Origin of the sequence: Enterobacter cloacae complex sp. P27C (assembly GCF_014895705.1) — a bacterium.
In the GTDB taxonomy this organism is placed as follows: domain Bacteria; phylum Pseudomonadota; class Gammaproteobacteria; order Enterobacterales; family Enterobacteriaceae; genus Enterobacter; species Enterobacter bugandensis.
Map to the genome: position 1 here is coordinate 285,184 of NZ_JADBQB010000005.1, position 56,627 is coordinate 341,810.

Annotated in this window: 57 protein-coding genes and 2 pseudogenes (2 of these 59 only partly in view); 23 read left to right on the top strand and 36 right to left on the bottom strand. The window is 53.3% G+C overall.

The features are described from left to right. From IM291_RS12470 to IM291_RS21945, 5 genes and pseudogenes are all read right to left on the bottom strand, one after another. Window positions 1-275, bottom strand: the 5' portion of a protein-coding gene (locus tag IM291_RS12470) for a GFA family protein (RefSeq protein ID WP_048999945.1). 148 nt of this gene lie to the left of the window's left edge; the window shows 275 of its 423 coding nt (coding positions 1-275); its start codon is at window positions 273-275; its stop codon lies off the left edge, out of view. 3 nt (window positions 276-278) lie between these two features. Continuing rightward, window positions 279-476 carry a hypothetical protein gene (locus IM291_RS12475; RefSeq protein ID WP_028013317.1) on the bottom strand — a complete coding sequence of 66 codons (198 nt, stop codon included), beginning with the start codon at window positions 474-476 and terminating at the stop codon, window positions 279-281. A gap of 64 nt (window positions 477-540) precedes the next feature. Then, the gene (locus IM291_RS12480; protein ID WP_028013318.1) at window positions 541-969 is read right to left on the bottom strand and encodes a VOC family protein; all 429 of its coding nucleotides are present in this window, start codon (window positions 967-969) and stop codon (window positions 541-543) included. Between the two features lie 94 nt (window positions 970-1,063). Continuing rightward, complete coding sequence (locus tag IM291_RS12485; RefSeq protein ID WP_192971141.1) at window positions 1,064-1,408, bottom strand: DUF1294 domain-containing protein; 345 nt, start codon at window positions 1,406-1,408, stop codon at window positions 1,064-1,066. Between the two features lie 127 nt (window positions 1,409-1,535). Beyond that, a pseudogene (locus tag IM291_RS21945) lies at window positions 1,536-1,625 on the bottom strand (ABC transporter); the annotation flags it as partial. Here IM291_RS21945 and IM291_RS21950 point away from each other — a divergent pair. The 3 genes and pseudogenes from IM291_RS21950 to IM291_RS12495 form a co-directional block, all read left to right on the top strand. After that, window positions 1,622-1,795, top strand: a pseudogene (locus IM291_RS21950) (site-specific integrase); the annotation flags it as partial. The pseudogenes IM291_RS21945 and IM291_RS21950 sit on opposite strands and share 4 nt — an antisense overlap. Window positions 1,796-2,090: 295 nt before the next feature. Beyond that, window positions 2,091-2,762, top strand: a complete 672-nt coding sequence (locus IM291_RS12490; RefSeq protein ID WP_192971142.1) for an SOS response-associated peptidase — start codon at window positions 2,091-2,093, stop codon at window positions 2,760-2,762. Window positions 2,763-2,879: 117 nt separating this feature from the next. After that, window positions 2,880-3,152, top strand: a complete 273-nt coding sequence (locus IM291_RS12495; RefSeq protein WP_048998595.1) for a hypothetical protein — start codon at window positions 2,880-2,882, stop codon at window positions 3,150-3,152. A 380-nt stretch (window positions 3,153-3,532) separates the two neighbouring features. Here the strand turns inward: IM291_RS12495 and IM291_RS12500 are convergent, their stop codons facing one another. Continuing rightward, a complete protein-coding gene (locus tag IM291_RS12500) occupies window positions 3,533-4,462 on the bottom strand; it encodes an AraC family transcriptional regulator (protein ID WP_048998593.1) in 930 nt (309 codons plus the stop codon). A gap of 142 nt (window positions 4,463-4,604) precedes the next feature. Between IM291_RS12500 and IM291_RS12505 the strand changes: the two genes are divergently transcribed. Next, complete coding sequence (locus IM291_RS12505; protein ID WP_048998602.1) at window positions 4,605-5,456, top strand: aldo/keto reductase; 852 nt, start codon at window positions 4,605-4,607, stop codon at window positions 5,454-5,456. Between the two features lie 30 nt (window positions 5,457-5,486). Next, a complete protein-coding gene (locus tag IM291_RS12510) occupies window positions 5,487-6,194 on the top strand; it encodes an isochorismatase family protein (protein WP_226837284.1) in 708 nt (235 codons plus the stop codon). Window positions 6,195-6,523: 329 nt separating this feature from the next. Here IM291_RS12510 and IM291_RS12515 read toward each other — a convergent pair whose 3' ends face one another. The 4 genes from IM291_RS12515 to IM291_RS12530 form a co-directional block, all read right to left on the bottom strand. Further along, entirely contained in the window at window positions 6,524-7,156 is a 633-nt protein-coding gene (locus tag IM291_RS12515) for a TetR/AcrR family transcriptional regulator (RefSeq protein WP_048998599.1), read from the bottom strand. Then, the gene (locus IM291_RS12520; RefSeq protein WP_192971143.1) at window positions 7,156-7,548 is read right to left on the bottom strand and encodes a DoxX family protein; all 393 of its coding nucleotides are present in this window, start codon (window positions 7,546-7,548) and stop codon (window positions 7,156-7,158) included. Before IM291_RS12520 ends, IM291_RS12515 begins: the two co-directional genes overlap by 1 nt. Window positions 7,549-7,700: 152 nt before the next feature. After that, a complete protein-coding gene (locus tag IM291_RS12525) occupies window positions 7,701-8,969 on the bottom strand; it encodes a Y-family DNA polymerase (RefSeq protein WP_028015885.1) in 1,269 nt (422 codons plus the stop codon). A 2-nt stretch (window positions 8,970-8,971) separates the two neighbouring features. Beyond that, window positions 8,972-9,391 (bottom strand): translesion error-prone DNA polymerase V autoproteolytic subunit, encoded by a 420-nt coding sequence (locus IM291_RS12530; RefSeq protein WP_023618012.1) that lies wholly within the window; start codon window positions 9,389-9,391, stop codon window positions 8,972-8,974. A gap of 354 nt (window positions 9,392-9,745) precedes the next feature. Here IM291_RS12530 and xisR point away from each other — a divergent pair, with 354 nt between their 5' ends. The 3 genes from xisR to ttcA are packed head-to-tail and all read left to right on the top strand — an operon-like array spanning window position 9,746 to window position 12,183. After that, complete coding sequence (gene xisR, locus IM291_RS12535; RefSeq protein ID WP_014884030.1) at window positions 9,746-9,958, top strand: excisionase family protein; 213 nt, start codon at window positions 9,746-9,748, stop codon at window positions 9,956-9,958. A gap of 1 nt (window position 9,959) precedes the next feature. Next, window positions 9,960-11,198: a site-specific integrase gene (locus tag IM291_RS12540; protein ID WP_049119903.1), complete on the top strand. Its 1,239-nt coding sequence runs from the start codon at window positions 9,960-9,962 to the stop codon at window positions 11,196-11,198. A 49-nt stretch (window positions 11,199-11,247) separates the two neighbouring features. Continuing rightward, window positions 11,248-12,183: a tRNA 2-thiocytidine(32) synthetase TtcA gene (ttcA, locus tag IM291_RS12545; RefSeq protein WP_028013348.1), complete on the top strand. Its 936-nt coding sequence runs from the start codon at window positions 11,248-11,250 to the stop codon at window positions 12,181-12,183. A 42-nt stretch (window positions 12,184-12,225) separates the two neighbouring features. Here the strand turns inward: ttcA and dbpA are convergent, their stop codons facing one another. From dbpA to IM291_RS12560, 4 genes are all read right to left on the bottom strand, one after another. Then, window positions 12,226-13,599, bottom strand: coding sequence for an ATP-dependent RNA helicase DbpA (gene dbpA, locus IM291_RS12550; protein WP_192987016.1), 1,374 nt, complete (start codon window positions 13,597-13,599; stop codon window positions 12,226-12,228). Window positions 13,600-13,626: 27 nt separating this feature from the next. Beyond that, the gene (locus IM291_RS21955; RefSeq protein ID WP_320699664.1) at window positions 13,627-13,791 is read right to left on the bottom strand and encodes a hypothetical protein; all 165 of its coding nucleotides are present in this window, start codon (window positions 13,789-13,791) and stop codon (window positions 13,627-13,629) included. Between the two features lie 291 nt (window positions 13,792-14,082). Then, window positions 14,083-15,066 (bottom strand): zinc transporter ZntB, encoded by a 984-nt coding sequence (gene zntB / locus IM291_RS12555; protein WP_047368662.1) that lies wholly within the window; start codon window positions 15,064-15,066, stop codon window positions 14,083-14,085. A 154-nt stretch (window positions 15,067-15,220) separates the two neighbouring features. Beyond that, on the bottom strand, window positions 15,221-16,363 hold the full coding sequence (locus IM291_RS12560) for a methyl-accepting chemotaxis protein (RefSeq protein WP_192987018.1): 1,143 nt from the start codon (window positions 16,361-16,363) through the stop codon (window positions 15,221-15,223). A gap of 454 nt (window positions 16,364-16,817) precedes the next feature. Between IM291_RS12560 and IM291_RS12565 the strand changes: the two genes are divergently transcribed. The 3 genes from IM291_RS12565 to IM291_RS12575 all read left to right on the top strand — a co-directional run bounded on the left by IM291_RS12565 (window position 16,818) and on the right by IM291_RS12575 (window position 20,489). After that, window positions 16,818-18,947: a bifunctional diguanylate cyclase/phosphodiesterase gene (locus IM291_RS12565; RefSeq protein ID WP_192987019.1), complete on the top strand. Its 2,130-nt coding sequence runs from the start codon at window positions 16,818-16,820 to the stop codon at window positions 18,945-18,947. Window positions 18,948-19,041: 94 nt separating this feature from the next. Continuing rightward, entirely contained in the window at window positions 19,042-20,274 is a 1,233-nt protein-coding gene (locus IM291_RS12570; protein ID WP_028013353.1) for a sensor domain-containing diguanylate cyclase, read from the top strand. Window positions 20,275-20,348: 74 nt separating this feature from the next. Further along, the gene (locus tag IM291_RS12575; RefSeq protein WP_032644880.1) at window positions 20,349-20,489 is read left to right on the top strand and encodes an Ecr family regulatory small membrane protein; all 141 of its coding nucleotides are present in this window, start codon (window positions 20,349-20,351) and stop codon (window positions 20,487-20,489) included. Between the two features lie 190 nt (window positions 20,490-20,679). On the opposite strand, the gene IM291_RS12580 is transcribed toward IM291_RS12575, so the two are convergent. Next, entirely contained in the window at window positions 20,680-21,579 is a 900-nt protein-coding gene (locus IM291_RS12580) for a LysR family transcriptional regulator (RefSeq protein WP_192987021.1), read from the bottom strand. A gap of 142 nt (window positions 21,580-21,721) precedes the next feature. Here IM291_RS12580 and IM291_RS12585 point away from each other — a divergent pair, with 142 nt between their 5' ends. Then, window positions 21,722-22,651 carry an aromatic alcohol reductase gene (locus IM291_RS12585; protein WP_192987023.1) on the top strand — a complete coding sequence of 310 codons (930 nt, stop codon included), beginning with the start codon at window positions 21,722-21,724 and terminating at the stop codon, window positions 22,649-22,651. A 101-nt stretch (window positions 22,652-22,752) separates the two neighbouring features. On the opposite strand, the gene IM291_RS12590 is transcribed toward IM291_RS12585, so the two are convergent. Continuing rightward, window positions 22,753-24,369, bottom strand: coding sequence for an ABC transporter substrate-binding protein (locus IM291_RS12590; RefSeq protein ID WP_192987024.1), 1,617 nt, complete (start codon window positions 24,367-24,369; stop codon window positions 22,753-22,755). Window positions 24,370-24,554: 185 nt separating this feature from the next. Here IM291_RS12590 and mpaA point away from each other — a divergent pair, with 185 nt between their 5' ends. Further along, on the top strand, window positions 24,555-25,268 hold the full coding sequence (gene mpaA / locus IM291_RS12595) for a murein tripeptide amidase MpaA (RefSeq protein WP_192987025.1): 714 nt from the start codon (window positions 24,555-24,557) through the stop codon (window positions 25,266-25,268). On the opposite strand, the gene ycjG is transcribed toward mpaA, so the two are convergent. Further along, complete coding sequence (gene ycjG / locus IM291_RS12600; protein WP_048959059.1) at window positions 25,259-26,224, bottom strand: L-Ala-D/L-Glu epimerase; 966 nt, start codon at window positions 26,222-26,224, stop codon at window positions 25,259-25,261. The genes mpaA and ycjG overlap by 10 nt on opposite strands. A gap of 108 nt (window positions 26,225-26,332) precedes the next feature. On the opposite strand from ycjG, the gene tpx reads away from it, so the two are divergent. Next, window positions 26,333-26,839, top strand: a complete 507-nt coding sequence (tpx, locus tag IM291_RS12605; protein WP_041909703.1) for a thiol peroxidase — start codon at window positions 26,333-26,335, stop codon at window positions 26,837-26,839. 275 nt (window positions 26,840-27,114) lie between these two features. Next, the gene (locus IM291_RS12610; RefSeq protein ID WP_192987026.1) at window positions 27,115-28,323 is read left to right on the top strand and encodes an aldose 1-epimerase family protein; all 1,209 of its coding nucleotides are present in this window, start codon (window positions 27,115-27,117) and stop codon (window positions 28,321-28,323) included. Between the two features lie 33 nt (window positions 28,324-28,356). Here IM291_RS12610 and tyrR read toward each other — a convergent pair whose 3' ends face one another. The 3 genes from tyrR to IM291_RS12625 all read right to left on the bottom strand — a co-directional run bounded on the left by tyrR (window position 28,357) and on the right by IM291_RS12625 (window position 32,457). Beyond that, window positions 28,357-29,898: a transcriptional regulator TyrR gene (gene tyrR / locus IM291_RS12615; RefSeq protein WP_192971156.1), complete on the bottom strand. Its 1,542-nt coding sequence runs from the start codon at window positions 29,896-29,898 to the stop codon at window positions 28,357-28,359. 112 nt (window positions 29,899-30,010) lie between these two features. Beyond that, entirely contained in the window at window positions 30,011-31,063 is a 1,053-nt protein-coding gene (locus tag IM291_RS12620) for a YcjF family protein (RefSeq protein WP_192987027.1), read from the bottom strand. Beyond that, complete coding sequence (locus IM291_RS12625; RefSeq protein WP_045260646.1) at window positions 31,060-32,457, bottom strand: YcjX family protein; 1,398 nt, start codon at window positions 32,455-32,457, stop codon at window positions 31,060-31,062. Before IM291_RS12625 ends, IM291_RS12620 begins: the two co-directional genes overlap by 4 nt. Window positions 32,458-32,612: 155 nt before the next feature. On the opposite strand from IM291_RS12625, the gene IM291_RS12630 reads away from it, so the two are divergent. Further along, on the top strand, window positions 32,613-33,623 hold the full coding sequence (locus tag IM291_RS12630; protein WP_028013364.1) for a LacI family DNA-binding transcriptional regulator: 1,011 nt from the start codon (window positions 32,613-32,615) through the stop codon (window positions 33,621-33,623). A gap of 33 nt (window positions 33,624-33,656) precedes the next feature. Here IM291_RS12630 and IM291_RS12635 read toward each other — a convergent pair whose 3' ends face one another. From IM291_RS12635 to pspA, 15 genes are all read right to left on the bottom strand, one after another. Beyond that, window positions 33,657-34,571 carry an OmpG family monomeric porin gene (locus IM291_RS12635; protein WP_192987028.1) on the bottom strand — a complete coding sequence of 305 codons (915 nt, stop codon included), beginning with the start codon at window positions 34,569-34,571 and terminating at the stop codon, window positions 33,657-33,659. A 67-nt stretch (window positions 34,572-34,638) separates the two neighbouring features. Then, on the bottom strand, window positions 34,639-35,721 hold the full coding sequence (locus IM291_RS12640; protein ID WP_041909689.1) for an ABC transporter ATP-binding protein: 1,083 nt from the start codon (window positions 35,719-35,721) through the stop codon (window positions 34,639-34,641). Window positions 35,722-35,734: 13 nt separating this feature from the next. Beyond that, window positions 35,735-36,400, bottom strand: a complete 666-nt coding sequence (gene pgmB, locus IM291_RS12645; protein ID WP_045260648.1) for a beta-phosphoglucomutase — start codon at window positions 36,398-36,400, stop codon at window positions 35,735-35,737. After that, window positions 36,390-38,669, bottom strand: a complete 2,280-nt coding sequence (locus tag IM291_RS12650; RefSeq protein ID WP_192987029.1) for a glycoside hydrolase family 65 protein — start codon at window positions 38,667-38,669, stop codon at window positions 36,390-36,392. The genes pgmB and IM291_RS12650 overlap by 11 nt, the downstream gene beginning before the upstream one ends. Continuing rightward, the gene (locus IM291_RS12655) at window positions 38,663-39,721 is read right to left on the bottom strand and encodes a Gfo/Idh/MocA family protein (protein WP_192971160.1); all 1,059 of its coding nucleotides are present in this window, start codon (window positions 39,719-39,721) and stop codon (window positions 38,663-38,665) included. The genes IM291_RS12650 and IM291_RS12655 overlap by 7 nt, the downstream gene beginning before the upstream one ends. Before the next feature lie 11 nt (window positions 39,722-39,732). Further along, complete coding sequence (locus tag IM291_RS12660; RefSeq protein WP_192987030.1) at window positions 39,733-40,521, bottom strand: sugar phosphate isomerase/epimerase; 789 nt, start codon at window positions 40,519-40,521, stop codon at window positions 39,733-39,735. Between the two features lie 17 nt (window positions 40,522-40,538). Beyond that, entirely contained in the window at window positions 40,539-41,591 is a 1,053-nt protein-coding gene (locus IM291_RS12665) for a zinc-binding alcohol dehydrogenase (protein ID WP_041909681.1), read from the bottom strand. A gap of 29 nt (window positions 41,592-41,620) precedes the next feature. Further along, a complete protein-coding gene (locus IM291_RS12670; RefSeq protein WP_028013372.1) occupies window positions 41,621-42,463 on the bottom strand; it encodes a carbohydrate ABC transporter permease in 843 nt (280 codons plus the stop codon). After that, window positions 42,450-43,331: a carbohydrate ABC transporter permease gene (locus IM291_RS12675; RefSeq protein ID WP_028013373.1), complete on the bottom strand. Its 882-nt coding sequence runs from the start codon at window positions 43,329-43,331 to the stop codon at window positions 42,450-42,452. The genes IM291_RS12670 and IM291_RS12675 overlap by 14 nt, the downstream gene beginning before the upstream one ends. Window positions 43,332-43,353: 22 nt before the next feature. Beyond that, window positions 43,354-44,646 carry an ABC transporter substrate-binding protein gene (locus IM291_RS12680; RefSeq protein WP_192987031.1) on the bottom strand — a complete coding sequence of 431 codons (1,293 nt, stop codon included), beginning with the start codon at window positions 44,644-44,646 and terminating at the stop codon, window positions 43,354-43,356. Window positions 44,647-44,659: 13 nt separating this feature from the next. After that, window positions 44,660-46,357: a sugar phosphorylase gene (locus tag IM291_RS12685; RefSeq protein WP_126325905.1), complete on the bottom strand. Its 1,698-nt coding sequence runs from the start codon at window positions 46,355-46,357 to the stop codon at window positions 44,660-44,662. A gap of 184 nt (window positions 46,358-46,541) precedes the next feature. Beyond that, window positions 46,542-46,766: a phage shock protein PspD gene (gene pspD, locus IM291_RS12690; RefSeq protein WP_028013376.1), complete on the bottom strand. Its 225-nt coding sequence runs from the start codon at window positions 46,764-46,766 to the stop codon at window positions 46,542-46,544. Window positions 46,767-46,778: 12 nt separating this feature from the next. Then, window positions 46,779-47,138, bottom strand: a complete 360-nt coding sequence (gene pspC, locus IM291_RS12695; RefSeq protein ID WP_049001098.1) for an envelope stress response membrane protein PspC — start codon at window positions 47,136-47,138, stop codon at window positions 46,779-46,781. Beyond that, complete coding sequence (gene pspB / locus IM291_RS12700; protein WP_028013378.1) at window positions 47,138-47,362, bottom strand: envelope stress response membrane protein PspB; 225 nt, start codon at window positions 47,360-47,362, stop codon at window positions 47,138-47,140. The genes pspC and pspB overlap by 1 nt, the downstream gene beginning before the upstream one ends. A 53-nt stretch (window positions 47,363-47,415) precedes the next feature. Then, window positions 47,416-48,084 (bottom strand): phage shock protein PspA, encoded by a 669-nt coding sequence (gene pspA / locus IM291_RS12705; RefSeq protein WP_028013379.1) that lies wholly within the window; start codon window positions 48,082-48,084, stop codon window positions 47,416-47,418. 151 nt (window positions 48,085-48,235) lie between these two features. On the opposite strand from pspA, the gene pspF reads away from it, so the two are divergent. From pspF to IM291_RS12740, 7 genes are all read left to right on the top strand, one after another. Then, window positions 48,236-49,228 (top strand): phage shock protein operon transcriptional activator, encoded by a 993-nt coding sequence (pspF, locus tag IM291_RS12710; protein ID WP_162497080.1) that lies wholly within the window; start codon window positions 48,236-48,238, stop codon window positions 49,226-49,228. A gap of 88 nt (window positions 49,229-49,316) precedes the next feature. Further along, window positions 49,317-50,957 carry an ABC transporter substrate-binding protein SapA gene (sapA, locus tag IM291_RS12715; protein ID WP_192971162.1) on the top strand — a complete coding sequence of 547 codons (1,641 nt, stop codon included), beginning with the start codon at window positions 49,317-49,319 and terminating at the stop codon, window positions 50,955-50,957. After that, window positions 50,954-51,919, top strand: coding sequence for a putrescine export ABC transporter permease SapB (gene sapB / locus IM291_RS12720; RefSeq protein WP_028013382.1), 966 nt, complete (start codon window positions 50,954-50,956; stop codon window positions 51,917-51,919). Before sapA ends, sapB begins: the two co-directional genes overlap by 4 nt. Continuing rightward, a complete protein-coding gene (gene sapC / locus IM291_RS12725; RefSeq protein WP_028013383.1) occupies window positions 51,906-52,796 on the top strand; it encodes a putrescine export ABC transporter permease SapC in 891 nt (296 codons plus the stop codon). The genes sapB and sapC overlap by 14 nt, the downstream gene beginning before the upstream one ends. After that, window positions 52,796-53,788, top strand: a complete 993-nt coding sequence (gene sapD / locus IM291_RS12730; protein WP_028013384.1) for a putrescine export ABC transporter ATP-binding protein SapD — start codon at window positions 52,796-52,798, stop codon at window positions 53,786-53,788. The genes sapC and sapD overlap by 1 nt, the downstream gene beginning before the upstream one ends. A gap of 1 nt (window position 53,789) precedes the next feature. Beyond that, complete coding sequence (gene sapF, locus IM291_RS12735; RefSeq protein WP_192987033.1) at window positions 53,790-54,596, top strand: putrescine export ABC transporter ATP-binding protein SapF; 807 nt, start codon at window positions 53,790-53,792, stop codon at window positions 54,594-54,596. A 161-nt stretch (window positions 54,597-54,757) separates the two neighbouring features. Beyond that, on the top strand, window positions 54,758-55,672 hold the full coding sequence (locus tag IM291_RS12740; RefSeq protein WP_049001091.1) for an ATP-grasp fold amidoligase family protein: 915 nt from the start codon (window positions 54,758-54,760) through the stop codon (window positions 55,670-55,672). 14 nt (window positions 55,673-55,686) lie between these two features. Here the strand turns inward: IM291_RS12740 and IM291_RS12745 are convergent, their stop codons facing one another. Next, on the bottom strand, window positions 55,687-56,627 hold the 3' portion of the coding sequence (locus IM291_RS12745; RefSeq protein ID WP_049001089.1) for an ATP-binding protein. The gene runs 124 nt beyond the window's last position; 941 of the gene's 1,065 nt are visible here — the last part of the coding sequence; the start codon falls outside the window, past its right edge; the stop codon is at window positions 55,687-55,689.

Below are 56,627 nucleotides of genomic sequence, written 5' to 3' on the forward strand. Positions count from 1 at the left end.
TATTCATTTGGGTTAGAGCGACGCTGATGGAACGTGTAAATCCCGCAGACCGAGCAGAAGAAATGCCGCGCCGTCCCCGTGTTGAACCGGTACTCCGTCAGCTTATCCTCACCTCTGGTCACGGTGATACCCGACAGCGGTGCAGAGACCACAATCGCGCCCCGCATACGGCAAAAAGAGCAGCTGCAGCGCCGCGCGGTATTCAAGCCGTCAGTCAGTTCGACGGTAAAGGCCACCGCACCACAGTGGCACTGTGCATGACGAATGTCAGCCATTGGCTATACCCCTTTTCTTACCAGTTCGGCAGCTTTGAGAAAAACCTCATCTTCTACACCATCGCCTTTCTGCCTGCCCAGCCTGACAAGTTCGTTGACAATGCTGTCACGATCGATCGTTTTTTGCGATGAAACCAGCCCTATAACGGCAGCCCCAATCGCCAGCCCCACTAATCCTGTTTGTTCGTCTTTGTTCTTCATACTCATGCTCCTGATACAACAAACAAGCGTAGCAGGATTTTTCAGACCGTTTTCAGGCGTTTTACTATTTCGCCTGGATCGCTGTTATTCCGACACGCTGGCCGTATGAAAGCTCTAAGGTATTACCGTCAGGATCGGCAAAAAATACATAATAGCCGACGGGGTCACCCAGATCTTCCGGCGCTTTCCTCAACACCCCTTCTTTAGCGGCCATCGCAGTTTTTCTGTCAATTTCTTCGCGCGTGGCGCAGGCAATCCCAAGGTGGCCAAAATGCCCCAGCGGCGTATCGGTCACGGTGTCCGCTTGCACCAGAACCAGCGCAAAAGGACGCGTATGGTCAGTTAGCCACGCCACTTTACGGGCAGTTGGAAGATCGGGCTCACGCGAATGGATGACGTCCATCCCGGCATATCGGCGATAGAAAGCAAGGCTCTTCTCCAGATCCCTGACCATAAACGCAACATGAGTGAATCCTACATCAATATCTTTCATTTTAAGATGTTACTCCTGTATCAACATGTCGTAGCCATCTTAAAAGCTTAAGTTAACTTGAGGTCAACGGTGAATTTGTGCGTCCTGATGACGTTCAAAAAAGAATAAAGGGAAAGAAATGATAAAGCGCCGCCGTGGCTGAAATATTCACGACGATGCTCAGCAAAAACCAGGTTTTGAAGGGTTGCTTCTGCGTTTTATGGCGAAAGAGCTGTTGGCCCAATATGGCGCCTGGCCACCCTCCCACAGTACCAAACGTCAGTAAAGTGACTTCCGGTATCCTGCGCATCGCTTTTCGTGCCGCCGTTTTGTCGACACCATAAATCGCTATCGTCAGCATATTAATCAACAGAAACCACATGGCAAAAGGATACGAGGAAAAAAAGCTGCCGATCGCAGCGAAGATCAGCAGAACAAAACAAAAGCGATTTAATGTCATAGGGTCAGTCACGGAATATGTAAGCGTATGTCGGGAAAGCATTATACGCTATCTTACGCATTATCCGGTCAGGTGCTATCAGCCCGCTATTGCATGCGGGCATCAAAATGAATGACCTCTTCGACGCACCGAATTGCATTTTGTGAAGCTTCGCATACGCGCCATCATGAGCAAGCAGTACCTTATGGCTTCCGCGTTCAACGATAACGCCAGTTTGTTTTGGTCCCCCCTCTCCCGGATGGCGAACAGAAAGCCGACTACGCTTTATTAGCTATTGCGCAGAGTGTAAAACGTGCTGGCATTCGCCGCCGGAATCCGTACCATACGCGGCATACTTTTGCCTGCTGGCTATTATCTGCCGGCGCTAACCCGTCTTTCGCCGCTACTGGCTCCGAAGGTAGTAATAAATGCAAGAAAATCAATCTAATACAAAGAAAGAGCAATACAACCTGAACAAGCTACGCTGATTTTGCCAACCCATTGATATCATTGATTTTATCATTTAATTCAATTAGTTATAGCATAATAACTTCTCCCTGAAGCTACCCAGAACTACATTTTTTGTGCCCTTTTTTTGCCCCTATTTCGCATTTTTGCCCCTAAATTTGCCCCTAACTTTACTCAGTACGTACCTCTTTTTCTCCCTGCCCTATACTTTCAGTCTGACTGATTGGAGGTTTCTATGTGTGGACGTTTTGCACAAGCACAAACCCGTGAAGAATATCTGACTTACCTGGCCGACAAAGCCGATCGTGACATTGCCTATGACCCGGAACCTATTGGCCGGTACAACGTGGCGCCAGGTACCAAAGTCCTGCTGCTGAGCGAACGCGACGAGAAACTGCACCTTGATCCAGTTTTCTGGGGTTACGCGCCCGGGTGGTGGGGTAAGCCGCCACTGATTAACGCGCGCGTCGAGACGGTGGCCACCAGCAGGATGTATAAACCTCTCTGGCAGCATGGCCGGGCAATTTGCTTCGCTGATGGTTGGTTCGAATGGAAGAAAGAAGGTGATAAGAAACAGCCTTATTTTATCCATCGGGCAGACGGCCAGCCGATTTTTATGGCGGCGATCGGCAGCACACCGTTTGAGCGAGGCGATGAAGCAGAAGGTTTTTTGATAGTAACGTCTGCCGCTGACAAAGGCCTAGTGGATATACACGATCGGCGGCCGCTGGTACTGTCACCTAGAGCGGCGCGCGAGTGGATGCGTCAGGATGTCGGAGGGAAAGAAGCTGAGGAGATAGCAGCCGATGGTGCTGTGTCAGCCGACAAGTTTATCTGGCACGCAGTGACGCGCGCCGTTGGAAATGTGAAGAATCAGGGGCCGGAGCTAATCGAGGTATCACAATAGTAAGGTCAAAAGAGACGTGTCACGTCCGAAATGAGCGAGAAGCGGACATTGAGAATCATTTCCTGTGCCGACGTTTTATGTTTTCCTTCGCTTAGGCAACGGAACAAGGAACTCACCGTGAAAATTTACTGGACCCTGAAAAGTATTACCGAACTAAAAGACTTATCTTATCGGGAGCGCGGAAGACGGTGGCGGAGCGCGTATAAATCGGTCTTCCGGCACTGGCAAACCTGGGGAGGCCTCGCCCTCTGCGCGGCCTTCGGCGGCGCGGGAGCGTACTTTGGCGGCATAGCAGGCACCGTAATATTTTCTGGGCTCGGCGGCTTTATTTATGGACAGATCGTGACACACGTTATCCTGAAATATTATCGGCACCGGCTACAGGGCTAAGCCAACTGATTTGTCAGGCCAGGAAGAGTTCCAGGCTCATCAGGCTGCAAGTGATAGGTCTTCGTTCAACGCGTCTCATTGAATGCCACGCGGGATCAACTCATAGTCAGCCAGTTGTGCCGGACTGGTATCCCTGAGCTGTGGGAAAGGTCTACGGAAAATATGAGTTTTGGATCAGGAAATCCTCAATCGTGCTGATTATACCGGGAGAATGAGATTTTCTGGATGATATGAAAACACATTGATCAAAAATCCCTGAACCGCAGGATTAAAGAGCTTCATCATTGATGTTCCTGTAAAACTCAGCATACCTGTCAATTTATATTAATGTCCTGCTCTCCATTGATTAATGGCCCGGACTCAGACCTGCTTCCAGGCGGTTACTCCGTGCCGGTAAGATCGGGGGATCCCGGATGCTGATCGCGGTAAAGTCGCGGAGCCACGCCATAAACGCGTTTGAAGGCCGTACTGAAAGTGCTTTCCGAGTGATACCCCAGCTTAAAAGCAATCAGCTTTACAGACTCCCGGGTGTGCCTCAGGGATTTACCTGCAAGCCGCATTCGCCAGTTCGTCAGGTACAGGAGAGGCGTAAGCCCGGTAGTGTCCTTAAATTTTCGTGAAAAACCAGCCCGCGATATACCGGCTATGGCCGCCATTTCGCTCAGACGCCATGTTTTTTCTGGCTCCTGATGGAGTGCTCTGAGTACCCTGTTGATCCGGATATCGGTATAGCTGGTGAGTACCCCGTCACCACTCCGGTTATTTTCCATTCCGTTTCGTAACACCTCTATCATAATAAGGTGCATGAGATGGTCACAGGCCTGAGAAGCGCCTGGCTTTTCTGACACTTTCTCATTGAATAAAAGGGTCATCAGGGTGCTGAGGGACGAATTTTCTTTTGCATAGGTATCAAAACGGAGCACCAGAGGCAGATCCTGAAGCAGAAGATCAGAGGCGGCGGAGTCAATCTCCATTTTTCCGGCCAGCAGCAGATTATCCTCGCCGCCGTAGTTGACCGTTTCCCTGACTCTGGGGCGTTTTTTCTCCAGGGACTCTTCCACCGGACAGGTGACATCTGTGGCCATCATAAAACATGCGTTTCGGGTGAGGATCACGCCCGTGCCAGCCTCCATTCTCATCCATTCGGGCTCGGCTTCAGGTCTGAACCAGAACGCGCCCTTCCTGATGTAAATGAATTTCAGGCCATTAAAGCCTGGAAAAGCCATGTGCCAGTGATGACCGGCCGACAGGCCAGCGGTGGCATAACTGCGGGCTGAAAGCAGGTTGAGGATATCAGAAAATGGATCCATTAGATTTTTTCAAATGTGATTTGGACTTAACGTTATTAATAAGCTAATCCGGCTGCCGTAGGATAGCAATATTCCGTGAGCCCTTGAACAAGAGCTCAGCCCTGTAAGGGTCAATGATGACTAACGTGAAAGGAAAATGCTGATGAAATTTACGACGCTTAATAACGGCGTTCAGATGCCCCTGCTGGGTTTTGGCGTCTATCAGATGCGCGATTTGAAACAGTGTCAGGAGGCCGTTCTTGGTGCACTTGAGACGGGTTACCGCATGGTTGATACCGCCGCAGCCTATGAAAATGAAGTGGCGGTTGGCGCAGCCATTCGCGAAAGCGGCCTGCCGCGTAACGATATGTTTATTACAACAAAACTGTGGGTTCAGGACGCCGGATATGACAAAGCCCGCAGTGCATTCATGCGCTCGCTTGAACGTCTGAAACTTGACTACCTCGATCTTTATCTTATCCACCAGCCTTATTCTGACGTTCATGGGGCATGGCGCGCGATGGAAGAGCTTTACGACGAAGGACTGATTAAATCTATCGGCGTCAGTAATTTTGCTCCGGACCGGCTGACCGATCTGGCCACCTTTAACCGTATTAAACCTGCCGTCAATCAGGTCGAAATGCACCCCTTCTTTCAGCAGGCACAGAACGTGGAATTTATGCAGGGCATTAACGTGCAGCCACAATCATGGGCCTCGTTCGCTGAAGGAAAAAACGGCCTTTTCAACAACCCGGTGCTTGCTTCTCTTGCCCGCACTCACAACAGGAGTGTGGCCCAGGTTATCCTGCGCTGGCTGATCCAGCGCAACGTTGTCGTTATTCCGAAATCAGTCAATCTGCCGCGTATTCAGGAAAACTTCAATATTTTCGATTTTTCTCTCAGTGATGCTGACATGGTGGAAATCAGCCGGCTGGATACGGGTAAAACATTATTTACTGAACACAGCGATCCGGAACGGATCAGAACTGTCGGCACAAAGATTTTTAATACCTGACTGCTTATCCGGATCTAAAGAGTGCCCGATATGAAAAGAAGATGTTTTCTCCACACGGCCAGCGCACTGCTGGGCGTTTTTGCTATGGGTTCGTCCGCACGGGCCGGAGCTACGCCCGAAAAGGAGGATGTTCTGATGAATGGCGGGCAATTACTACCTGATACGGCGAAAAGGTTCAGCGTCGAAAAAAATGACGTGATTTTTATCTTCGCCGATCTCCATCCCGGTCTGATTAACACCAGTAAGACTATGCCGCCAGAATCGCTCGCCGCAAACGTTGGTGGCCTTGCTAAAGTGGCAAAAGCTGTTTCCGCACCCTCGTTCTTTCTGACGGTTACGCAGAACGGCAGACCCGGGGAACTGGTCTCTTCTCTTTCCGGGTATGCCAGTGCAGAAAATACGATTTTCCGTAAAACAGCCGATCCGTTCCAGGTGAAAGAACTGACCGACGCCATTCATCGTACAGGACGTAAAACGCTTGTGGTGTCAGGCTATACGGCGGAAGTTGCGGTTTTGCTCACCGCGCTGGGCGGGCTCAGGAATGGCTATCATGTTTATATTCCGGTGGACTGCATCGGCAGCAGATCTTCCCGGACAGAAGACGCGGTGCTGAAGCAGGCTGAACAGGCCGGGGGAATTGTCACCTCGCTCAGTTCAGTGTCAGCCCAACTGGCTCCCGACTTTTCTCAGGAGCCCGGCAAAACCATCCTGTCTGTCATTGCGTCTGTCAGAGTCTGACCTGTTTATATATGAATGTGATCCCCTGCTTTACTGACGCCGGTACTGACTGTGGCTGCTCTGATAAAGCAGGAATCAGCCACCGGTGATCTGACATCAGGAACGACCTGATCGCGCCAGCCTGGTTATTTATTGCGTACAACGCAAAATTATTAGCTGTTTGTTAACATATTCACATTATTGTCATTTATGGCGTAATCAGCCTTTTCTTCTGCTTCATTCTTCACAATCATCGTCTTCTTACTCATGAGATCCGAGAACCCCATGAAGCGGACAACTGCGAAGATCCGCTTTGAGCGAGAAGCGGACCTTGATGTTACGCCAATATTTCAGTGCTGCTCAGTAGAGTAGGCCCTCATAAATACATCAAGAGAGTGTACCACCCTGTGTTGGATTTCTGTATCAGTTAACGACTTCCGCGCCCCGAGTTTTATTTCAAGGCTCGTCATACCAAGCCATAAACCAGCCAGATGGTCGGCGGCTTCACGGGCATTGCACTCCCTCAGCAATCCAGCTTCTATTGCTTCGGCAATAATCGTTTCCAACATCTGTTGCGCACGGCCTGGGCCGGCTGCATAAAAGCGCCCGGGCAGGTCAGGATGTCGGATTGCGGCAGAGGCAATAAGCCTGTCCCAACCGATCAGTTCTTTCTGGTTTATGAAACGTACAAACCTGCTACCAAAAGCAGTTAAAACTTCCTGTAGGGGCAGGTTGTGGCGTTGTGAAAACTCCCTGTCGCTGATGGTCAGATCTGATTCCTGTCGCAGAACAGCTTCAATCAAGGTTTCCTTGTCAGCAAAATTCGCATAAAGAGTGGCTTTCGCCACCCCTGCAATACGCGCTATTTCTGCAGTCGTGACATTAAGGCCCTTTTCCAGAAAAAGTCTTCGCGCCGCCTGCACTATAGCCTGTTCCTTCAGGAGATCTTTAGGACGGCCTTTCTGTCGTTTATTTTCATTCATCATTTGCGTCCCGAAAGCAGCATGCTCATCATTAGTCCCCCGATTACTGTAATATGCTCAAGAGCGATATGGAATTCTTGGGTACGTTTAGGTTCATTGAATGTCCAGAAAGGATGGCCCAACGGAATAGTGAGCAATGTAAATATAATCAGCAACATTGCCCCAACCCAGCCATACCCGGACCGGTCAGAAATCACCAGAGCGGATCCCCCAAGCTGAGACAGGATGGTTCCAACTGCGAAAAAGGTCGGTACGGGCAGACCGACAGCAATCATTTCCTGAACGATTACGCCAAAGTTGAACAGGCCGAAGATGCCTGCCATCCAGAAAAAAAAGGTCAGCAAAATGCGCGAGGAATAGAGCGCTGCCGAAGAAGATTTTAAAGTAAACATGAAAATGACCAAATAAATGATTAAACAGACTCGCAAGTCTACATATAATTTTCAGACTGACAAGTCTGAAAAATGCGATCGATAGTTTGTTCTACGGCAACTTAGCGCAATGGCAGCTTATGGCACAAAGCGGACAAAGACATCAGGAATACTTATCGGACTCTTAGCAGATCTGAATATCTCGTCGTATATCGAGGCGACAGCATTTCTCGCTTCATTTGCCACTGTTGCTGAATGCCCTGCCCAGCAAAGTAGAGAGTTCCTTTCCCGTCTTTAGCGTTCAGGTGATCGAGCACTTCCATCAACCTTTCGCTACCAGCCCGCGGCGCGTTCTCATCAAACAGGTTGAGCTGGGCCACACCTTGGCTGGAGAAGTCCCCGAGCATAATGCCGGCTTTCTGGTACCGGTGTCCATCCTTCCAGATTTTGTCCAGGCACTTTACCGCGGCGTTGATTATGTCGCGGGAATCCTGTGTAGGGGTGAGAAGCTTCATGGACGCGCTGTTACCGTAATATGGCTCGTTAAGCGCAAAGGGAGAGGTTTTCACGAACGCAGAAATAAAGCGGCAGTACTGATGCTCTCCCCGCAACTTTTCTGCGCCTCGGGCCGCATAACTGCAAATAGCCTGCCTCATTTGTTCGTAATCAGTGACGCGTTCACCGAATGACCTGCTACAGACGATCTCCTGCTTTGCCGGCGCAAATTCCTCCAGCTCGAGACAGGGCTCGCCGCGCAGTTCCCGGACGGTTCGCTCCAGCACGACATTGAAGTGTTTGCGGATAATCCACGTGCTTTGTTCAGAAAGGTCCAGAGCTGTTTTGATGCCCATGGCATTCAGCTTCTTACTGATGCGCCTGCCTACGCCCCATACATCTTCTACTGGCACGATGGCGAGCAATCGGCGCTGGCGGTCGATATTGGATAAATCAACTACCCCTCCCGTTTGCCGCTGCCATTTCTTCGCGGCGTGGTTGGCCAGCTTGGCCAGTGTCTTTGTCTGGGCAATTCCAACCCCGACAGTCAGGTGCGTCCGCTTCAGAACGGTAGCGCGGATTTCTTTGCCGAACTCAGTAAGATCCCGGCAATTGCGAACACCTGTTAGGTCACAAAATGCTTCATCGATACTGTAAATTTCTACGCGAGGGCTCAACTCCTCCAGTGTGGTCATTACTCGATTCGACATGTCTGCGTACAGCTCGTAGTTACTGCTGAAGCAAACAACCCCAGCGCGCCGAAATAAGTCCTTTTGCTTGAAGAAAGGCTCTCCCATTGTAATTCCAGCCGCCTTGGCCTCGGCGCTGCGCGCGATTACGCAGCCGTCATTGTTCGAAAGAACAACCACTGGCCGCCCTTTCAAATCGGGACGAAACACCGTCTCGCATGATGCGTAGAACGAATTCACGTCGCAGAGCGCAAACATACTCAGCTCGCCGATTTGACGATGAAAGTAACAACGCCGAAAACGTCCAGCGTATCTTCGCTGCCTACAACAATCGGACTGTAGGCGCTATTCATTGGGATGAGTTGGACATTTGGACGCAACTGCAAACGCTTAACAGTGAATTCCCCTTCAACCGCGGCGATGACAATGTCACCGTGCTCAGCCGTGCGCGAACTATCCACCACCAGCAGATCACCGTCGCTTATCCCGGCTTCGATCATTGAATCCCCCGCGGCTTTGACGAAATATGTAGAGCTCGGGTGAGCGACAAGTAACTCATTGAGATCGATACGCTGTTCAACGTAATCAGCTGCGGGGCTTGGGAAACCACACTGTACTAAGTCACTGAAAAGCGGAAGAGCGATAATTTCTCGCAGTTCTGTTGGCCTGATGAATTCCATTGCACACACCTCAAATACTGTTTTTATATACAGTAGTTTTATTTGTAAGTGTCCGCAAGATACAGGCCCTATCGTCACTGCTTAAAGCTTCGCCGTTTCGTTTCTAAGTTTATCTCTCGTTTCGAATTATCTCTTTTGTAAATTTTTCAATAATGGCGCAGATGTAAGCAGATCTGAGGGAGACAAAGCCCGTTAAATGCCAGAACGGGCTGCGACTGAAAGCTAAGTCTTCATGATTCCGCTATTTTTGCTTAAGCTCCTGGAGCTCTTTCTGTGTTGCCTCCAGCTGTTTAATGACGTAGTTCAGTGCCAACACGGTATCAAGCATGATGACGTTGCTACCTGAGGTGAACCATGTCGCAGGTAATTTTTAACGAAGAATGGGTTGTTGGCGCAAGGCTCACAGAAAAAACAGGCCTGACCGAACGACAGATTGAGAAGTATCGCCAGGGCTGTTGGGTGGAAGGTGTCCATTTTAAACGAGTATCTCCTTCTGGAGAAAAAACCTTGCGTGGCACAACCTGGTATAACTATCCGAGAATTAATCAGTTAATAAGGGATGCGTAAGATGTCAGCTTTGCCTACGGGTGTCGAAATCAGAAACAATAAGATTTGTATCTGGTTTATGTACCGGGGAAAGCGTTGCCGAGAAATTCTAAAAGGTTGGATTAACACCCCGGCGAACATCAAAAAAGCAGGGAATCTTCGGGCTGTGATCGTTAGCGAGATCAACCTTGGAGAATTTGATTACCACCAGCGCTTTCCTTCATCATCCAGAGCAAAAAAAACCGTAACCACTGTTTCAGTTCAAACCTTTTCAGAGCTGTGTGAACTGTGGACGAGCATTAAAGAAACCGAAATTAGCGCGAATACGATGCGTAAGACGCGCTCACAACTGGGTACGTTAATGCACATCATTAACGGAGATACGCCTGTTTCAACTATACGCCACAGCGACATTCTTAAATACAGGAAGGAGTTGTTGAATGGTGAGACACTTTACCTGACAAATCCCAGAAGCAACAAACAGGGACGCACTGTGCGTACCGTGAACAACTATATATCGCTTCTGTGCTCCCTGCTTCGGTTTGCACACAAATCTGGCTTTATCAGTGGCAAGCCCTTCGAAGGAATCAAGAAACTACACAAAGGGAAAGTAAAACCGGATCCTTTAACGAAGCAGGAGTTTAGTTTGCTTGCGGAATCCGAGCGTGGCCAAAGCCTGAATATGTGGACGTTCGCAGTTTATACTGGTGTCCGTCATGGAGAGCTCGCAGCTCTTGCCTGGGAAGATATCGACTGGGAAAAAGGTACGGCTCATATACAGCGCAATCTTAATGCCTTGGGCATGTTCGGCCCACCAAAAACCGAAGCAGGTAACCGGGTTATCACCCTTTTAGAGCCGGCACTTGAAGCCTTGAAAGCGCAGCGCAAATTGACAGCGCTACAGCCTAAAACCGAAATTGTCTTTAATCATCGCGAGTATGGCGCAGTGGAACATCAAAATCTGCGATTCGTTTTCATACCCCGGATGCGCAAGGGAGAACAGAAAGCCTACTACTCTTTATCGAGCATCGGTGCGAGATTCAACGCAGCTGTAAAACGTGCTGGTATTCGCCGCCGGAATCCGTACCATACGCGGCATACTTTTGCCTGCTGGCTTTTATCTGCCGGCGCTAACCCGTCTTTCATAGCCAGCCAGATGGGGCATGAAAACGCGCAAATGGTTTATGAAGTCTACGGTGCGTGGATTGAAGAAATGAATGGCGAACAGGTGCTGATGCTTAACGATAAGCTGGCACGCTGAAAAATTTTTGCCCCTATTATGCCCCTATTGGCTCCGAAGGTAGTAATAAATGCAAGAAAATCAATCAAATACAAAGAAAGAGCAATACAACCTGAATAAACTTCAAAAGCGCCTGCGCCGTAACGTGGGCGAGGCCATTGCGGACTTCAACATGATTGAAGAAGGCGACCGCATCATGGTTTGCCTGTCAGGGGGTAAAGACAGCTACACCATGCTGGAGATCCTGCGTAATCTTCAGCAAAGCGCGCCGGTTAATTTTTCCCTGGTGGCGGTCAACCTTGACCAGAAACAGCCGGGTTTCCCGGAGCACATTCTGCCGGAATATCTTGAACAGCTGGGCGTTGAGTACAAAATCGTCGAAGAAAACACCTACGGCATCGTGAAAGAGAAGATTCCGGAAGGGAAAACCACCTGCTCGCTATGCTCCCGTCTGCGCCGCGGCATTCTCTATCGCACCGCAACGGAACTGGGCGCGACCAAAATTGCGCTGGGCCATCACCGCGACGATATTCTGCAAACGCTGTTCCTGAACATGTTCTACGGCGGCAAGATGAAAGGCATGCCGCCTAAGCTGATGAGCGATGACGGCAAGCATATTGTGATCCGTCCTCTTGCCTACTGCCGGGAAAAAGACATTGAGCGTTTTTCTCAGGCGAAAGGGTTCCCGATCATTCCATGCAATCTGTGCGGCTCACAGCCGAACCTGCAGCGTCAGGTGATTGGCGACATGCTGCGCGACTGGGACAAACGTTATCCGGGCCGTATTGAGACCATGTTCAGCGCGATGCAGAACGTGGTTCCTTCCCACCTCGCGGACGTAGAGCTGTTCGACTTCAAAGGTATCAACCACGGCTCGGAGGTGGTGAATGGTGGCGATCTGGCGTTTGACCGGGAAGAGATCCCAATGCAGCCTGCGGGCTGGCAGCCGGAAGACGAGGACAATCAGTTCGAAGAGTTGCGTCTGAACGTACTTGAAGTGAAATAAGCGATGGGCGTCTCAGAAAGACCTTCTGAGACGCTTTATGCCTTATTTCAGCAGATGTACGCGGCAGGTTTTGCCTTTAATCTTGCCGTTTTGCAGCTGCTTCCACGCCTTATGCGCAACCGCCTGGCGAACCGCCACGTACACGTGTGCCGGATGAACCGCAATTTTCCCGATATCCGCCCCTTCCAGCCCCACATCTCCGGTCAGTGCGCCCAGCACATCCCCCGGTCGCATCTTGGCCTTTTTGCCGCCATCAATGCATAGCGTCGCCATTTGGGCCTCCAGCGGCACGAGCCTGACGTTGCCCGGCGCGTTCACCCAGTTCAGTTTGATCTGCAACATTTCTGAGAGAATATTGGCGCGCTGCGCCTCTTCCGGTGCGCAGAAGCTGATGGCCAGGCCGCTGTTTCCGGCGCGCGCGGTACGACCAATACGATGGACATGCACTTCCGGGTCCCAGGCCAGCTCATAGTTCACCACCAGTTCAAGGGATTTGATGTCCAGACCGCGGGCGGCGACGTCGGTCGCGACCAGCACGCGGGCGCTGCCGTTGGCGAAACGCACCAGCGTCCGATCGCGATCGCGCTGTTCCAGATCACCATGCAGAGACAGTGCGCTCTGCCCCGCCGCATTCAGGGCATCACAAACCGCCTGGCAGTCTTTTTTGGTATTACAGAACACTACGCATGACGCAGGCTGGTGCTGGCTCAGCAGTTTCTGCAGGAGCGGGATTTTTCCCTGCTGCGAGGTTTCAAAGAACTGCTGTTCGATGGCCGGCAGAGCATCGACGCTGTCGATCTCAATGGTGAGCGGATTATTCTGCACGCGACCGCTGATCGCGGCGATGGCTTCAGGCCATGTCGCAGAGAACAGCAGCGTCTGACGATTGGCCGGCGCGAAGCGGATCACTTCATCAATGGCATCGCTGAAGCCCATATCCAGCATCCTGTCCGCCTCGTCCATCACCAGCGTGCTTAAGGCATCGAGCGAAACGGTGCCTTTTTGCAGGTGATCAAGCAGGCGGCCGGGCGTCGCGACAATAATGTGCGGCGCGTGCTGGAGCGAATCGCGCTGTGCGCCAAACGGCTGCCCACCGCAGAGGGTTAAGATCTTGGTATTGGGCAGGAAGCGCGCCAGGCGACGCAGTTCACCCGCGACCTGGTCTGCCAGCTCGCGGGTCGGGCACAGGACCAGTGACTGGGTCTGAAACAGCGACGCGTCAATATGCTGCAGCAGACCAAGACCGAAAGCGGCCGTTTTCCCACTGCCCGTTTTCGCCTGCACACGCACGTCCCGGCCTTCAAGGATAGCGGGCAGCGCGGCCGCCTGAACAGGCGTCATCGTGAGGTATCCCAACTCGTTGAGGTTGTCGAGTTGGGCGGCAGGCAGAACATTCAGGGTAGAAAAAGCGGTCACAATAATCTCTCGTGGTCATCTTTACGGTCAGATGGCGCGTATCCTCGCAGATCTCGGGGTTCGATGCGACAATTTAATCGGTTCTTCGTCCGGCGGCGGGTCTGGCATCGGCTGCGGACGCGGAATGGGATCGGGCATCGGCACGGGATCGGTGGGGACAGGATCGGACTGACGCGCGTGTTGCTGTAGCAGAGCGAGTAAAATGCTCATCTTTCCCTCCAGGATTTGCTGTCGTCCCTTTTAGGGTAGACGCTGAGTAACAGGAGGCAAAAAAAAGCCGACTATAAAGTCGGCGTCGTACGAATCAATTGTGCTATGCAGTAATTCAAAAAAGGAAGTAAGACAATATGGAGCGCAACGCCCATCGCTTGACGTTGCATTCACCTGCGGGAGTAATATTGCACCTTACGGGGGTGATGTTTATTGACTTCGCTCAATTAAAAGAGCGTTTTAATCCTCGAAAAAGGTGAAAAAATCGTAAATTTACAGCCATTTACTACGATGCAACCACCATGCAACACCACCAATCAAAACAACTAACATGACGCAAAACGCGGTGAAGCCGTACCGATATTCGCCGCCGGGTATACCGCCCAGATTGACGCCAAAAAGCCCTGTCAGAAATGTGCTGGGTAAAAAGACCATCGCCATCAGGGACATCGTGTAGGTTCTTCTCGCCAGCGACTCCTGCATCACCTGTGCGATTTCATCCGCCATCACCGCCGTTCGGGCGATACAGGAATCAATCTCATCCAGCCCGCGGCCCAGCCTGTCAGCAATGTCCTGCATCCGGCGGCGCTGATCGTCATTCATCCAGTTGAGTCTTTCACTGGCCAGACGGGCATACACATCCCGTTGTGGCGTCATATACCGACGCATCACGATCAGCTGCTTGCGCAATAGCGCCAGAAAGCCGCGCGGCGGGATCTGCTGATCGAGCAGATTATCTTCCAGGTCGATGATTTTATCGTGCAGCTCTTCAATAAATTCGCTCGCATGATCGGTCAGGGCGTCACAGACGTCCACCAGCCAGCTGCCGCAGTCAACCGGTCCGGTCCCCTCTTTGAGGTCGTTCACAATGTCATCCAGCGCCAAAACCTTACGCTGACGTGTGGAAACAATTAGCCCATCGTCCATATAGACGCGCATCGCAACCAGCTGATCGGGACGTTCATCCGTGCTGCCGTTTATACAGCGCAGGGTGATAAGCGTCCCGTCACCCATCCTGCTTACGCGAGGCCGCAGGCTTTCCCCCGCAAGCGCATCACGTACGTTGTTAGGCAGCAGGGGAGTCGAGGCCAGCCAGTCAGCGCTGTCCGGGTGGGTATAGTTCAGATGTAGCCAGCAGGGATGCTCTTTATCAATGACATCATTATCTTCCAGCGGTCGGGCACCGCCGCGACCGTCCAGCACCCACGCAAAAACTGCGTCAGGAACGTTAAGTTCGGATCCTTTAATGCTCTCCACAGCGCCTCCCCTGTTTGGCTCTTTCGATGTCAGTCTAGCTTCCATCAGGGGTTAAGCAACAACTATGTTTCGCATCGCGCTGAAATCGCTCAGGAATTGAGCACGCTATATTTTGAGAATAAAAAAGCCTGGCATGCCAGGCTTCGGGAAGCTGTCAATGAGAGTGCTCGGGGCGCGGATGAAACGAGACAGGGCTAGCTACTGATGACGGGGGGTGCCCCTGGTCCAGCCTGAAATTTCGGGTCCGCGTCTGCATTTCGATCACCTGGTTACGCAGCACATCAGAGGAACCGTTGAGCTCCTCCGCCATCGCCACGTTGCTTTGCGTGACCCGCTCCAGTTCGGACAGCGCCAGCGTGATCTGGGAAATGCCCTTCTCCTGCTCTGCGGTTGAGGTAGAAATTTCGTCCATTAACCGGCTGACGTTGCCGGAGCCGGTCACGATGTCACGCATATTCTTCTCCGCTTCCGACACAACGCTGGCACCCTGGGTGACATTACTGCTGGTAACGTCAATCAGCGTTTTGATGTTTTTCGCCGCCTCGGCGCTGCGGTGGGCCAGGTTTCGGACTTCCTCTGCGACCACGGAGAACCCTTTCCCGTGATCGCCCGCCCGCGCGGCCTCGACGGCCGCGTTAAGCGCCAGAATATTCGTCTGGAATGCAATCCCGTCGATCAGCGAGATAATTTCCGTCATCTGCTGCGCGCACTCGGTAATGGATTGCATATTGCTGGCAACCTGTTCCATTAGATCTCCGCCCTTGCGCGCCTGCAGCGTCGCGGCATTCGCCTGCTCGCTCGCCAGCCGGGTATTATCGGCATTGTTTCGGGTACTTGCCGCCATCTGCTCCATACTTGCCGCAGTTTGTACCAGAGATGCAGACTGTTGCTCTGTTTTCACCGAGAGCTGAGCACTGCGGGAAGAGAGCTGATCCGACAAGGCCATGGCGTTTTGTGATGATGCCCTGATCTCACGCACCAGCGTAGCGATGTCGCTGGAAAGAGTATTAATCCCGGGAATTAATCGCCCCGCGCAGTTATTGCCAAACTCGGGGATAGAGACGCCTAAGTTGCCTGCGGTCACTTCTTCAATACTTTTTTTCACAGTATTGATCGGCGTCACAAGAAACTTCGTCATATAACTCCAGAGCAAAAATAATCCAACGAAATTGACCAGATTAATCGAAACGAAAAGAGGAAGATTGCTGGAAAATAGAGCAACGATACCTGCATTCACTAAAAACAGGCACAGCAGGAACCAGGCAATGAAGGTCCTGACACTAATATTTCTTAGCATGATTTTACCCACAACTTATATTTTGGTCGGCATTTAGATTTATAGCATTCACTTTTGCGTTTGTCCTCACATAATACGCTGGTTTCTCGTTTCGCCGTTACCCACCCTGTATTTAACTTAAGTCAGATAAAAAAGAGGTTTTAGTAGAAATGTCATACCCCATATGCTGTATTGCTGGTCCAAAGCCTCCTGAAGCGATACCATTATCTGCGGTACAACGGTCCATATGCACACATATTTAAGACGCTTTGCTACAATCTATCGACTATGTTTAGCCGTACTTAATGCATTAACATAAAGAATATATTTTATATTTCGGGTAAGTTTGACCTTTTATATAAGTGGCTCTTTTCCACGATAAATAACTAATATGGTTTGAATGCGCATGTTCGTTGCCAGATAAAGACGTGCCGGCCGGCAAAATCGGTAACCCTCTCAGGCGTGGGATTGCATAATGCTCAATATATCGTGGGACCCTGTGTTGATCGCTGTCTCTTATCTGGTGGCGTTTATCGCCTCCTTTGTGGCCCTGGACAGCGCCGGGAAAATTCCCCTTTCCAGCCGTAAAGCGGCTCTGTTCTGGCGCATTGCTGGCGGGATCACGCTGGGCATCGGGATCTGGTCAATGCACTTCATCGGTATGCTGTCGATGCAAATGCCGATGATGATGAGCTATGACCTATGGCTAACCCTTGCGTCTCTCGGCGTGGCGATCGTTGCCTCCACGATAGCAATAAATATTGCCGTTACGGGCAAACACCTCTCTCCCTTTCGGCTGTTCTTCGCCACGGTTATCCTCAGCGCTGGCGTGGTCGCTATGCACTATATCGGCATGGCCGCGTTGGTGCTGGAAGGAAGCATCCTCTGGGATCGGCGCATTGTGGGTGTGTCCGTGATGATTGCCGTGGTCGCCTCCGGCGTGGCGCTGTGGCTGGCTTTTCGCCTTAGAGATAAGCACAAAGGGGTCTTTGTGACTCGCATTCTCGCCGCGTTAGTCATGGGCGCCGCCATTTGCGCGATGCACTATACGGGCATGAGCGCCGCGCATTTCCATGAGATGGCGCATACGCTCCCCGGCGGGGTCAGCGAGCTGGGGTTATCCATCTGGGTTTCCGTCACCACGCTCTCCCTGCTCGGCATGATGTTAATTATTTCGCTTATCGATTCGCACTGGCGGACCAGCCGGCTGACGGATAATTTGCGCCAACTCAACCGTCAGCTTGAGCTACAGGTTCGCTTTGACGCTCTCACCGGCCTCGCAAACCGCCAGCAGATGGATATCCGAATGCAGGATTGTCTGCACAGCGCCTTGTTGAGTAACAAACAATTTGCCGTGGTTTTTCTGAATGTCGATCGCTTCAGACGCGTGAATGATACCTGGGGTCACAGCGTCGGTGATGAGTTATTAATTACCATTGCCCAGCGCATCACCTCCCTACTTACCCGAGAGATGACGCTGGCCAGGCTGGGTGGGGATGCCTTTATCCTGCTGGTTCCCGAATACGACGAAGAAAAGCTCAATACCCTGCTCACGACGCTGCTCGCGGATATGCGCCGTCCGCTATCCCTTTGCGGACATATGCTGAGTACCACCCTCAGCGCGGGTGTAAGCCTTTATCCTCAGGATGGCGAAACGCTGCATGAACTGAAGTTTAAGGCGGATGCCGCCTTACACCACGTTAAGCAAGAAGGTCGTAACGGCTGGGCGTTTTACCGCCCTGAGATGTCAACGGCGGTTCCGGCGCAGCCGGGTTTTCTGCAGGAACTTTATCAAGCGCTGGAAAGCGATCGGTTTGAACTGTGGTATCAGCCAACCTGGCATGCTAAAGATAAGACGATCCACGGTTTTGAGGCTCTTCTGCGCTGGCGGCATCCGGAGCAAGGCGTTTTGCTGCCAGGTCTGTTTTTACCCACTCTGGAACAAACGGGTTTGATTATTCCGGTTGGCAACTGGGCTATTGAAGCCGCGTGTCGGCAGCTTCATTTCTGGACTGAACAAGGTTTCAGCCAGTGGACGTTATCGCTCAATTTATCCCCCATTCAGTTCGAACAGCCGGATATCTTTCACATCGTGTCGTCCATGCTGGATAAATATAATCTGTCGCCCTCAAGGCTGATCCTGGAGGTCACGGAGAGTACCGCGCTAAAAAATCTCGACCGCAGCATCGAGCTGCTCAACGCCTTTAACCATGCGGGGATCACCGTCTCTATTGATGATTTTGGCACGGGCTATTCCAACCTGCTGATGCTGAGCGTTCTTCCGGCAAAAGAGCTTAAAATCGACAAGAGCTTTGTGTCCTCTATGCTGGGAAATGAAAAAAGCCGCAAGCTGGTGGAAACCATTATTAATATTGCCCGCACCATGGAGATGACTGTCGTTGCCGAGGGGATTGAAACGGACGAACAGCAGGCAATACTGACCAGCCTCGGCTGTGACTATCTCCAGGGCTACCTTTTCTCCCGCCCCTTGCCCGCTGAACAGGTTCCGTGGCTGCTGCTACAAAAAAACTCAGACAAACAAATTATACCCATAAGTAAAATTCAAACGGACCCCGAATTTATTTCACAAAAAAATCATGCCTGACGGGATTGAGTAGAGTATGTTTCAAGGGAGTATACATGCGGGTCAGTTCTGCCATGATTGCCAGGCGTATCGTGCCGATGAACAGGAAAATACTATGTCGCAAAATAGTTTTGATGCGCTTAATGCAATTAAAACGCCCGTGTGGCTCATTTCTCCTGTTTCGGAACAGATTATTTTTGCAAATGTGGCCGCAATACAGCTAACGGGTAATAAAACGCTGAATGACCTGCGTAAAGGGTCCTGTTCTGCAAGTGCGCAAACCGTACTGTCAATGTATGTCCCTGAACTGAAGAACGATCACGATATTGTCGAGATCTGGACAGTTAGCCGGGGCGGGCAGGACGTACCGATAAGCTGTCGCCTCTCCCTCACCCACGTCACGCCGGATGGTGATGTTATCGTTTTCGAAGGGATCTCTTCGCACGCCCCCTCAGGCCTGAAAGCCAGCCGTTCCGCAACCTATCAACGCAAAAAACAGGGGTTTTACGCCCGCTTTTTCCTGACCAACAGCGCACCAATGTTGCTAATCGATCCTGCCCGTGACGGGCAAATTGTCGATGCAAACCTGGCCGCGCTCAGCTTTTACGGTTATTCACATGATGAGATGTGCCGGAAGCACACCTGGGAAATTAACACGCTTGGCAGAGGCGTCATGCCCATCATGACGGAGATCGCCGCACTGCCCGGCGGACATAAGCCGCTTAATTTTATTCACCGCCTTGCCGATGGCACCACCCGCCACGTCCAGACCTACGCGGGGCCCATTGAGATCTACGGCGACAAACTGATGCTGTGCATAATCCATGATATTACTGAGCAAAAGAGGCTTGAGCAGGAGCTGGAAAATGCTGCATTACGTGACTCGATGACGGGGTTACTCAACCGACGTCAGTTTTATAACGTTATCGACCAAACTAACCTGAGCCACCTCTCCGCCCAGCAGCAATTTAGCCTGCTGCTGGTGGATACCGATCATTTTAAAAACATCAATGACCTCTTTGGTCATCTGAAGGGTGATGAGGTGCTCATCGCCCTCTCCCGAACGCTGGAAGCCTGCAGCAGACAAGATGACCTGGTGTTCCGCTGGGGCGGTGAAGAGTTTGTCATCCTGTTGCCGCGTACGTCTCTCGAAACGGCGCTGAAGATTGCCGAATCCGTCCGTGCGGCGGTCGCCCATATTACCCTCCCAGGCTTACCGCGCTTTACCGTCAGTATTGGCGTGGCTCGGCATGACCCGGAAGAGAGTATTGACGCGCTGTTTAAACGTGTCGACGATGCGCTCTATCGCGCCAAAAACGATGGGCGTAATAAAGTCCTTGCGGCATGAAACTGGAGTATCGTGAAAAGCCCCGCTACAATGCCCAGCTTAAGTAAATTAACGACGGGTGGGTTGTGGCAACAATGGGAAAGACAGAAATAATACTCACCTTAATTATTTTATTGCTTATTATATTTGGCTTATGGTTTATTTTCAGCGGTGAGATTTGGTTTTTCGTTGAATATCTGGAAAATAGTCTCTACCCCACTTTTGACGCACTGTAGTGCACGTTTAATTTATTGTTTCACCTACCGAATTTGTCAGGTATCTGCATTGCCCTCAGCCACGTAAGATACGCGGCGTTATCCTCCAACAATGTTGATAACGAATCACTAAATCATTTGCTTATTTCGCCCGTTCTCTGACGGGCTTTTTTTATTTCCGGCTATTAAGCAAAACCCGGGTTCTCGCCTGTCAGTCTCCATGTTGGTGTAGCACCGCTCTGCTCCAGTCATAAAAGGCGCGTACCGAAGGCAGAAGATAGCGGTTTTGTGGATAGACAAGCGAAAGCGGTAAATCGAAAGAGACGTCCTCCATACAGCGGACCAACGCCCCGCTCTTCAGATACGGTTCAGCCAGATAGCTGGCCACGCGAATTAATCCGAGCCCTTGAATTCCGGCCTGGATATAGGCGTCGGTGTCATCGACGATCAGCGTCTCTTTCATGCGGATTGCACAATCGCCGTCATCACGGGTAAAAAACCAGTCAATGGTACGCCCGGTGCGGTGGTTCAGGTAGCCGACTGCGTAATGCTTTTCCAGTTGGTCGAGATTTTCCGGCTTACCACAGGCGGCTATATAGCCCGGAGAAGCCAAAACAACCCATCTGAAGTTCGCCAGAGGGCGCGCGACCAGCGTCGTTGAATCTTCTATCCTCCCGGTGCGGATCACGCAATCATACCCTTCCTGAATAATGTCCTCCACGTTATCGCTGGAACAGAGTATCAGCTCCAGCTCGGGATACTGGCGGAGAAATTCAGGGAGACTGGGAAGAATGCAATGTCGGGCGAGAGACTGCGGCATCCCGACTTTAAAACGGCCTCTTGGCTGCGCGGATCTGCCGGGAAAGGAAGACTCCATTGTCGCAATATCCGTCAGCAGCCGTTTGCTCTCGTCATAGTAACGTCGGCCTTCTGCGGTCACGCTGAGTTTCCGGGTGGTGCGCTGTAAAAGCTGAATGCCCAGGTATGTCTCCAGCTCCTTAACGACCCGCGATACGGTTGAACGCGGTAGCCCCAGCACTTCTGCCGCCCTGGCGAAGCTATGGGTTTCGACCACACAAACATATACCCGCATTGATTCCAGTTTATCCATATTCCCACCGCGCCTGAAAAGATCGATTATCCCATTTTTACGAACAGTCTAACTTATGCTTGTCGTCTTATCGAATGCAGCCATCTGACATAACCTTGCTCAAGTTGAAGTAATCAAACGATTAAACAAAGAGAGGCTCAGTATGAAAGAACGTGATATCACGACAGGCGAAAAAGTATTAGTGCTTGGTGCAGGACAATTGGGCGCTGCCGTGCTGGAGTATCTGGTTCCGGCACTCACGCAGCGCGACGGCGCTGTCTACGTTATCGTATCGCCCGGCTCCAGGGACAGCCGGGGTAAGCTTCTGTCCGAAACGCATCAAAAACTGGCTGATGCAGGGGCCAAATTTATCTCTGTCGATGTCGCTGCCAGCACGATTGACGCGTTAAAAAACCACTTCGCGGATTTTGATACTGTTATCAACTGCATGGGGTTTGTCGCTGGCGCGGGAACACAGATAAAGATTACTCGCGCGGTACTGGAGGCTGGCGTTAAACGCTATTTTCCCTGGCAGTTTGGCGTGAATTACGATGTGGTAGGCAAAGGGAGCGGTCAGCCCGTCTGGGACGAGCAGTATGATGTCAGGACGCTTTTGCGGGAACAGAACGCGACGGAATGGGTGATTGTTTCAACCGGCATGTTTACCAGTTTTCTCTTCGAACCGGCATTTGATGTGGTGAATTTATCCGAAAAAACCATTAAAGCGCTCGGAGGATGGGACACACAGGTCACCGTGACATCACCTGCGGATATTGGCCGACTCACCACCGAAATTTATTTGCATCAGCCGCGGATCGTAAATGAAGTGATATTTGTCGCAGGTGAAACAACCTCATACGGAAAACTGGCAGAAACCGTTGAACGTGTGACCGGCCAAACGTTCACTAAAGACGTATTACCCCTCTCTGCGTTACTGGGTGAGCTGCGTTTGAAACCGGATGATACGATGACAGGCTATCGCACGGCCTTCGCCAGGGGAGACGGTGTATGGTGGCCGATGAAAGATACCTGGAATGTACAGAATAACCTGCCGACCCAGGATATAGCGTCATGGCTAAAAACCGTCATTTGAGGAAATCTCTTTTCAGGACGCCAATGAAAACTGGCGCTGTCAGCCGCGCCAGCTCTGGATTTAGCCGTGGTTACCTTGCGTTAACAGCAAGCCAGTACCGATTAGTGCTTTTCAATATATATCGTCCGGCTATATGCCACGTCTTCCGGGTTATTGATGGGGTAGCCCTTCACCCAGGGCTTAATCAGGCGACCGTTAGTGTACTGATAAATTGGCGCGATGGGCGCCTTCTCCATAAGGATTTTCTCCGCCATGTTGTAGTCCGCATTGCGCGCCTTCGCGGTGGTTTCCAGCGTCGCCTGCTGGACGATCTTATCGTAGCCAGGGTCATTAAAGCGGGAGATATTGCCGCTGTGAGTGGAGGTCAACAATGACAGGAACGTTGATGGTTCGTTGTAATCGCCCACCCATGAGGCGCGGATCACATCAAAGTTGCCGGTGTTACGGCTATCAATGTAGGTTTTCCACTCCTGGTTTTGCAGTTTGACATCCACACCGAGATTTTTCTTCCACATGGAGGCCACCGCAATCGCGATTTTCTGGTGGTTTTCCGAAGTGTTATACAGCAGGTTCAGCTTTAGCGGACGCTGAGGACCGTATCCTGCAGCCTGCAGCAAGGTTTTGGCCTGGGCGTTCAGCTCCTGCTGCGACATCTGCTCAAACGGCGAGGCGTCCGGAGTGAACCCTGCCGTCACGTCTGGGGTGAAGTGCCAGGCGGGCTTCTCCCCCGTCCCTAACACCTTTTTTGCCATGATACGACGGTCGATGCTCATACTCAGCGCCAGACGAACCCGTGCATCCGCCGTCGGGCCTTTTTGGGTGTTAAAGGCATAGTAATACGTTCCCAACTGAGGCGGCGTATAAACCTGCCCCGGAATGTCCTTCATGAGCTTCTGATACATGTTTTTTGGGAACGATTCGGTAATATCAATATCCCCTGCCAGGTAGCGTTTGGTCGCCGACGATTCCTGATTAATCGGCACGAAGGTCACCTTCTGCAGTACCGTTTTGGCATTGTCCCAGTAGTGCGTATTGGGCACCACAACCAGTTTTTCATTCACCACGCGGTCCTTCAGAACGTAAGCCCCGTTCCCCACCAGCGCGCCCGGTCGCGTCCACTCTTTACCGCTTTCGACGTTAGCTTTTTGTACTGGATAAAAAGCAAAGTTCGCCGTCAGGTTGCTGAACCACGGCAGCGGTTTGTCCAGCTGAACGCGTAACGTTCTGGCGTCCACCGCCGTCACACCCAGCGTATCGGGCGCGGCTTTGCCGTCAATAATGGCCTGCGCGTTATTAATTCCCGCCAGCGCGGCAAACCAGGCAAACGGAGAGGTGGTTTTCGGGTCAACCAGACGCTGCCAGCTGTAGACAAAATCCTGGGCGGTGACAGGGGAGCCGTCGGACCATTTCGCGTCATCGCGTAAGGTAAACATCCAGACGCGGTTATCGTTGCTCTGCCAGCGTGTCGCCACGCCCGGCGTCAGCTCCCCTTTCTCATTCTGATTAACCAGGCCTTCAAAGAGATCGCGAATCACCTGAATCTCTGGCAACCCCACGGCTTTCGCCGGGTCCAGCGAAGCCGGCTCGTCTTTAATATGCCTGACCAGCTCCTGTTTTTGCGCCAGCGCAGTGCCCTGCGGCACGTCAGCTGCGAAAGAAAGTGAAGAGAGCCCGCACAGGCACAGTGCGGCAAAAAGACGCGAAACAGGATGCTTCATAAGATCCCCTTTGATGAATTCAGGTATTAAGCAGATGCGTAATTATTTGTTTCGACAAAGAGAAATGCAAATAACTTACGCCTGAATAGTGATTTAAGGCAATTCTTAGCCATTACGGAAACTATTTGATTAACAGCGGGTTTTGCACAACACTGCCAGTAGTGACTTCTTTAACAGGATTTCGTATGGCAACCACCCGACCGAGAGCGGAACGCGGCGCCTTTCCGCCGGGCGCTGAGCAATATGGCCGCTCCTTTTTAGGCGCATCGCTGATCTGGTTCCCCGCCCCCGACGCAGACCGCGAAAGCGGCTTGATTCTTGCCGGCACGCACGGGGATGAAAACTCCTCCATCGTGACACTTTCCTGCGCGTTGCGGACGCTGACGCCGTCATTGCGACGTCATCACGTGATTCTGGCGGTTAACCCGGACGGCTGCCAGCTGGGTCTTCGCGCCAATGCGCGAGGCGTTGACTTAAACCGTAATTTTCCATCAGCAAACTGGCGCGCCGGGGAAACGGTGTATCGCTGGAACAGCTCCGCCGAGGAGCGTGATGTGGTTCTGCTAACGGGAGATAAGCCAGGCTCAGAGCCGGAAACCCAGGCGCTGTGCCAGCTAATCCATAAGATCCATCCCGCGTGGGTGGTCTCCTTCCACGATCCGCTGGCCTGTATTGAAGATCCGCGTCACTCCGAGCTTGGCGCGTGGCTGGCAGACGCTTTCGCCCTGCCGCTCGTGACCAGCGTGGGCTATGAAACGCCGGGCTCGTTCGGTAGCTGGTGCGCCGATTTGAGCCTGCCCTGCATAACCGCTGAATTCCCGCCGATCTCCTCCGACGAGTCCAGCGAAAAATACTTAAAAGCCATGGTGGATCTTTTACGCTGGCAGCCTCAGAGATGAAGCACGCCGCTGGTAAAATGGAGCGCGGGAGAGACGTCAACCGCCAGCCACGTCGGGCCGTCCAGATCGGCGAAACGGACCTGATTGACCAGCGGTAGCGCCGCGCCGATTGCCCGGGACGTACAGAGCATACAACCCAGCATCAGTGAAAAACCTTGCGCCCGGGCTTCTGCCGCCAGGGCCAGCGCCTCTGTCAGCCCGCCGGTCTTGTCGAGCTTAATATTAATCATCTCGTAGCGGCCCTGCAGCTCGCTCAAGCTCGCGCGGGTATGACAGCTTTCATCCGCACAAACGGGCAACGGATGGATAAAGTTCTTCAGCGCCGCGTCATCTTTTGCTGGCAGAGGCTGCTCCAGCATGGCCACCCCCAGGTCGGCCAGCAGCTGACAGCGGGCGGCCAGCCCTTCTGGATGCCATGATTCATTGGCATCAACAATCAGCGTGGCTGAGGGTACCGCCGCGCGAATGGCGACCATCCGCTCGCTAATCAGTCGATCGTCGAGCTTCACCTTCAGCAGCCGGGCCCCGGCGTCATAAAGCGCTTTGGCGCTGGCGGCCATCTGTTCCGGCTCGCCAATCACTACCGTTTGCGCGGTAGCGACCGATTCCGGCAGCGCCACGCCCAGCAATGCTGTCAGGGGTTGCTGCTGTTTCGCCGCCTCGAGACTCCAGAGCGCACTATCAATGGCGTTACGTGCGGCCCCGGCGGGCAAACGATGCTGTAATGCCTCGCGCGTGAGTCCGGTTTGCAGGTCTGGCACCAGCGTCATGATATGCGCCATCACTGACGCGAGGCTTTCACCATAGCGCGGGTAAGGCGTACACTCCCCTACGCCTTTAAAACCGTCCTCTTCGATTTCAACGACCACCACGCTGGCTTCGCTTCGGCTGCCGCGGGAGATCACAAACGGGGTATGCAATGGCCAGGCTTCTTCATAGACCTTAACGCTTCTCATCACTGACTCCTTGCAGCCCGGAAAGGCGAAAAAATTTGGTTTGCCGTGTTATCCGCGGATGGCATACACTAGCCCCGACGTTAACTATATGTAAACAGGAAGATATCTATGTCACAACTCGTTCATTTCCAGGGCAACCCGGTTGCTGTTGCAGGTTCCATTCCGCAGGCTGGCAGCAAAGCGCAGGCTTTTACTCTGGTGGCTAAAGATCTGTCTGACGTCACACTGGCTCAGTTTGCGGGCAAACGCAAAGTGCTGAACATTTTCCCGAGCATTGATACCGGTGTTTGCGCCGCATCCGTGCGTAAGTTCAACCAGCTGGCAACTGAAATGGACAACACCGTTGTACTGTGCATTTCTGCTGACCTGCCGTTCGCCCAGTCTCGCTTCTGCGGCGCTGAAGGCCTGAGCAACGTTATCACCCTCTCCACCCTGCGCAGCCCGGATTTCCTCGAAAACTACGGCGTCAGCATCGCCGAAGGCCCTCTGAAAGGCCTGGCAGCACGCGCGGTACTGGTTCTTGATGAAAACGACACTGTCGTCTTCAGCGAACTGGTTAATGAAATCACTACCGAGCCGGATTACACCGCCGCGCTGGAAAAGCTGAAAGCATAATCATTACTTAGCATTCTATACCGCTTTTTCAAAACCTCGCTATGGCGGGGTTTTTTATTAATTACTCGCTGAATCGTTAAAGCAATAATGAGCTTGCGTCACAAAATTAACGCAAATAAGTTTCAGGAATTCAGCAAAATGGCGATCAGACCCGCAAATTGATCGTTAAACAACCCTGAATTTACCCTCAGTGAGGCGCATCACATTTCCCTTATCGCCAAAACATTAGATTTGCTTACGAAGTTAAATAATCGTTTCAGCAAAAAGGGATAAATATGAAAATAAAACTGGCTTTAACGCTCCTTTCGGTACTGGTTTCGGGCCATGCCGCAGCAAAAACCTGGGTGCTGACAAGCGCTGAAAGCAGCGTGGAAAAAGGAAACTGGAAGATTTCCAGCGATGAGCTGAAAATTAACGATCGAACGTTCAGCATTGAGCAAAAAGTGTTGCACGGCGGCAAGCAGGAAGGCAGTAAAGTGATCGTTATTAGCAGTAAAAACGGCCTGACCATCACCTTAAGCCCGACGCGCGGGATGAACCTTCTGCATGTAGAGGGCTTTGGCACCAGGCTGGGCTGGAACTCCCCCGTTAAAGAGGTCGTTAACCCGGCGTATATCAATCTGGAAAGCCGAAACGGACTTGGCTGGCTGGAAGGTTTCAACGAGATGATGGTCCGCTGTGGCTACGAATGGACGGGGCACCCGGTCACCGCTGACGGCCAGATTTACACCCTGCATGGCAAGGCGGGGAATACACCGGCATCCCAGGTCGAAGTAGAAATTGCGGATGCTGCCCCGCATGAAATTCGTATTCGCGGTCTCATCAAAGAAAGCACCTTTAAAAAAGCGGATCTGCAAACCATGACCGAACTGCGTTACGTTCCAGGAACCAACCAGTTCAGCCTGCATGACGTTCTGACGAACCATGCCGATTACCCTCATGACTATCAGATCATCTACCACAGCAACTTCGGGGCGCCTGTCCTCGAAGAAGGCGCGCGCTTCCTTGCCCCGGCGGCAAGCGTGAGCCCGTTCAATGATTACGCGAAAGCGGGCGTTAACGACTGGCAAACCTACGCCGGGCCGACAAAAGACTTTGATGAGATGGTCTTTAACATCAAACCGCTTGCGGACAGCAATCATGAAACCCTCGCGGCGGTGGTGAATAAAGCCGGTGACAAAGGCGCGTCAATTCAGTTTGATACCCGCCAGCTGCCCGTGCTGACCCTGTGGAAAAATACCGATACGCCAAAACAGGGCTATGTCACGGGGATTGAGCCAGGCACCAGCTACGCCTACCCCGTCACCATTGAACGCGAGCAGAAGCGGGTTAAGCAGCTGCAACCAGGTGCCAGCGCTCAGTTTGACCTGACCTATACCCTGCTACACAGCGCGCAGCAGGTGAAGGACGTCGAAAGCAAGATTGCGTCGATTCAGGGCGAGACAAAAACAGAGCTCGTGACCACGCCGCTGGCGAAGGAATAAGCATTAAAAAAGCCTCTTTACAGAGGCTTTTTGTTATTCGTCACCTTTCTTATGATTCAATCCATACTCACGTAGCTTATTCGCAATCGCGGTATGCGAGACGCCAAGCCGTTTTGCCAACTTGCGGGTGCTGGGGTAGCTGCGGTACAGCTGCGTCAGCACAGAACGCTCGAAGCGGCTGGTGATATCATCCAGCGAGCCTTCCATCGCTTCTTCGCCTACCGATACCGTCCCGGCGTCGTAATCCGGCAACAGAATGTCCTGAGGGCGCAGTTCATACCCTTCCAGCTGGGTCAGCGCGCGATAAACGGCGTTTTTAAGCTGACGAATGTTGCCCGGCCAGCCGTAGCGCATTAACACCGTGCCGAGATCTGCAGACAGTTTCGGACGTGGAACGCCCTGCTCGTCGGCAAAGCGGGCCACAAACAGCTCCGTTAGCGGCATGATGTCCTGCGGACAATCGCGCAGCGGTGGAATGTTCAGCGTCAGGACGTTGAGACGGTAGTAGAGATCTTCGCGGAAAATCCCCTTTTGCACCAGTTCCACCAGGTTCTTCTGGGTGGCGCAAATGACGCGCACGTCCACATGCACTTCGTGATCCTCACCGACGCGGCGGAAGGTGCCGTCGTTCAGGAAACGCAGCAGTTTAGCCTGCATACGCGGCGACATTTCGCCGATCTCGTCCAGCAGCACGGAGCCGCCGTTGGCCTGCTCGAAGAACCCTTTCTTGCCTTCCGGCGCGTGTCCAAACAGCTCGCTTTCGACGGCATCTTCTGGAATTGAAGCGCAGTTAAGCGCCAGATACGGTTTTGCCGCACGCGGGCTTGCCAGGTGCACGGCGTGCGCCAGCAGATCTTTCCCGGTACCGGTATCGCCGGTAATCAGCAGCGGCGCGGTAAGGCTGGCAAGCTTGCGCGCCTGGTCAACCACGTGGCGCATTTTCGGGCTGACGGCAATAATCTGGCTGAATGCGCCAACGTCCTGGCTGGAGAGGTTTTGCAGCTGGCGCCCCATGCGTAGAGTCGAGCGCAGCATGATCACCGCCCCGGTCAATACGCGACTATTTCCTTCTCCTTTCAGATAGACCGGTGTGATCTCCATCAGGAAATTCTGCCCGTTAATCACCACATGCTCGCTGTGCGTATTCTGCGGGTTGCTGTCCAGCCAGCGCTGGAAGTTAAAACCGGGAATCAGCTGCGCGGCGTGGTGGCTGCTGAGCTTCTCCTGGTTCTGCGCGAAAAGCTGGCAGCTCGCGTGGTTAACGCGCTCGACTTTACTTTTCAGATCCAAAGAGAGGAACGGTTCGGGCATCGCTTCAAGCAGCGCGCTCAGGGCGAGGTGCTCACGTTCGGAGGGCATCCAGGGGATGGTGCGTACATCCGTAACGCCAGCGATACGGCGGATTTCCGCCATCAGGCTGCTGAAGGTGTTAAATTCAATTTCGGCAAAATTGAGGTAAATTCGCCCGACAGGATCGATCTCAATGCCACGTAAATCAATGCTACGTAAAACAAGAAGATCGAGTAATTCGCGGGTAAGACCGAGACGGTCTTCACAGAAGACTTCAAGACGCATGGGAAATTCACCGTTTTAAGCCAATAACGTTAAAATGATATGTCAGAACTCGGTGAACCGGAAGATGGCTGTCAACAAATATTGACAGCCAGCACGATTAGTGAACAATGCCTCAAGGAGACGGTTTTTTATTGAGCGTCTCTTTCAGCTGACCGATCAATTCACGCCTGAAATCCCCCAGCCGCGGCTTATCGCCATCAATCCACGGCAGCGGACGGCACACCTCCATCGCTTTGATACCCAAACGCGCCGTCAGCAAGCCCGCGCCAATGCCCTGGGCTGCACGGGCTGAAAGACGCGCCGCCAGATCCTGCGACATCCAGTCCATTCCCACTTCGCGCACCAGGTCGCTCGCGCCCGCAAAGGCGATATTGAGCAGGACCAGTTTGAACAGCCTGAGCCGGCTGTAGTAACCCAGCTCTATGCCGTAAAGGTTCGCGATACGGTTGATGAGGCGCAGGTTACGCCAGGCGATAAAGGCCATATCCACCAGCGCCAGCGGGCTGACGGCAATCATCAGCGTGGATTCCGCCGCCGAGCGGCTAATCTCACGCCGCGCCTGGGCATCCAGCACCGGCTGAACCATATGGGAATAGAGCGTGACCACCTCCCGGTCGTTCTGGGTTTCATGGATGGCGGCGTACCAGCGCTGGAGCGCCGGATGCGACTGATCGATACCGGCCTGGCTGGCCAGTTTTTCACAGAAGGCGCGGCCTTTGCCAGTGCCGTGGCTGTGGAGGAGATCCCGCGCTTCATCGCGCTCGTGCGCACGCTGTCGCAAACGCCAGAGGCGGCGCCACTCGGTGGCAACCGACCCGACGCCCGCCCCCACGATGAGCGCGCCCGCGGCACATCCTCCCAGCGCAACCCAGTCCTGGGTTTGCCAGGCGTTCATCGCCCACTGCACGCCCTGCCCGACCACGCTGACGCCAAACAGCGCCAGACCAGCGGTGACCATCTTGCGCCACAGGCTGCGTTTAGGACGTAGAGCGGCTTCCACGACCGCCTCCGCCGGACCGTCTTCGACGGTGGGATCGTCCGGCAGCGCCGGGGCGAAGTTCTGCGCCTGCGCGCCGCTGAACGTCTGCGCCGTTTTAAAGGCGTCCTGACGCTCGGGCTCAAGCGTTCCGGTAAAGTCTATGCGCGGTTTTAAGGGTTCCGTCATCGCAGTTTATCTCCAATCAAAAACTCCAGCGCCGCATCCAGACGGATGTGCGGTAACGGCCGATCGACGCTCATGGTCTGAGGGCGGAAGGCTTCAAACTGGAAGCCCTGACTCTGCCAGAAGGCCTGACCCGGCAGCCGCGCGGGGACTTCGCCGGGATAGACGGTAAGCGGCTCGCCGTCACTGAGTCGATTCCCGCGTAATGCCGGTATTTTCTCGCCGTTAAGGTCAATCAGGCCGCTTTGGGTCGCCTGCACCGATGCGAGCCCAAGACAATCCATACTGATGCCTTCAAACGCGGCGTTTTGCCAGGCGTCCTGCACCAGCTGCTGCAGCAGAGAAACCATGTTGGCGTGCTGATCGACCGTAACGTGATCGGCTTTTGTGGCCGCAAACAGCAGCTTGTCGATCACCGGTGAGAACAGACGACGAAACAGCGTCCGCTGCCCATAGTGGAAACTCTGCATCAGCTGCGTCAGCGCGAGACGCATATCGTTAAATGCCTGCGGCCCGCTGTTGAGCGGCTGCAGGCAATCCACCAGCACAATCTGGCGGTCGAAACGTAAAAAGTGGTTTTTATAAAAACCTTTGACCACCTTTTCGCAGTAGTAATTGTAACGCTCGCGCAGCATGCCGGCATTCGTGTGTTTGTCGGCCTGTGCCAGCTTCGACTCGCCTGCGCCGTCCACATCCGGCCACGGGAAGAACTGCAGCGCGGGCGCGCCTGCTAAATCACCCGGCAAGACAAAACGGCCCGGCTGGATGAAGTGCAGCCCTTCCTGTTTGCACTGATGCAGATAGTCCGTCCAGGCTTCAGCAATGGTCGCCAGACGGTTTTCATCCGCAGGTGCCAGCGGATCAAGGCCCTCGCACAGCTGTCGCCATTTCGTTGACCACTCTGCGCGTTGCCCTTGCAACAAGCCCGTCATCTGGCGGGACCAGCTGAGGTAGTCCTGCGCCAGCATCGGCAGGTCGAGCAGCCATTCGCCGGGATAATCGACGATTTCCAGATACAGGGTTGAGGTATCCTTAAAGTGACGTATCAGCGATTCATTAGAACGAAAGCGCAGCGCAAGGCGAATTTCACTGACGCCTCGCGTTGGCGTCGGCCACGCGGGCGGATCGCCGTAAAGCTGCGCCAGCCCTTCGTCGTAGGTGAAACGCGGTATGCCAAAATCACGCTGAGGAACGCGCTTAACGCCCAGCAGACGCTCCTCGCGCACGGCGCTGAGCAACGGCAGCCGCGCGCCGGCGTGCAGATTCAGCAACTGGTTTACCATCGCGGTGATGAACGCCGTCTTACCGCTGCGGCTCAGGCCGGTGACGGCCAGACGCAGATGTCGATCAACGCCGCGGTTCACCAGAGAATTGAGTTCGTTCTTAAATCGCTTCATCGCCATCCTTCATTGCCCGGAAGCCAGGAATGTATGGCTTCAGAATACAATAAATGGGGGCAGATCGTTGATTATCAATTCTTATTTATTGCTATTGCCGTTTTCTCTCCAGTAAGATGAACGACATTGCTGTCAGTCCGGAGTGAGTAAGGTGTATGTCACCCACCATCTATGATATCGCACGGGTTGCGGGCGTATCGAAATCAACCGTTTCCCGCGTTCTGAATAAACAAACGAATATTTCCCCTGAAGCGCGAGACAAAGTGCTTAAGGCGATAGACGAATTAAATTATCAGCCCAACAAACTGGCCCGCGCCCTGACCTCATCTGGCTTTGATGCCATTATGGTTATTTCGACCCGCTCGACCAAAACTACTGCCGGTAACCCTTTTTTCTCCGATGTTCTTCACGCCATTACGGCAAAAGCGGAAGAGGAAGGGTTTGACGTTATTTTACAAACCTCGAAAAGCAGTGAGGACGATCTGCAGAAGTGCGTGGGAAAAATAAAGCAGAAGATGATCAAAGGGATCATCATGCTGAGTTCACCCGCAAACGAATCTTTTTTCACCACGCTGGACGAATACGGTGTGCCCGTAGTGGTTATTGGAAAAGTAGAAGGAAAGTTCCAGAATATTTATTCTGTTGATACGGACAATTTTCACGACAGCGCTATTCTGGTCGATTCGTTTATTAAACATGGGCGAACAAAAATTGCCTGTCTGCATGCCCCGCTCGATTATCACGTTTCTATCGATCGCCTTGCGGGTTATAAATCCAGCCTTGAGAAGCAGGGTATCGACATAAACCCGGACTGGGTCATTGATGGCGGATATACCCATGAAAGCGCGCTCCAGGCAGCCTGCAAATTACTCTCGTCTGACAACCCGCCCAATGCCGTTTTTGCTACTGACAGTATGAAATTGTTGGGTCTTTATCGTGCAGCGGATGAGTTAAATTTGATGGTTCCCGAGCAGGTTGCTATGGCAGGCTACAGCGATCCGATGCTGTCTCTCGTTTTAACCCCTGCGCCAGGCGGGTTTGATATTCCGACGAGAAAGCTCGGCGAAGAGAGCTGCAACGTGTTGTTTAAGCGTATTGCGGGTAAACCTGCGCCGCATAAGATTTTGGTTGATACCCATTTTTCGGATGCGGCGTCCTTGCGCTAAAAACCAGGGGCAATCGCCCCTGGTAAATCATGATCAGAACGCGTAGTTCACGCCGACACCTGCGTAGTGGAAGCGATCGCTCTCACCTTCATCATGGTTTTCCCATTCGTAGGCATATTCCAGCGTCATGGATAAACCGTTGTTAAAATCATAGGCGTACAGCATACCCAGACGGTTGAAATCATGTCCTTCACGCGTCGGATCGTCCTGCCAGTCCCAGTTTGACCAGCGATCGAGTCCCAGACGGGTATAAGGCGTTAACGTCGTCTGGCCTAACGAAATCGGCAGGTAGGCACGAATTTCCTGGGTAGAAAACTCGCCGTTATTACGTGAGCTGTCCATATTGAAGCCGCGCTCTAAATAATAATTTACTTTCACAGAGAACGTTTCGTTGATGGTCCAGGTAAAACCGGTTTCGGTCTCGACGCGGCTGTCAGAATAACCGGTTTTATCCAGATCGTTGGCAAACTGATACATGGCAAACCAGCCGCCAAAGCGCCAGTCGTCGGTTAATTTAATATCCCAGTCAGGCTGAACTTTGTAACGCTGCATATTAGCGCTGCCGTCTTTGGCACCGTGTTCATCTTTAAAGTGATAACCATAATTGCGGAAGCCACCGGTCAGACCGAACGTAAAATCATCGGTGCCGATAAAGCGATAGCGCAATTCAAATTCCGGGCGATCGAAATAGGTGCCACGCGTCATGCTGCTATAATCAACCGGCCCTTCCTGATACATTGCCAGAGAGATTGTCCAGGCATCCCATGTTGCATTAAACCATACGGAGGGTTCATATAATCCATCTTTATCGTCGCTCTGACCTTCGACGTTTTCAATTTCATACATGGCACCGATATTAAACGCCCACTGCTTTGCGGGTTCTGTTGCTTGCGCGCAGCTAACCCCTGCGCACAGAACGAGCGCAGCACTTCTTAGTAGAGTACTCATTAAATATTCCCTTTATAATTAACAAACAAAAAAAACCGGAAATTTGCATTTCCGGCAAACACCTTTCTTATCTAATAGCCGCTTCGGTATCGGCGTCGAAGAAATGGCACTTATTCATATCGAACTGAATGCCGATAGTATCTCCGGCTACGTAGTCATTGGCCGCGCCTGCGCGGACAACCAGTTCATGTCCGCCCACGGTGGCATAAAGCATAAATTCGGCACCGGTAAGCTCAGCGACACTGACTTTCGCCGCGATATCTTCTCCGCTGCTCTGCAGGGTAAGAATGTCTTCCGGACGGATCCCGAAGACGACCGCTTTACGCTGGTAACCTTGCGCATTCAACTCGGCCAGCTTGTCCTCAGGGATCTCCAGACGCAGCGTTTCCGTTACGAAATAGCGATCGTCGATAGCGCCACGAATGAAGTTCATTGCCGGAGAGCCAATGAACCCTGCGACAAACATATTGGCCGGCTCGTTGTATACCTGCTTCGGCGCACCCACCTGCTGAATGATGCCGTCTTTCAGGATCACGATGCGGGTCGCCATCGTCATGGCTTCCGTCTGGTCGTGCGTAACATAGATCATGGTGGTGTTAAGCTTCTGGTGCAGCTTGCTGATTTCGGCACGCATCTGCACGCGAAGCTTGGCATCGAGGTTGGATAACGGCTCATCCATCAGGAAGACGCCCGCCTCGCGCACGATCGCCCTGCCCAGCGCCACGCGCTGGCGCTGACCACCCGATAAAGCGCCAGGTTTACGCTTCAGGTATTCGCGTAGCCCTAAAATCTGCGCCGCCCAGTTCACGCGTTCTTCAATCACCGCGGGCGCTATTTTTTGCATTTTCAGGCCAAACGCCATGTTGTCGTAGACCGTCATATGCGGATAAAGCGCATAGTTCTGGAATACCATCGCGATATCACGCGATTTGGCAGGCACGTCATTCATGCATACGCCGTCGATAATCAGTTCACCCGCGCTGATCTCCTCAAGACCGGCAATCATTCGCAGCGTCGTGGATTTACCGCAGCCCGACGGACCGACGAAAACAATAAACTCTTTGTCTTCAATTTCGAGGTTGAAATCCTTAACCACGTGGACCTGGTTATCATAGATTTTCTGAATATGTTTCAGAGAAAGTTGAGCCATAATTTATTCCTTATCAATACGCCCGGGACGCCCAGAATTCTGTCAGGCATTTCCAGGTCAGTTCCCGCGTTGAATGAAGTTGTAATCCCGCATGGTTAAGGCCAGGCCCAATCCCGACCGACAGCATTCCTGCGGCGTTGATTGCTTCAACACCCGCAGCGGCATCTTCAATGCCAATCGCCTCTGCAGGACGCACGTTCAGCCCCGCACAGGCCGCAAGGAAGATCTCCGGGTCCGGCTTTGAACGGCAAATGCGGGAAGCATCAGCGCAAAAATCGAAGGCCTGATGAATGCCCAGCGCGTGCAAAATCCCTGGGGCATTGAGCGATACGGACGCCAGCCCAATCTTGACCTTCGCGGCACGGATCTCCGCCAGCACGTCGCGGATTCCCGGCAGCAGAGAATCCTGCGTCAGTGATGCCAGCGACTGGACGTAAAGCGCATTTTTTTTCGTCGCAAGCGCCAGGCACTGCTCCTCACTAAACATCCCCTCTTTTCCGCCGTGCTTCAGAATGCGCTGGAGGGAATCCATGCGGCTTATTCCCTTGAGCTGTTCGTTAAACACTTCGTCGAAGGTAATGCCAATTTCCTCCGCCACGGCACGCCAGGCCAGAAAGTGAAGATGCGCGGTATCGGTGATCACACCGTCCAAATCGAATACAACAGCCTTAAGCGTCATGTTGCCCCTCCGTGGTAGCGGTCCCATTCACGGACGCAAGAAAATCCTTATACGCGAACACTTCTCGCTCCGGGATATGGAGCGTTTTGCCCCACAGCGTCAGCGTGGCAGGCGCCGTGGTTTCAATGGTTAACACCTCGTTTTCATACGTGAAGTGCATTGCTGCGTTCCGCCACCGCAGCGGGAAAGCGAGTTTCTGCCAGTGAGCAGGCAGTTTTGGCGCGAGATGCAGTTCCCCTTCAATGATTTGCAGGCCAGCAAATCCCTGAATTGCGCCAGACCAGATCGCACCGGTTGCCGCGGCATGAATGCCCTCATCGCTGCTGTGCGGATCCTCGCCCAAATCAATGGCGATGCCATCGCGCCAGAAGGCATAGGCCCCCTGCGTATCACCGCAGCGCGCGAGCACAATCCCGTGAATGGCCTTGCTCAGGGAGGAATCATGGATCGTGCGTGGCTCATAGAACGCCAGATTGGCGGCGCATTGCCGTGGCGTAAACCGTTCTGGCAGCAGGTAGTTAAGCATCACCACATCGGCCTGCTTAAGGATCTGCATCTCGTTCACTTCCGCGCGGGAATAATCGAGCAGAATCGTCTGCTTGCCCGCTTTGGCTTTGTAACGGCTCAGATCGATGGCCGGTTTTGCCATGAAGGTATCATCCTGCGGGATCACACCGTCTGCATCGGCCTCCGGTAGCCATAAGCGCGCCAGGAACTGCGCAGCATTCTCCGTAAAACGCTCATCTTCACGCCCAAACATCGCCATAAACTGGCGCGCGCAGGCAACGTTGTGCCAGGCCAGATAGTTGGTGTAAGCGTTGTTGTTCACGTGCTCGGTGTATTCGTCCGGTCCGATGACATCATGGATTTCCAGACGACCATTGACGTCCGTTGCGCGTCCCATCCAGAACAAAGCCGTTTCCATCAGCAGCGTCAGGCCTTCGTTACGCATAAAGGCGTCATCATGCGTCGCCTGCCAGTACGCAACGACGGCCCAGGCAATATCAGCCACGATGTGATGCTCAGCAAGTGCGGAAGCCACCTTCTGGCGTACCCCGGTGCGGATGTTGATTGCCGCGAACTCCGGCGTCTCTTCCTCACCGCTTGCGGCGCTTTCCCATGGGAACAACGCGCCCGGCCAGCCGTTACGACGGGCTTTTTCCCGTGCGCCAGCCAGATTAAGCCAGCGATAGCGCAGCAGGCTGCGGGCAACCTGCGGGCGGGTAAACAGATGGAAAGGCAGCAGGAAAATTTCGGTATCCCAGAAGACGTGGCCTTTATACCCCTCTCCCGTCAGCCCCTTCGCAGCGATACTGCTTCGCTCATCATGGGCAGGCGTCATCGTGGTCAGGTGCCAGACCGCATAATCCAGCGCCAGCTGATCCTGTTGCTCCGTGGAAGTCACTTCCACACGGGCGTCGCGCCAGACCTCTTTCCAGGCATACGCTGAGCTTTCAAGCAATGCGTCGTAACCTCTCGCGGCAGAAACTTTGAGATCGGCCAGCGCGTTGCGCGCAAAAGACTCCTGTGACAGCGCTTTGTCGCTGCGATGCGTCACCCAGACGATCTTTTCAAGCGTGACAGTGTCACCCTGAGCAATGGTCAGTGAATGATGTACGCTGAGACGCCGATTTTTGGCGGTGAAACAGCTGTCACTTTTCGAGGAGAGTTGGCAAAACGCCGAAACAACAACCTCCGACGCCCGGTCCTGCGTTTCATACACCCCCTGCATATAGTGTTGATCAAAGACCCTGACCGAGATTTCATCCAGATGCTGTCTGCCGCTGTTCGTTTGCGTCGCATCAATGCCGGTTTTCAGCACGGCCTGCGCGGAGGCATCAAGGGGGGTGATTGCGAGCTGCATAGCCACTAATGGCAACTGGTCCAGCGACACAAAACGACGACTCTCCAGCCGATAGCGCTTGCCGTCGGGCGAACGCCAGACAACGTTACGATGCAGTTCGCTGTTTGCAAAGGCCAGCTCGCGCTGCCACTCAAGAATTTCCCCGGCCAGGAGCGTGAAATTGACGCCGTCCAGCTCTACATCAATACCGGTGATATCCGGCAGATTGACCAGCTCGGTGGTCTCGTTGCGCCCCGCGCGATGATACAGCCCAGCGAGATACATGCCTCTGGTCTGCTGGGTGTACTCTTCTTCATGCGCGGCGCGAATGCCCATGTAGCCATTGCCGCATGCCATGATGGAGGCGTATTTATTCAGGCTGTGTGGACAAAAGCCCGGATCGGTTAATACAGAGACGTTCAGCATAGTGTTACGCTTTCCCCTGTTTCTGCGGATTCATAAAGCGCACCAACAAGCTGCTGAATTACCAGTCCCTGTTCTGCATCGGCAATCATCACGGGCTCTCCCAGCACGTGACGTACGAAAGCATCCATGCTGCGCAGATGGCGCTGATCGTCCGCCTCTTCGCGCTGGGTAAGGGTTTCTAAAACACCGGCTTCGTCATTGTAGATGTGCGCCGGGAACAGCGTTGCACCCGCCTTTTCACCGCAGAAAGAGACGTTCATGATTGACTGCTCGCGAATGTTAAGCGCAAAGGAGGTGTCCAGACGCAAAATGCCGCCGTTGCAGAATTCAATCGTGCCAAACAGCGCATCTTCCACGGTAAATTGCGCAGGATCCCACTCGCCAAACTGACCGGTGCTTTTACGGTTTCCCAGCCTCTGGAAGCTGTGCGCAGTCACCCGTTTGACCGCCGGGAAACCCAGGACATACATTGCGGCGTCGAGCATATGAATGCCGATATCAATCAGCGGTCCACCGCCCTGTAGCGATTTGTTGGTAAAAACGCCCCACCCCGGCACACCGCAGCGACGCAGCGCCTGCGCTGAGGTAAAGTAAATTTCACCAAGCGTTCCGTTCATTACCGCATCGCGCAGGAGTTGGGTATCCAGGGCAAAGCGATGGTGAAAATCATAGGCCAGGACTTTTCCTGCCTTGCGCGCCGCGATGCGCATCTCATCAGCCTGCTGCGGCGTCATCGCCGGGGGCTTTTCACACATCACATGGCAACCCGCCTCGAGCGCCGCCATCACATGTTCAAAATGGAACCGGTTGGGCGAACAGACGCTCACCACATCCGGTTTTACTGCCTGCAACATCTCGTGAGCGTCCTGCCATGCCGATGGAATAGCATAACGTTCCGCGAACGCCTGTGCCTGCTCAAGGCGGCTGTCCATGACAGCCACCATTTGAACATCACTGCGCGTGGCGTAATACGAGGCATGCACTTTGTCCGCGACCTGCCCGGCGCCAATAATGGCGACGCGCAGAGGCGAAGGTGTAGAAGCACTCATCACGCTCGTCATCCTTAGCATTCACGCAAATAAGTGAGAGAGTCCTGATAAGCCTTAGCCGGATCCTCGGCGCGAACACGGCATTCATACACCACGTATCCCTGATAGTTATCGGTACGCAGCTGATCGAACAGGCTGGCGAAATCGAGGCTGCCGCTGCCCGGCTGATAGCGGTGGTTATCTGCAATGTGAACATGACCCAGCAGATCGCGGTTCTGATGCAGCGCGTCCGTCAGTGAGTCTTCTTCAATGTTCATGTGATAGAAATCACCGATGATCTGCACGTGCTTCAGGCCGTTCTCTTCGATATAACGACGCGCGTCTGCCAGGGTGTTGATCATATGATCCTGGTAGCGGTTCAGCGGCTCCAGGTAGACGGTGGTGCCGGTGCGCGCGGCCACCTCATCCAGCCAGCGCAGCGAGGCGCTTACGGCTTTGCGGTCACCGTCCAGGCTGCGTGGAGAGGTCATTGGCGGCAGACGGAAGGTAAACATACCCCAGGCCGCAGGCACGATAATGCCCTTTCCGCCGACTTCCGCCAGCGCTTCCAGAATGCGTTCGATCTGCTGTAATCCGTTCAGACGGCGTTCTTCGATGAAATCACCGATCCAGCCATCGTACCCGCCACATGCTGTCGTCACCGGCAGGCCCGTGGCTTTGACAGCGGCTTTCACTTCATCGAGATTTTCCACCAGCAGACGGCCGTCAATTTCGTAGCCATCAAAACCCATCGCTTTGATGTACTCGAATTTTTCCATGATGTTGGTCGGGAAAAAGGCCTGGTTTTGTGTTGCGATCTTCATGATTTGCTGTCCTTAGCTTAAAAAGTGACGCCCATTTTGATACTGAGTTCCGGATGCTGATCGACATACTTCATATAGCTTTCCGGGCTGGTGGTGAAGGTGACGACCGGGTCGATCAGATCTTCACAGTTCAGATAACCGTTCATCAGCAATTCCCAGCAGGTCTCTTCGATACGCTTGCGGCTCCAGCGCGGATAGTCCGGGTTCGGTTCACTGCAGGCGCGGGAGAAGACAATCTTCGCGTTGTTAAAGTGCGCTTCGCGGCCCAGGTTGAAGCCTGCCGCAAACGGTTTGGCGAAGGCCACGTAGGAGATGGTGCCGCCGTAGGCGAGCCCGCGCAGCGCGGACTGCAATGCATCTGCAAAGCCGCTGGTTTCTATGATCACGTCCGCGCCCTGCTTGCCGGTCAGCTTTTTAATTTCCAGACCGACATCGGTACCGATTGGATTCAGGCAGTGGTCCGCGCCGTGACGGCGAGCGATCTCACAGCGGTGTTCAATCGGATCAACGCCGATAACCACTGACGCACCGGCTTTTTTCGCCAGCTGAATCGCAATCTGTCCGATGGCTCCCAGACCGACCACGACAACAAAGTCACCCACACGGACGTTGGCATCTCGCACGCCGCTCATGGCGAACTGCGCCGGATCGTAGCAAACGGCATTCTTCCAGGACGCGCCCTGCGGCATTTTACGCAGCTTATAGTTGTTCACCGCGTTAACGATGACCGTCTCCTGCAGCGGGCCGTAGCAGCAGACGCTGTCGCCGATCTGGTATTCCGTTACGTCTGCACCGCATTCAATAATGTCGCCAACGATCATGTTGCCCAGCTGGAACTTGCCAAATTCGATACCGCGCGCAGCGCCCTCTTCACGCGGCGTGAACATCTGCCACTCTGCGTTGAACTCTTCATCAATAAACGGGCTTGCCGCGCGGAAATCCACGACTTCCGTTCCGTGCTTCGGGGCGCCAAAGCGGGCGCGAATTTTCACTTCATGTGCTTCCACAGCACGGTCTTCATACTCCACCAGCGCCGCCACGCGTGGCGCTGTCGCAACTAACTTCTTCATAACTTGCTCCTGATAAAAAATTGGCCGCCTTAGCCCTTGACGCCACCGGCGGTCAAACCACTTTTAATAAAACGTTCAGAGAGTGCGTACATGATGACCACCGGAAGCGCCGTCACCAGCGATGCCGCCATCATGCGACCCCAGATATAATCTGGCGTACTAAAGAGCGTGTTCAGCCCGACCGGCAGGGTAAAGTTGCTGGCGCTGGACAGGAAAATGGAGGCAAACAGGTAGTCGTTCCATGCCACCATGAAGCAGTAAACAAACACCGACACGAGACCGGAAATGGCCAGCGGCACGGTAATGCGGAAGATGATTTGCAGGCGGTTCAGACCATCCATCATCGCGGCCTCTTCTATTTCGTCCGGAATGGTGTCGAAATAGCTGCGCAGCATGAATACCGCCGTAGGCAACGTCTGGGTCACCATGGTGATGATCAGCGCCAGTTCAGTGTCGTAAATGCCGAGCGCGGTGATGATTTTGAACAGCGGCACCACCAGCAGAATCCCGGAGAACATATAGACGGTGTAGAAGCTCGCGTTGATCGTCGCGCGTCCTTTAAAACGCAGCTTGGACAAGGCGTAAGCGCCCAGCGTGCCGAGAAACACCGCAATTACCGATGACGTCAGCGACACCACCATGCTGTTGCGGAAGTAATCCACGAACGGGAAAATTAGCGGGTTAAAGATGTCAACGTAATGCTGAAGCGTCCACGCCTGCGGCAGAATAGTCGGATTCAGCGATATGGCCTCTTTCGCGCTCTTGAATGACGTCATCAGCATCACGAAGAACGGGAACAGCGTGATAATCAGAAATACCGCCAGCCCCAGATAGAAACCAATACGGCCCAGTATGCGTTTATTTGTTGCCATTGAGGTTTACCCTTTTTCTGGTCAGCAGAATGACGGCGAAGATGATCACAAACAGCACAACAGAAATGGCGGCTGCTTTGCCCAGATCGTTGAATGCAAAGGCAGTTTTATAGAGATACACGCCCAGAATATCGACCTTCGTGGTCAGCAGATAAACATCCGCAAACATGTAGAACATCCAGATGGTTCGTAGCGTCACCACCGTTGCCAGTACAGGCATGATGGCGGGCAACGTGACGATACGGAAACGCTGCCAGGCGTTGGCTCCGTCCATCTCTGCCGCTTCATACAGCGATTTATCAATGGTCTGCAAAATTGCCAGGAATGAGATAAAGGCATACGGGAAGTAGCGCCAGATGGCGAACAGCACCACCAGCACGAAGCTGCTGCCAGGGTTGTCGAACCAGAGCGGCGCCTGGTCATACAGATGCAGCAGATCGACGCCCAGATAGTTCACAATGCCGTAGCCGTTGTTGAACATGTATTTCCAGGCAAATACCAGGGAAATAGAGGGCGTCACGTAGGATAAAATCACCAGCGAACGCGCCGTCTTCCGGAGACGAAACTCACGGTTAAAGAAGATGGCGACGGCAAGCCCCAGCCCGGTGCTGCCGAGCACGACCAGCGCCGTATACCAGAACGTCATCCACAGCGAGTGCCAGAACGCAGCATCCCCCAGAATGCGGATGTAGTTATCCAGGCCAACAAACACCGCATCAATACGCGGGTTAAGCGGCAGGCGTAAGAAACTGATTTCAATATTGGAAATCATTGGCCAGGCCACCAGGCCCCCCAGCAAAATCAGGCTGGGGGCCAACAGCAGCATGGCGAAAGGCATATCTGAACGACCAGAAAACAACGTCTTCATAATTTCCTTCCGCAGAGCGCTCCTATCGTTGTGAAATCAGGTCAGTCAGTCGCGTCTGGCTCTTGCTAAGCGTTGCGCTGAGATCTTGTTTACCCACGGTGACGTTATGCACCATGGAGCTGATAATGCCGGACCCTGTCACATCGCCCATGCGCGTGAAGTTTTTGTCGCCGACAGCACCAAACACCTGTACGTTCGGGAATTGGGCGATCAGTTCATAAGGCAGTTGCCCAAACGCTTTAATCACCTCGTTGTTTTTCCAGGTATCCGTTCCTACGACCAGCGTGTTCACCGGCAGCGCCGCGCCCGGCGACATCATGACCCAGTCAGTTGCGTTTTGAGCCTGCTCCATCCACGTCACAAACTTTTCAGCCGCTTGCGTTTCTTCTTCGGTTTGTCCGCTGGTGATCGTCAACGAGGTGACCATGCCATAAACGGCAGAGGACTTTTCTGTCGGGACAACGAAGCCAAGGTTGGCAGGGTTACCATCCTGGAATACCGCCGGCAGGATGTAAGTGGAATAGACGGCCATCGGTGCAGAACCGTTCATGAAGGCATCTTTGATCTCCATGACGTCGTTCGAGCCCGGCATGGTGGTCGCGGCCAGCGCTTTATAGAACGCCAGCGCTTTCGCCATTTCAGGGGTCTCAATTTCAACGTTTCCGTTGGCATCAAAAACGTTCGCGCCGCCGGAAAGCGCAAACTGGGAGAACGCCTGCTCGGTCATGACGCTTTCCGCGGTGGGCAGCGCAATACCGTAATGTTTGTTGGCCGGGTCGTTAAGCTTCTGGCTGGCTTTCAGCAACTGTTCCCAGTTATGCGGTTCCTGAATACCCGCAGCGGCAAGCACATCTTTGTGATACCAGACGCCGGACAGCCAGGCGCTCATCGGCACCCCCGTCCAGGCTGTGCCGTCTTCAGTACGCACAACGCGCAGGATCCCGTCATAGAAGGTCTTTTCGCCTACCGCTTCAATGGCTTCACCGATAGCCTTGCGATCCAGCAGTTGTTCCTTATCCATGACTTTCGCGTAATCATGGCTGACTTCAATCACTTCAGGCAGCGCGCCCGTTCTGGCGAGCGTAATCACTTTGGTGTTGTAGGCATCTTCTTCCACCGGCACCTGCTTCACCGTAATGCCGGGGTTTTCTTTCTCGAATTTTTCGATCAGTTTCGTAATAACCGCCTGGCGCTCCTGCTCTACTGACGAGTGCATGAACTCAATGGTCACAGCAGACGCTTTATCATCTTTACAGCCTGATAACAGGGCGCACGAAACCAGTGCTGATAACAGCACAATTTTGGGCATTTTCATTTTAGGGTCCTTTTTAGTTTTCTTTAATCCACATAACCTGCCATGGATTGAGGGTCAGCTCTTTACCGCTAACAGCTTGTCCTGATAGTAATTCCATACCAGTAAGCGTGTCCCCATAAACGGTATGAACGTTATTACTAAAATTAAACAGGGCTGTAATTCTCTCACCGTTATCAGCCACGCGAACAATTTTAAGAATTTGTTCATCCAGTGATTCAAAGAATGCCTGGGCATCAGGGTGAAACGCACTTTCCCCACGACGAATCGCAATAAACTCGCTTAAACGGGAATAAATTTTATGACGAATGCTATTTTTATTATTAAGTTCGAGATCAACCTGACCGGCATTATATTTCTTGCGGTTTATCGCGCGGTTATAGCCGAGGCGCTCGACCCCTTCATAATCGTTACGGGAGCCAAGAATACTTTGAATATACACGGCAGGTACACCTGGGAAACTTAACAGCACCGCATGCGCCAGAATAAAGCGCGCAATGCGTTCATCATCTGAACTGTTTTGCGCGCTTAACGCGTCAAGATAGGTCACATTAATTTCGTAAGGACTGCGCGTACCGTCAGGATTATTTTTCCAGTTGACCAGCGCCCCTTCCTGCTGAAGTTTCTCAACCAGTGCGAGGATTTCTGATTCCGGCAGAATGCCGCGCAGTGGGTTCAGACCGATACCGTCATGAGACGCCAGGAAATTGAACCAGGTCGTTTTTGTTGAAGGCAGCGCCAGCGATCCCGCCCACTGACAGAGAGCGTTAACATCCTGACGGTGCACAGCATGCAGCACCAGCGGCGGCAAGGAGAACTGGTAGACCATCTGAGCTTCATTTTCACCGTCACCGAAATAAGAGATATTGTCCTTATGCGGAACGTTCGTCTCAGTAATGATCACGGTACCCGGCGCCACGGCCTCGGTAATAGCACGGAAAAGCTGGATAAGGCAGTGAGTCTGTTCCAGATGGATGCAGCTTGTTCCAGGGATCTTCCACATAAATCCGACGGCGTCCAGACGGATATAACGCGCCCCTTCCGCCAGGTAATGGAGCAGCACGTCAACCATTGCAATCAGCACCTGAGGCGAGGCGAAGTTGAGATCGATCTGGTCATCGCTGAAGGTGGTCCAAAGATGACGCACGCTGCCATCATGCAGCGTAAATGGCGTCAGCAACGGTAATGCGCGAGGACGCGTCACCGCAGATAAATCAGTTTCTGGATCGACAGCAATAAAGAAATCTTCGTAGCCAGGTTTCTGCGCAAGATAATTAGCAAACCATTCACTTTTTGCTGACATATGGTTGCAGACGAAATCAAACATTAAGCTGGCAGACTGTTTTAAATCAGCAACGTCTTGCCAGGTCCCGGTTTCAGGCGCAACGTTGTGGTAATCAATAACGGAAAATCCGTCATCAGAGGACCACGGATAAAAAGGTAAAAGGTGGACATGGGAAAACGTGCGAGCAAGCCACTCATTATAAAAGCGGGTAAATACCGGCAACGCTTTCTCCCCTTTCGCGGAGAACTGATCGGCGTAGGTGATCAGAACGACATCTTTTTCATCCCAGCCTGATTTACGCTTTTCTGTAATATCAACAGCAGCTTGTTCAAGCTTTGTTAATAACACTTTAAAATGTGCTTCAGAAAATGATTCACCGTAAATATGATTGATAAGTTTTTTAATTTTTGCGTTCACATTATTTTCCATGGTAGCGGTCCCACGAAGGGCAATCTACTCCCCTGAAAAATATCTGTCAACGAACCGGGAGGCTGAAAAACGCAATTACAAAGCAGCTCTGTGCAGTAATGTGAGCTGCCGCAAAGAAAGTGAGGGAAAGGGATGAAATGTCGTTAGCCCTTCCGGGGAGAGAAAGGGCTAACGCGAGCGTGAATTATCGGGATAAGTAGCGGCGTGACAGCCGCTTTGCCGCTTTTTGCAACAGAGGTTCAAGCGCCACGGCCAGCAACATTCTGACCGGCTTGCGGGCAACAGATTTGATCGCCCAGCCCGCCACACCTGCCGGGCCGTAACGTAACGCCGTCATCAGAACCAGTTTACCTGCGATTTTCAGGCCGGGTTTTACCTTCTGACCGGCCTGTTGCCAGTTTTTCTTCATGTATATTCTCTCTTAAAGCTGACGAAAACGACTTCTCAGCGTAAAGGTATCGGATGTGACATAGCGTTCCATTTCACGTAACCGCTTCTCCCCTTCAGCCAGCAGATCGTCAACCGCATTGAGAAGATCGTTACTGGTAGGCGCGCCTTCCGCAGCCAGTTCGCCTTCCGGCATCGGGTCAAGTACAAACGACAGCACGATGTAGGCCACGAAAGTGATAAACGCCAGGCCGAAAAATATCGACAGCACCGTGACCACACGAACCAGCTTTACCGGAACGTCGAGATAATGGGCCAGCCCGGCGCAAACGCCGCGCACCATGCCCTGCTGTGGAATTCGCCACAATTTTTTGTTCAGATTCAGTCCTGACATTAACGGTCCCTCCAGTTAGGATGTTCTGCATCCAGGATTGCTTCCAGCGCCTGAATGCGATCGCGCATCTTGTTAGCCTGGTCGGTAAGCTGCGCAAGACGTTGTTGTTCGCTCTGGGATAAATCGTTCCCTGAAGAACGGTTGCTGTAGTGCAGCCATAGCCAAATCGGCAAAACAAACAGCACGAAAATCGTCAGGGGAATGGCCAGGAAAAGCGCGCTCATGTGTACTCCTTGTCGTCGGATGCTTAGCGGCACGCTCAGGTGCCGCAACATTATTATTGGTTATCTTGCTTCATTTTGGCTTTCAATGCCGCCAGCTGCTCGCTGATTTCATCGTCCGCTTTCAGATCGGCAAACTGTTGATCCAGCGACTTTTGCTTACCGATGCCGTGGCTCTCTGCTTCCGCTTCCATCTGGTCGATACGACGCTCGAATGACTCAAAACGCGCCATGGCCTCATCCAGCTTGCCACTGTCCAGCTGACGACGCACGTCGCGGGAAGAGCTTGCCGCCTGATGACGCAGGGTCAGCGCCTGCTGACGCGCGCGGGTTTCGCTCAGTTTATTTTCGAGCTCACCAATCTCTTTTTTCATGCGGGTGAGCGTGTCTTCCACCAGCGTGACTTCATGCTCCAGCGTAGCGATCATGTCCGCCAGCTTCTGCTTTTCAATTAACGCCGCGCGAGCAAGATCTTCTTTATCTTTGCGCAGGGCGAGTTCCGCCTTTTCCTGCCATTCATTGAGCTGAGCGGTGGCCTGCTCGATACGGCGCGTTAACTGCTTTTTCTCAGCCAGCGCACGGGCGGAGGTAGAACGCACTTCAACCAGCGTGTCTTCCATCTCCTGAATCATCAGGCGCACCAGCTTCTGCGGATCTTCTGCTTTCTCCAGCAGTGAGTTGATGTTGGCGTTCACGATGTCGGCAAAACGAGAAAAAATACCCATAATCAAATCCTCATAGTTCTGTTATCGGGCTATGCCCTGCTGTACTGACAATACAATTTCCGTGCCAGTTTTTTATCTTATTGATTTTACACGGCGTGATTGATTTTTATTCAGCACAGAACTATGCTGACCTGGTGAATATCGCTAAGGAGTGGTTAATTTCATCATGGCTCAATACAAAGATAACTTACTCGGCGAAGCCAACAGCTTTCTTGAGGTGCTGGAACAGGTTTCTCGCCTTGCGCCGCTCAACAAACCGGTACTCATTATCGGCGAGCGCGGCACGGGTAAGGAACTGATTGCCAACCGTCTGCACTATTTATCCGGACGCTGGGACGGCCCCTTCATTTCTCTAAACTGTGCGGCGCTGAATGAAAACCTGCTCGACACCGAGCTGTTCGGCCACGAGGCGGGCGCGTTTACCGGCGCTCAAAAGCGCCATCCGGGACGTTTTGAGCGCGCCGACGGCGGCACCCTGTTCCTTGATGAACTCGCCACCGCGCCGATGCTGGTGCAGGAAAAGCTGCTACGCGTGATTGAGTATGGTGAACTGGAGCGCGTCGGCGGCAGCCAGCCGCTGCAGGTTAACGTGCGCCTGGTCTGCGCCACCAACGCCAATCTGCCGGAGATGGTTGCGGAGGAGAAATTCCGTGCCGATCTGCTTGACCGCCTGGCCTTTGACGTCGTTCAGCTTCCGCCCCTGCGCGACAGGAGAAGCGACATCATGCTGCTTGCTCAACAATTTGCGATTCAGATGTGCCGCGAGCTCGGTCTCCCTCTTTTCCCCGGCTTCAGCGATCATGCGCGGGAGACGCTTCTGGCCTACCGCTGGCCGGGAAATATCCGCGAACTGAAGAACGTTGTGGAGCGTTCTGTTTACCGCCACGGCAGCAGCGAGACGGAGCTGGACAATATCATTATCGATCCTTTTCAGCGCAATGCGCCGCCGGTTTCCTCCCCGTCATCGTCAGGCGATACTCCCGCGCTGCCCCTTGATTTGCGCCAGTTCCAGCACGAGCAGGAGCAACAGCTGCTGGAGCAAAGCCTGAAGGCGGCGAAATATAACCAGAAACGCGCGGCCGAACTCCTGGGCCTGACCTACCATCAGTTACGGGCATTGCTTAAAAAGCATCAAATGCGCTGACAATATCGGCACTTACCCGCAGACATTTTTACGAAGCAGGCGTAAGTGCGATACACTTTGCAGATCGAACCTAAAAACCTTAAAAATTATGCGTCTGGTTTTATCGTCCTTTTTTGCACTCGGTCTGTTCAGCGGCCTGGCGTTTGCTGCGCCCGGGCAGTCTACGCAGCCTGACATTCGTGACAGCGGCTTCGTCTATTGCGTAAGTGGCCAGGTGGACACCTTCAACCCGCAAAAAGCGGGCAGCGGGCTGATTGTGGATACGCTCGCCGCGCAGCTTTACGACCGTCTGCTTGATGTCGACCCGTACACCTATCGCCTGGTGCCTGAACTTGCGGAAAGCTGGGAAGTCCTGGATAACGGTGCAACCTACCGTTTTCGCCTGCGCGATGATGTCGCGTTTCAGCGTACGCCGTGGTTTACCCCTACGCGCAAGCTGAACGCGGATGACGTGGTCTTCACCTTCCAGCGTATCTTTAACCGTAACCACCCGTGGCATAACGTTAACGGGGATAATTTCCCCTATTTCGACAGCCTGCAGTTTGCCGACACCGTTAAAAGCGTGCGCAAGCTGGACAGCCGGACGGTTGAATTTACGCTGACGCGCCCGGATGCCTCCTTCCTCTGGCACCTGGCGACCCACTATGCGTCCGTTATGTCCGCCGAATACGCGGCGAAGCTGACGAAAAAAGATCGTCAGGAGCTGCTCGACCGCCAGCCGGTGGGTACCGGTCCATTCCAGCTGGCCGAATACCGAGCGGGGCAATATATTCGCCTGCAGCGCCACGAACATTTCTGGCGCGGTACGCCGCTGATGCCGCAGGTGGTGATCGATCTCGGGTCTGGCGGAACGGGACGGCTCTCGAAACTGCTCACCGGGGAATGCGACGTGCTCGCCTGGCCCGCTGCCAGCCAGCTCACCATTCTGCGCGACGATCCGCGTCTGCGTCTGACGTTACGCCCGGGGATGAACATCGCTTATCTGGCCTTTAACACCGATAAGCCGCCGCTGAACAATCCTGCCGTACGTCACGCTCTGGCGCTGGCGATCAACAACCAGCGTCTGATGCAGTCGATCTACTACGGCACGGCGGAAACCGCCGCCTCAATTTTACCGCGCGCCTCGTGGGCCTACGACGGTGAGGCTAAAATTACGGAATACAATCCGGCAAAAGCGCGTGAACAACTGAAAGCGCTGGGCGCGGAAAACCTGACGCTCCAGCTTTGGGTGCCCACCAGCTCCCAGGCGTGGAACCCGAGCCCGCTGAAAACCGCTGAACTGCTGCAGGCGGATATGGCGCAGGTGGGCGTCAAGGTGATCATCGTACCGGTTGAGGGCCGTTTCCAGGAGGCGCGCCTGATGGATATGAATCACGACCTCACCCTGACAGGCTGGGCTACTGACAGTAACGATCCGGACAGCTTCTTCCGGCCGCTGCTGAGCTGTGCTGCGATAAATTCGCAGACCAACTACGCCCACTGGTGTAACCGGGAGTTCGACGCCGTGCTGCAAAAAGCGCTCTCTTCCCAACAGCTGGCCTCGCGCATTGACGCTTACGATGAAGCGCAAAAGATACTCGCTCAGGAACTGCCGGTGCTTCCGCTGGCCTCTTCCCTGCGCCTTCAGGCCTACCGCTATGATATTAAAGGCCTGGTGCTGAGCCCGTTCGGCAACGCCTCGTTCGCCGGCGTATCGCGTGAAAAAGAACAAGAGGTGAAAAAACCATGATTATTTTTACCTTGCGTCGGCTCCTTTTACTGCTGGTGACGCTCTTTTTCCTGAACTTTGTCGGCTTCAGCCTGAGCTATTTCACACCCCACGCCCCTCTACAGGGCTCGTCGCTGTGGGATGCCTGGCTGTTCTGGTTTAACGGGCTGCTGCACTGGGATTTCGGCGTGTCGAGCATCAACGGGCAGCTTATCTCCGATCAGCTAAAAGAGGTTTTCCCGGCCACGATGGAGCTGTGCATTCTGGCCTTCGGCTTTGCCCTGATGGTAGGTATCCCCGTGGGCATGCTGGCCGGGATCTACCGCAACAAATGGCAGGATAAGTTTATCAGCGCCCTTGCCCTGCTCGGCTTCTCTATCCCGGTATTCTGGCTGGCGCTGCTGCTGACGCTGTTCTTCTCGCTGACGATGGGTTGGCTACCAGTCTCTGGCCGTTTTGACCTGCTCTATACGGTTAAAACGGTAACGGGTTTTGCCATCATTGACGCCTGGCTGTCCGATTCCGTCTGGCGCCATGAGATGATCGTCAGCGCCCTGCGTCATATGGTACTGCCGGTGCTGACGCTGGCGGTTGCGCCGACAACCGAGGTGATCCGCCTGATGCGCCTGAGCACCATCGAGGTGTTTGAGCAGAACTATGTCAAAGCTGCCGCCACGCGCGGATTGTCGCGCCTGACCATATTGCGCCGCAACGTCCTGCACAACGCTCTGCCGCCGGTAATTCCGCGCCTGGGGCTGCAGTTTTCCACCATGCTTACGCTGGCCATGATCACCGAGATGGTCTTTAGCTGGCCCGGGCTGGGACGCTGGCTGATTAACGCCATCCGTCAGCAGGATTATGCTGCTATCTCAGCGGGTGTGATGGTGATTGGTTCGCTGGTCATTATTGTTAACGTGTTGTCCGATATTTTGGGTGCGATGGCTAACCCATTGAAGCATAAGGAATGGTATGCCTTACGATAACGTTTACAGTGAAAAGCGCACGCCCGGTGCGCTGCGTACCGTGTGGCGAAAGTTCTATGGTGACACCACGGCAATGATCGGCCTTTATGGCTGCGCCGGTCTGGTATTGCTTTGCCTCTTTGGTTCGTGGTTTGCGCCTTATGGCATCGATCAGCAGTTCCTTGGCTATCAGCTGCTGCCGCCTTCCTGGTCACGCTACGGCGAAGTCTCATTCTTCCTCGGCACTGACGATCTCGGACGCGACGTATTGAGCCGTCTGTTAAGCGGGGCTGCCCCGACGGTGGGCGGCGCGTTTGTCGTGACGCTCGCGGCGACGCTCTGTGGACTGGCGCTCGGTATTTTCGCGGGCTCCACGCATGGCCTGCGCTCGGCGGTGCTGAACCACATTCTGGACACGCTGCTGTCGATTCCGTCCCTGCTGCTGGCAATCATTGTGGTTGCCTTTGCCGGTCCGCATCTGTCGCATGCCATGTTCGCCGTCTGGCTGGCTATCCTCCCCCGCATCGTGCGCTCGGTTTACAGCATGGTGCATGACGAGCTGGAAAAAGAGTATGTCGTTGCGGCCCGTCTGGACGGCGCGACGACCTTCAATATTCTGTGGTTTGCCGTTCTGCCAAACATCGCCGCCGGGCTGGTCACCGAGATCACCCGTGCGCTGTCGATGGCGATTCTGGACATCGCTGCGCTCGGGTTCCTCGACCTCGGTGCGCAGCTGCCGTCCCCTGAATGGGGTGCGATGCTCGGTGACGCGCTGGAATTGATCTACGTGGCGCCGTGGACGGTTATGCTGCCGGGGGCGGCGATTATGGTAAGCGTGTTGCTGATCAACCTGCTGGGCGATGGTATTCGCCGTGCAATTAACGCGGGGGTGCAATAATGCCGCTTCTTGATATTCGCAACCTCACCATTGAATTCAAAACCGGTGAAGGCTGGGTTAAAGCCGTCGATCGCATCAGCATTACTCTCGCCGAGGGCGAGATTCGCGGGCTGGTGGGTGAATCTGGTTCGGGAAAAAGCCTGATCGCCAAAGCTATCTGCGGCGTGGCGAAAGACAACTGGCGCGTGACCGCCGACCGCATGCGGTTCGACGATATAGACCTGCTGCGCCTCTCCCCGCGCGAGCGTCGCAAGCTGGTCGGCCATAACGTCTCGATGATTTTCCAGGAGCCACAGTCCTGCCTCGATCCGTCCGAGCGCGTAGGCAAACAGCTGATGCAGAACATTCCCGGCTGGACCTATAAAGGCCGCTGGTGGCAGCGTTTCGGCTGGCGCAAGCGCCGCGCCATTGAGCTATTACACCGCGTCGGGATCAAAGACCATAAAGACGCGATGCGCAGCTTCCCGTATGAGCTGACCGACGGTGAATGCCAGAAGGTGATGATTGCCATCGCCCTGGCTAATCAGCCGCGTTTGCTGATTGCGGATGAACCCACCAACGCGATGGAGCCGACCACCCAGGCACAAATTTTCCGCCTGCTGTCGCGCCTGAACCAGAACAATAACACCACCATTTTGCTGATCAGCCATGACCTGCAAATGCTCAGCAAATGGGCGGATAAAATTGACGTGATGTACTGCGGGCAAACGGTCGAAACTGCCCCGAGTGAAGAGCTGATCGCCGCGCCGCACCATCCATATACGCAGGCGCTTATCCGCGCCATTCCTGATTTTGGCAGCGCCATGCCGCACAAGAGCCGTCTGAATACCCTGCCCGGAGCGATTCCGCTGCTGGAATCGTTGCCGATAGGCTGTCGTCTGGGGCCGCGTTGTCCGTATGCTCAGCGTAAATGTATCGAAACGCCGCGCCTGACCGGCGCCAAAAATCATCTTTACGCCTGTCATTTCCCGCTGAACATGGAGAGAGAGTGAAATGGTCGAAACCTTGCTGGAAGTCCGCAATCTGAGTAAGACCTTTCGCTATTGCACGGGGCTGTTTCATCGTCAGACTGTCGAAGCGGTTAAGCCGCTGAGTTTTACCCTGCGTGAAAAACAGACGCTGGCGATCATCGGCGAAAACGGCTCCGGCAAATCCACGCTGGCGAAAATGCTTGCCGGCATGGTCGAGCCCACTGCTGGAGAAGTGTTGATTGACGATCATCCTCTGCAGTTTGGCGATTACTCTTTCCGCAGCCAGCGCATCCGCATGATCTTCCAGGATCCGTCTACCTCGCTTAATCCACGCCAGCGCATTTCGCAGATCCTTGATTTCCCTCTGCGTCTGAATACCGAACTGGAGCCAGAGGCGCGCCGCAAGCGTATCTTCGAAACGCTGCGTATGGTTGGGCTGTTACCGGATCACGAAAGCTACTACCCGCATATGCTGGCCCCCGGTCAGAAACAGCGTCTGGGTCTGGCCCGCGCGTTGATTCTGCGCCCGAAAGTGATCGTTGCAGACGAAGCGCTTGCCTCGCTGGATATGTCGATGCGTTCGCAGCTGATTAACCTGATGCTCGAATTACAGGAAAAGCAGGGTATCTCCTACATCTACGTCACCCAGCACCTGGGGATGATGAAGCACATCAGCGATCAGGTGATGGTCATGCACCAGGGGGAAGTCGTCGAGCGCGGCAGCACGGCGGATGTGATGGCCTCCCCGCTTCATGAGCTGACGAAAAGGCTGATTGCCGGGCATTTCGGTGAAGCATTGACCGCCGATGCGTGGAGAAAAGACCGTTAAGCGCGGCGGTAAACACGGATTGCTCCGCTCAAATAAGGATTAAATAGCCTGCGTGCGCTATTTAATCCTTTTATTTTTTGTCTCCATCCCTGCTCCATATTTTAAGCAATATCCAGCAATAGTTCTTCTCCAGAATACCGGAACATTACGGAGGAGAAGAAATGAACACCACCACATATGTTCTAAAATATACGGAGTATCTCATCAGAAAATGCCGTTCATATTTCATGACGGACCTCAATTTTCACACTGCAAAACTCAAAAAGACATCAGGCATAACCCCTGACATTAAATCACCCACTACGTTGAGTGAAAAAATATGTCATCGCCTGGTCTATGACCATAATAATCTCTACACAATGCTTGCCGATAAACTCGCCGTCCGCGAATACGTTGCGTCCAGAACAACGCGAGTAAAAGCGGTGCCTTTGATTGGTGTATACCACAGGTTTTCGCATATCGATTTTTCAACACTGCCCGATCAATTCGTCCTTAAGTGCAATCATGACAGTGGAAGCACAATAATCTGTACAAACAAAAACCAGTTCAATTACCGACAGGCCCGTAAAAAGCTCACTCTCGCATTAAAGAAGAATTTGTATTACACCACGCGCGAGTGGCAGTACAAAAATATTATACCCGTTATACTGTGTGAGCCCTATGTCGATCTTTTCAATAATGCGGACAGGAACAGCACGCCGGAAATGCTGAGAATTCACTGTTTTCACGGGGTCGCACACTATGTTGAGGCCGATTTTACGGATGACCTCGGCAGAGAGTTTATCAACGTTTACGACCGACACTGGAATTTACAGCCCTTCCAGATGGAATATCCTAATACGCCGGTTGCGCCCGGCGAGCCGAAATTGTTCCGTGAGGCTCTGCTGGCCGCTCAGGAGCTGGCGAAGGGTCTTGACTACTGCCGCGTTGACCTCATGTTGAAAAGCGATGAAATTTACTTCAGTGAAATAACCTTAAGCCCAAAACGGGGCAAACTGCGAATTACCCCTCTGGAATGGGATACAAAGTTAGGCGATATATGGCAGTTGCCGCTATCGGCGGGCAGGCCGGGCTGACCTGCCGCCAGGACTCAGGCATCGGGCCAGGTCAGTTTGAACAGGGAGTGGTTTTGCTTCGATAAGGTATACGTTACATCGCCACCATGAGCCAGCATGATGGCTTTTACCACCGATAACCCTAAACCACATCCTTCGGGATTAACATCTCTGGCACCTTTATCCCGCTGGAAAGGTTGAAATAAGAAATCATGAAATTCCCTGGGGATGCCCGGCCCGCCATCCTCAATAAGGATATAATTGCCTTTATCAGAGACGCCATTTTTTACGATGAGTTTTCGCGAAGTTGAATAATGTAATGCGTTGTCAAACAGAACGGCCAGACACTGATTGATGCGCAACGGATCGAACACGCATCGCTGTTCCCTCAACTCTGTTTTAATCACAAACTGATTGTGCTTGAACTCGGGCATGAAAGTATCAAGCGCATCCTGGATTGTGCCTTTGAGGTCCGTTCTGGATTTATACAGCGTATAACCCGCCCCGCCGTCAGAGCTGATCACCCGAAGATCTTCAATCAAACGGGTTAACCCCTCAGTCTGCTTGAGAAGATTATTAAAAAGCAGCGGATCCGGCTCAAAAACGCCGTCAACCAGCCCCTGAAGCCGCCCGCGTAAAATCGTGACCGGGGTTCTCAGCTCATGGGCAATGGCGGCGTTCCAGGATTTCCTCTGAATATCCAGCGTCTGGAGTTTTTCCGCCATTTCATTGAAATCCGTGACCAGATGATTGACCTCTCCCAGACGGGAGCTGGCGCAATAAGCACGGGCATCCAGCTGGCCCTGAGAAATTTTTCTCAGGCTGGACGCTACCGCGTTCAACGGGGTGAGTATTCGTGAAGAAAGTTTTATCGTTAAAAATATCGCGATTAACAGACTGATTGTTGTCGCAGTCCCGATCCATACCCAGTCCCACATCGTCATTTGCTCGTCATCGCCCTCAACGGCACCGCCGG

What these genes read in the sequence shown, in the direction of transcription:
- IM291_RS12475 (WP_028013317.1), bottom strand. Translation starts at nt 476, where the DNA reads ATGAAGAACAAAGACGAACAAACAGGATTAGTGGGGCTGGCGATTGGG.
- IM291_RS12480 (WP_028013318.1), bottom strand. Translation starts at nt 969, where the DNA reads ATGAAAGATATTGATGTAGGATTCACTCATGTTGCGTTTATGGTCAGG.
- IM291_RS12485 (WP_192971141.1), bottom strand. Translation starts at nt 1,408, where the DNA reads ATGACATTAAATCGCTTTTGTTTTGTTCTGCTGATCTTCGCTGCGATC.
- IM291_RS12490 (WP_192971142.1), top strand. Translation starts at nt 2,091, where the DNA reads ATGTGTGGACGTTTTGCACAAGCACAAACCCGTGAAGAATATCTGACT.
- IM291_RS12500 (WP_048998593.1), bottom strand. Translation starts at nt 4,462, where the DNA reads ATGGATCCATTTTCTGATATCCTCAACCTGCTTTCAGCCCGCAGTTAT.
- IM291_RS12505 (WP_048998602.1), top strand. Translation starts at nt 4,605, where the DNA reads ATGAAATTTACGACGCTTAATAACGGCGTTCAGATGCCCCTGCTGGGT.
- IM291_RS12510 (WP_226837284.1), top strand. Translation starts at nt 5,487, where the DNA reads ATGAAAAGAAGATGTTTTCTCCACACGGCCAGCGCACTGCTGGGCGTT.
- IM291_RS12515 (WP_048998599.1), bottom strand. Translation starts at nt 7,156, where the DNA reads ATGAATGAAAATAAACGACAGAAAGGCCGTCCTAAAGATCTCCTGAAG.
- IM291_RS12520 (WP_192971143.1), bottom strand. Translation starts at nt 7,548, where the DNA reads ATGTTTACTTTAAAATCTTCTTCGGCAGCGCTCTATTCCTCGCGCATT.
- IM291_RS12525 (WP_028015885.1), bottom strand. Translation starts at nt 8,969, where the DNA reads ATGTTTGCGCTCTGCGACGTGAATTCGTTCTACGCATCATGCGAGACG.
- IM291_RS12530 (WP_023618012.1), bottom strand. Translation starts at nt 9,391, where the DNA reads ATGGAATTCATCAGGCCAACAGAACTGCGAGAAATTATCGCTCTTCCG.
- xisR (WP_014884030.1), top strand. Translation starts at nt 9,746, where the DNA reads ATGTCGCAGGTAATTTTTAACGAAGAATGGGTTGTTGGCGCAAGGCTC.
- IM291_RS12540 (WP_049119903.1), top strand. Translation starts at nt 9,960, where the DNA reads ATGTCAGCTTTGCCTACGGGTGTCGAAATCAGAAACAATAAGATTTGT.
- ttcA (WP_028013348.1), top strand. Translation starts at nt 11,248, where the DNA reads ATGCAAGAAAATCAATCAAATACAAAGAAAGAGCAATACAACCTGAAT.
- IM291_RS12560 (WP_192987018.1), bottom strand. Translation starts at nt 16,363, where the DNA reads ATGCTAAGAAATATTAGTGTCAGGACCTTCATTGCCTGGTTCCTGCTG.
- IM291_RS12565 (WP_192987019.1), top strand. Translation starts at nt 16,818, where the DNA reads ATGCTCAATATATCGTGGGACCCTGTGTTGATCGCTGTCTCTTATCTG.
- IM291_RS12570 (WP_028013353.1), top strand. Translation starts at nt 19,042, where the DNA reads ATGTCGCAAAATAGTTTTGATGCGCTTAATGCAATTAAAACGCCCGTG.
- IM291_RS12575 (WP_032644880.1), top strand. Translation starts at nt 20,349, where the DNA reads ATGGGAAAGACAGAAATAATACTCACCTTAATTATTTTATTGCTTATT.
- IM291_RS12580 (WP_192987021.1), bottom strand. Translation starts at nt 21,579, where the DNA reads ATGGATAAACTGGAATCAATGCGGGTATATGTTTGTGTGGTCGAAACC.
- IM291_RS12585 (WP_192987023.1), top strand. Translation starts at nt 21,722, where the DNA reads ATGAAAGAACGTGATATCACGACAGGCGAAAAAGTATTAGTGCTTGGT.
- IM291_RS12590 (WP_192987024.1), bottom strand. Translation starts at nt 24,369, where the DNA reads ATGAAGCATCCTGTTTCGCGTCTTTTTGCCGCACTGTGCCTGTGCGGG.
- mpaA (WP_192987025.1), top strand. Translation starts at nt 24,555, where the DNA reads ATGGCAACCACCCGACCGAGAGCGGAACGCGGCGCCTTTCCGCCGGGC.
- ycjG (WP_048959059.1), bottom strand. Translation starts at nt 26,224, where the DNA reads ATGAGAAGCGTTAAGGTCTATGAAGAAGCCTGGCCATTGCATACCCCG.
- tpx (WP_041909703.1), top strand. Translation starts at nt 26,333, where the DNA reads ATGTCACAACTCGTTCATTTCCAGGGCAACCCGGTTGCTGTTGCAGGT.
- IM291_RS12610 (WP_192987026.1), top strand. Translation starts at nt 27,115, where the DNA reads ATGAAAATAAAACTGGCTTTAACGCTCCTTTCGGTACTGGTTTCGGGC.
- tyrR (WP_192971156.1), bottom strand. Translation starts at nt 29,898, where the DNA reads ATGCGTCTTGAAGTCTTCTGTGAAGACCGTCTCGGTCTTACCCGCGAA.
- IM291_RS12620 (WP_192987027.1), bottom strand. Translation starts at nt 31,063, where the DNA reads ATGACGGAACCCTTAAAACCGCGCATAGACTTTACCGGAACGCTTGAG.
- IM291_RS12625 (WP_045260646.1), bottom strand. Translation starts at nt 32,457, where the DNA reads ATGAAGCGATTTAAGAACGAACTCAATTCTCTGGTGAACCGCGGCGTT.
- IM291_RS12630 (WP_028013364.1), top strand. Translation starts at nt 32,613, where the DNA reads ATGTCACCCACCATCTATGATATCGCACGGGTTGCGGGCGTATCGAAA.
- IM291_RS12635 (WP_192987028.1), bottom strand. Translation starts at nt 34,571, where the DNA reads ATGAGTACTCTACTAAGAAGTGCTGCGCTCGTTCTGTGCGCAGGGGTT.
- IM291_RS12640 (WP_041909689.1), bottom strand. Translation starts at nt 35,721, where the DNA reads ATGGCTCAACTTTCTCTGAAACATATTCAGAAAATCTATGATAACCAG.
- pgmB (WP_045260648.1), bottom strand. Translation starts at nt 36,400, where the DNA reads ATGACGCTTAAGGCTGTTGTATTCGATTTGGACGGTGTGATCACCGAT.
- IM291_RS12650 (WP_192987029.1), bottom strand. Translation starts at nt 38,669, where the DNA reads ATGCTGAACGTCTCTGTATTAACCGATCCGGGCTTTTGTCCACACAGC.
- IM291_RS12660 (WP_192987030.1), bottom strand. Translation starts at nt 40,521, where the DNA reads ATGAAGATCGCAACACAAAACCAGGCCTTTTTCCCGACCAACATCATG.
- IM291_RS12665 (WP_041909681.1), bottom strand. Translation starts at nt 41,591, where the DNA reads ATGAAGAAGTTAGTTGCGACAGCGCCACGCGTGGCGGCGCTGGTGGAG.
- IM291_RS12670 (WP_028013372.1), bottom strand. Translation starts at nt 42,463, where the DNA reads ATGGCAACAAATAAACGCATACTGGGCCGTATTGGTTTCTATCTGGGG.
- IM291_RS12675 (WP_028013373.1), bottom strand. Translation starts at nt 43,331, where the DNA reads ATGAAGACGTTGTTTTCTGGTCGTTCAGATATGCCTTTCGCCATGCTG.
- IM291_RS12680 (WP_192987031.1), bottom strand. Translation starts at nt 44,646, where the DNA reads ATGAAAATGCCCAAAATTGTGCTGTTATCAGCACTGGTTTCGTGCGCC.
- IM291_RS12685 (WP_126325905.1), bottom strand. Translation starts at nt 46,357, where the DNA reads ATGGAAAATAATGTGAACGCAAAAATTAAAAAACTTATCAATCATATT.
- pspD (WP_028013376.1), bottom strand. Translation starts at nt 46,766, where the DNA reads ATGAAGAAAAACTGGCAACAGGCCGGTCAGAAGGTAAAACCCGGCCTG.
- pspC (WP_049001098.1), bottom strand. Translation starts at nt 47,138, where the DNA reads ATGTCAGGACTGAATCTGAACAAAAAATTGTGGCGAATTCCACAGCAG.
- pspB (WP_028013378.1), bottom strand. Translation starts at nt 47,362, where the DNA reads ATGAGCGCGCTTTTCCTGGCCATTCCCCTGACGATTTTCGTGCTGTTT.
- pspA (WP_028013379.1), bottom strand. Translation starts at nt 48,084, where the DNA reads ATGGGTATTTTTTCTCGTTTTGCCGACATCGTGAACGCCAACATCAAC.
- sapA (WP_192971162.1), top strand. Translation starts at nt 49,317, where the DNA reads ATGCGTCTGGTTTTATCGTCCTTTTTTGCACTCGGTCTGTTCAGCGGC.
- sapB (WP_028013382.1), top strand. Translation starts at nt 50,954, where the DNA reads ATGATTATTTTTACCTTGCGTCGGCTCCTTTTACTGCTGGTGACGCTC.
- sapC (WP_028013383.1), top strand. Translation starts at nt 51,906, where the DNA reads ATGCCTTACGATAACGTTTACAGTGAAAAGCGCACGCCCGGTGCGCTG.
- sapD (WP_028013384.1), top strand. Translation starts at nt 52,796, where the DNA reads ATGCCGCTTCTTGATATTCGCAACCTCACCATTGAATTCAAAACCGGT.
- sapF (WP_192987033.1), top strand. Translation starts at nt 53,790, where the DNA reads ATGGTCGAAACCTTGCTGGAAGTCCGCAATCTGAGTAAGACCTTTCGC.
- IM291_RS12740 (WP_049001091.1), top strand. Translation starts at nt 54,758, where the DNA reads ATGAACACCACCACATATGTTCTAAAATATACGGAGTATCTCATCAGA.